The sequence below is a fragment of the Pseudomonas sp. ZL2 genome (assembly GCF_054788455.1).
This window is the reverse complement of the sequence record NZ_JBGOGX010000004.1, coordinates 165,061-222,321: the sequence shown is the minus strand read 5'-3', so window position 1 is coordinate 222,321 and position 57,261 is coordinate 165,061. Positions and strand designations below refer to the sequence as shown.

Annotated in this window: 52 protein-coding genes (2 of these 52 cut by a window edge); 29 read left to right on the top strand and 23 right to left on the bottom strand. The window is 62.6% G+C overall.

Annotated features, from left to right (window positions below; genetic code table 11):
* The 5 genes from ABM562_RS06980 to pmbA all read right to left on the bottom strand — a co-directional run.
* Positions 1 to 358: the 5' portion of a superoxide dismutase gene (locus ABM562_RS06980; protein WP_134064167.1), read on the bottom strand. 254 nt of this gene lie to the left of the window's left edge; 358 of the gene's 612 nt are visible here — the first part of the coding sequence; its start codon is at positions 356 to 358; its stop codon lies off the left edge, out of view.
* 1 nt (position 359) lies between these two features.
* The gene (locus ABM562_RS06975) at positions 360 to 821 is read right to left on the bottom strand and encodes a hypothetical protein (protein WP_115088590.1); all 462 of its coding nucleotides are present in this window, start codon (positions 819 to 821) and stop codon (positions 360 to 362) included.
* Between the two features lie 27 nt (positions 822 to 848).
* Positions 849 to 2,225 (bottom strand): class II fumarate hydratase, encoded by a 1,377-nt coding sequence (locus ABM562_RS06970; protein WP_460421255.1) that lies wholly within the window; start codon positions 2,223 to 2,225, stop codon positions 849 to 851.
* A complete protein-coding gene (locus ABM562_RS06965; protein WP_115088592.1) occupies positions 2,218 to 2,619 on the bottom strand; it encodes a FagA protein in 402 nt (133 codons plus the stop codon). The genes ABM562_RS06970 and ABM562_RS06965 overlap by 8 nt, the downstream gene beginning before the upstream one ends.
* A 216-nt stretch (positions 2,620 to 2,835) precedes the next feature.
* On the bottom strand, positions 2,836 to 4,182 hold the full coding sequence (pmbA, locus tag ABM562_RS06960) for a metalloprotease PmbA (protein WP_115088593.1): 1,347 nt from the start codon (positions 4,180 to 4,182) through the stop codon (positions 2,836 to 2,838).
* A 108-nt stretch (positions 4,183 to 4,290) separates the two neighbouring features.
* On the opposite strand from pmbA, the gene yjgA reads away from it, so the two are divergent.
* On the top strand, positions 4,291 to 4,812 hold the full coding sequence (yjgA, locus tag ABM562_RS06955) for a ribosome biogenesis factor YjgA (RefSeq protein ID WP_115088594.1): 522 nt from the start codon (positions 4,291 to 4,293) through the stop codon (positions 4,810 to 4,812).
* A 42-nt stretch (positions 4,813 to 4,854) separates the two neighbouring features.
* On the opposite strand, the gene tldD is transcribed toward yjgA, so the two are convergent.
* From tldD to mreB, 8 genes are all read right to left on the bottom strand, one after another.
* A complete protein-coding gene (gene tldD, locus ABM562_RS06950) occupies positions 4,855 to 6,294 on the bottom strand; it encodes a metalloprotease TldD (RefSeq protein ID WP_233673293.1) in 1,440 nt (479 codons plus the stop codon).
* A 2-nt stretch (positions 6,295 to 6,296) separates the two neighbouring features.
* Positions 6,297 to 7,148, bottom strand: coding sequence for a carbon-nitrogen hydrolase family protein (locus ABM562_RS06945; RefSeq protein WP_115088596.1), 852 nt, complete (start codon positions 7,146 to 7,148; stop codon positions 6,297 to 6,299).
* An 8-nt stretch (positions 7,149 to 7,156) separates the two neighbouring features.
* On the bottom strand, positions 7,157 to 10,972 hold the full coding sequence (locus tag ABM562_RS06940) for a YhdP family protein (RefSeq protein WP_460421252.1): 3,816 nt from the start codon (positions 10,970 to 10,972) through the stop codon (positions 7,157 to 7,159).
* 88 nt (positions 10,973 to 11,060) lie between these two features.
* Positions 11,061 to 12,518 carry a ribonuclease G gene (gene rng, locus ABM562_RS06935; RefSeq protein WP_010223400.1) on the bottom strand — a complete coding sequence of 486 codons (1,458 nt, stop codon included), beginning with the start codon at positions 12,516 to 12,518 and terminating at the stop codon, positions 11,061 to 11,063.
* Between the two features lie 80 nt (positions 12,519 to 12,598).
* Positions 12,599 to 13,201 carry a Maf family protein gene (locus tag ABM562_RS06930; RefSeq protein ID WP_115088598.1) on the bottom strand — a complete coding sequence of 201 codons (603 nt, stop codon included), beginning with the start codon at positions 13,199 to 13,201 and terminating at the stop codon, positions 12,599 to 12,601.
* Between the two features lie 35 nt (positions 13,202 to 13,236).
* A complete protein-coding gene (mreD, locus tag ABM562_RS06925; protein WP_010223402.1) occupies positions 13,237 to 13,725 on the bottom strand; it encodes a rod shape-determining protein MreD in 489 nt (162 codons plus the stop codon).
* Positions 13,725 to 14,786, bottom strand: a complete 1,062-nt coding sequence (gene mreC / locus ABM562_RS06920) for a rod shape-determining protein MreC (RefSeq protein ID WP_233673387.1) — start codon at positions 14,784 to 14,786, stop codon at positions 13,725 to 13,727. The genes mreD and mreC overlap by 1 nt, the downstream gene beginning before the upstream one ends.
* Positions 14,787 to 14,983: 197 nt before the next feature.
* Positions 14,984 to 16,021 carry a rod shape-determining protein MreB gene (gene mreB / locus ABM562_RS06915; RefSeq protein ID WP_008371426.1) on the bottom strand — a complete coding sequence of 346 codons (1,038 nt, stop codon included), beginning with the start codon at positions 16,019 to 16,021 and terminating at the stop codon, positions 14,984 to 14,986.
* Positions 16,022 to 16,223: 202 nt separating this feature from the next.
* Between mreB and gatC the strand changes: the two genes are divergently transcribed.
* From gatC to ABM562_RS06885, 6 genes are all read left to right on the top strand, one after another.
* On the top strand, positions 16,224 to 16,511 hold the full coding sequence (gene gatC, locus ABM562_RS06910; protein ID WP_115088600.1) for an Asp-tRNA(Asn)/Glu-tRNA(Gln) amidotransferase subunit GatC: 288 nt from the start codon (positions 16,224 to 16,226) through the stop codon (positions 16,509 to 16,511).
* Between the two features lie 16 nt (positions 16,512 to 16,527).
* Positions 16,528 to 17,979, top strand: coding sequence for an Asp-tRNA(Asn)/Glu-tRNA(Gln) amidotransferase subunit GatA (gene gatA, locus ABM562_RS06905; protein ID WP_115088601.1), 1,452 nt, complete (start codon positions 16,528 to 16,530; stop codon positions 17,977 to 17,979).
* An 11-nt stretch (positions 17,980 to 17,990) separates the two neighbouring features.
* Complete coding sequence (gene gatB, locus ABM562_RS06900) at positions 17,991 to 19,436, top strand: Asp-tRNA(Asn)/Glu-tRNA(Gln) amidotransferase subunit GatB (RefSeq protein ID WP_115088602.1); 1,446 nt, start codon at positions 17,991 to 17,993, stop codon at positions 19,434 to 19,436.
* Between the two features lie 137 nt (positions 19,437 to 19,573).
* Positions 19,574 to 19,945, top strand: coding sequence for a septal ring lytic transglycosylase RlpA family protein (locus tag ABM562_RS06895; protein ID WP_115088603.1), 372 nt, complete (start codon positions 19,574 to 19,576; stop codon positions 19,943 to 19,945).
* A gap of 62 nt (positions 19,946 to 20,007) precedes the next feature.
* Positions 20,008 to 21,051, top strand: a complete 1,044-nt coding sequence (locus ABM562_RS06890) for a calcium/sodium antiporter (protein WP_233673386.1) — start codon at positions 20,008 to 20,010, stop codon at positions 21,049 to 21,051.
* A gap of 10 nt (positions 21,052 to 21,061) precedes the next feature.
* On the top strand, positions 21,062 to 21,439 hold the full coding sequence (locus ABM562_RS06885) for a carboxymuconolactone decarboxylase family protein (protein ID WP_115088604.1): 378 nt from the start codon (positions 21,062 to 21,064) through the stop codon (positions 21,437 to 21,439).
* 22 nt (positions 21,440 to 21,461) lie between these two features.
* On the opposite strand, the gene ABM562_RS06880 is transcribed toward ABM562_RS06885, so the two are convergent.
* Entirely contained in the window at positions 21,462 to 22,835 is a 1,374-nt protein-coding gene (locus ABM562_RS06880; protein WP_115088605.1) for an amino acid permease, read from the bottom strand.
* 52 nt (positions 22,836 to 22,887) lie between these two features.
* The gene (locus tag ABM562_RS06875) at positions 22,888 to 23,829 is read right to left on the bottom strand and encodes an AEC family transporter (protein WP_460421248.1); all 942 of its coding nucleotides are present in this window, start codon (positions 23,827 to 23,829) and stop codon (positions 22,888 to 22,890) included.
* Between the two features lie 182 nt (positions 23,830 to 24,011).
* Here ABM562_RS06875 and ABM562_RS06870 point away from each other — a divergent pair, with 182 nt between their 5' ends.
* Complete coding sequence (locus tag ABM562_RS06870) at positions 24,012 to 25,652, top strand: phospholipase (RefSeq protein WP_115088607.1); 1,641 nt, start codon at positions 24,012 to 24,014, stop codon at positions 25,650 to 25,652.
* A gap of 14 nt (positions 25,653 to 25,666) precedes the next feature.
* Positions 25,667 to 25,855 carry a hypothetical protein gene (locus tag ABM562_RS06865; protein ID WP_115088608.1) on the top strand — a complete coding sequence of 63 codons (189 nt, stop codon included), beginning with the start codon at positions 25,667 to 25,669 and terminating at the stop codon, positions 25,853 to 25,855.
* A gap of 115 nt (positions 25,856 to 25,970) precedes the next feature.
* On the opposite strand, the gene ABM562_RS06860 is transcribed toward ABM562_RS06865, so the two are convergent.
* On the bottom strand, positions 25,971 to 26,531 hold the full coding sequence (locus ABM562_RS06860) for a response regulator transcription factor (RefSeq protein ID WP_010223415.1): 561 nt from the start codon (positions 26,529 to 26,531) through the stop codon (positions 25,971 to 25,973).
* Complete coding sequence (locus ABM562_RS06855; protein WP_010223416.1) at positions 26,531 to 27,787, bottom strand: ATP-binding protein; 1,257 nt, start codon at positions 27,785 to 27,787, stop codon at positions 26,531 to 26,533. The genes ABM562_RS06860 and ABM562_RS06855 overlap by 1 nt, the downstream gene beginning before the upstream one ends.
* A 201-nt stretch (positions 27,788 to 27,988) precedes the next feature.
* Here ABM562_RS06855 and ABM562_RS06850 point away from each other — a divergent pair, with 201 nt between their 5' ends.
* From ABM562_RS06850 to ABM562_RS06785, 14 genes are all read left to right on the top strand, one after another.
* Entirely contained in the window at positions 27,989 to 28,705 is a 717-nt protein-coding gene (locus tag ABM562_RS06850; RefSeq protein ID WP_115088609.1) for an SIMPL domain-containing protein, read from the top strand.
* 314 nt (positions 28,706 to 29,019) lie between these two features.
* Positions 29,020 to 30,645, top strand: coding sequence for an ABC transporter substrate-binding protein (locus ABM562_RS06845; protein ID WP_115088610.1), 1,626 nt, complete (start codon positions 29,020 to 29,022; stop codon positions 30,643 to 30,645).
* 254 nt (positions 30,646 to 30,899) lie between these two features.
* Positions 30,900 to 32,492 carry an ABC transporter substrate-binding protein gene (locus ABM562_RS06840; protein ID WP_460421245.1) on the top strand — a complete coding sequence of 531 codons (1,593 nt, stop codon included), beginning with the start codon at positions 30,900 to 30,902 and terminating at the stop codon, positions 32,490 to 32,492.
* A 198-nt stretch (positions 32,493 to 32,690) separates the two neighbouring features.
* Positions 32,691 to 34,040 (top strand): OprD family porin, encoded by a 1,350-nt coding sequence (locus ABM562_RS06835; protein ID WP_460421326.1) that lies wholly within the window; start codon positions 32,691 to 32,693, stop codon positions 34,038 to 34,040.
* A gap of 72 nt (positions 34,041 to 34,112) precedes the next feature.
* A complete protein-coding gene (locus ABM562_RS06830; protein ID WP_115088613.1) occupies positions 34,113 to 35,708 on the top strand; it encodes an ABC transporter substrate-binding protein in 1,596 nt (531 codons plus the stop codon).
* A 74-nt stretch (positions 35,709 to 35,782) separates the two neighbouring features.
* Positions 35,783 to 36,793, top strand: coding sequence for an ABC transporter permease subunit (locus tag ABM562_RS06825; protein WP_036993941.1), 1,011 nt, complete (start codon positions 35,783 to 35,785; stop codon positions 36,791 to 36,793).
* Between the two features lie 10 nt (positions 36,794 to 36,803).
* Complete coding sequence (locus ABM562_RS06820; protein WP_036993939.1) at positions 36,804 to 37,733, top strand: ABC transporter permease subunit; 930 nt, start codon at positions 36,804 to 36,806, stop codon at positions 37,731 to 37,733.
* A gap of 10 nt (positions 37,734 to 37,743) precedes the next feature.
* On the top strand, positions 37,744 to 38,712 hold the full coding sequence (locus ABM562_RS06815; RefSeq protein WP_115088614.1) for an ABC transporter ATP-binding protein: 969 nt from the start codon (positions 37,744 to 37,746) through the stop codon (positions 38,710 to 38,712).
* On the top strand, positions 38,712 to 39,680 hold the full coding sequence (locus tag ABM562_RS06810; RefSeq protein ID WP_460421242.1) for a peptide ABC transporter ATP-binding protein: 969 nt from the start codon (positions 38,712 to 38,714) through the stop codon (positions 39,678 to 39,680). The genes ABM562_RS06815 and ABM562_RS06810 overlap by 1 nt, the downstream gene beginning before the upstream one ends.
* Before the next feature lie 150 nt (positions 39,681 to 39,830).
* Positions 39,831 to 40,640 carry an AraC family transcriptional regulator gene (locus tag ABM562_RS06805; RefSeq protein WP_115088616.1) on the top strand — a complete coding sequence of 270 codons (810 nt, stop codon included), beginning with the start codon at positions 39,831 to 39,833 and terminating at the stop codon, positions 40,638 to 40,640.
* A 61-nt stretch (positions 40,641 to 40,701) separates the two neighbouring features.
* Entirely contained in the window at positions 40,702 to 42,108 is a 1,407-nt protein-coding gene (locus ABM562_RS06800) for an NAD(P)/FAD-dependent oxidoreductase (RefSeq protein WP_460421239.1), read from the top strand.
* A 32-nt stretch (positions 42,109 to 42,140) separates the two neighbouring features.
* Complete coding sequence (locus tag ABM562_RS06795; RefSeq protein WP_115088618.1) at positions 42,141 to 42,482, top strand: cupin domain-containing protein; 342 nt, start codon at positions 42,141 to 42,143, stop codon at positions 42,480 to 42,482.
* Positions 42,483 to 42,537: 55 nt separating this feature from the next.
* Complete coding sequence (locus tag ABM562_RS06790) at positions 42,538 to 43,617, top strand: polyamine ABC transporter substrate-binding protein (protein WP_460421237.1); 1,080 nt, start codon at positions 42,538 to 42,540, stop codon at positions 43,615 to 43,617.
* A gap of 322 nt (positions 43,618 to 43,939) precedes the next feature.
* Positions 43,940 to 44,119 carry a hypothetical protein gene (locus tag ABM562_RS06785; protein ID WP_460421235.1) on the top strand — a complete coding sequence of 60 codons (180 nt, stop codon included), beginning with the start codon at positions 43,940 to 43,942 and terminating at the stop codon, positions 44,117 to 44,119.
* A 42-nt stretch (positions 44,120 to 44,161) separates the two neighbouring features.
* Here ABM562_RS06785 and ABM562_RS06780 read toward each other — a convergent pair whose 3' ends face one another.
* On the bottom strand, positions 44,162 to 45,745 hold the full coding sequence (locus tag ABM562_RS06780) for a peptide chain release factor 3 (protein WP_010223431.1): 1,584 nt from the start codon (positions 45,743 to 45,745) through the stop codon (positions 44,162 to 44,164).
* Between the two features lie 334 nt (positions 45,746 to 46,079).
* Between ABM562_RS06780 and ABM562_RS06775 the strand changes: the two genes are divergently transcribed.
* From ABM562_RS06775 to ABM562_RS06760, 4 genes are read left to right on the top strand one after another with little or no spacing between them, the layout of a single operon-like run.
* Complete coding sequence (locus tag ABM562_RS06775) at positions 46,080 to 46,793, top strand: ABC transporter permease (protein WP_115088621.1); 714 nt, start codon at positions 46,080 to 46,082, stop codon at positions 46,791 to 46,793.
* Between the two features lie 14 nt (positions 46,794 to 46,807).
* Complete coding sequence (locus tag ABM562_RS06770) at positions 46,808 to 47,716, top strand: glycine betaine ABC transporter substrate-binding protein (protein WP_115088622.1); 909 nt, start codon at positions 46,808 to 46,810, stop codon at positions 47,714 to 47,716.
* A gap of 1 nt (position 47,717) precedes the next feature.
* Positions 47,718 to 48,365: an ABC transporter permease gene (locus ABM562_RS06765; protein ID WP_115088623.1), complete on the top strand. Its 648-nt coding sequence runs from the start codon at positions 47,718 to 47,720 to the stop codon at positions 48,363 to 48,365.
* Positions 48,362 to 49,516, top strand: coding sequence for an osmoprotectant ABC transporter ATP-binding protein OsmV (locus ABM562_RS06760; protein WP_115088624.1), 1,155 nt, complete (start codon positions 48,362 to 48,364; stop codon positions 49,514 to 49,516). Before ABM562_RS06765 ends, ABM562_RS06760 begins: the two co-directional genes overlap by 4 nt.
* A gap of 89 nt (positions 49,517 to 49,605) precedes the next feature.
* Here the strand turns inward: ABM562_RS06760 and ABM562_RS06755 are convergent, their stop codons facing one another.
* From ABM562_RS06755 to ABM562_RS06745, 3 genes are all read right to left on the bottom strand, one after another.
* Positions 49,606 to 52,044, bottom strand: a complete 2,439-nt coding sequence (locus ABM562_RS06755) for a TonB-dependent siderophore receptor (protein WP_134064197.1) — start codon at positions 52,042 to 52,044, stop codon at positions 49,606 to 49,608.
* A 108-nt stretch (positions 52,045 to 52,152) separates the two neighbouring features.
* The gene (locus ABM562_RS06750; protein ID WP_460421231.1) at positions 52,153 to 53,127 is read right to left on the bottom strand and encodes a FecR family protein; all 975 of its coding nucleotides are present in this window, start codon (positions 53,125 to 53,127) and stop codon (positions 52,153 to 52,155) included.
* 17 nt (positions 53,128 to 53,144) lie between these two features.
* A complete protein-coding gene (locus ABM562_RS06745; RefSeq protein WP_115088627.1) occupies positions 53,145 to 53,633 on the bottom strand; it encodes a sigma-70 family RNA polymerase sigma factor in 489 nt (162 codons plus the stop codon).
* 648 nt (positions 53,634 to 54,281) lie between these two features.
* Here ABM562_RS06745 and ABM562_RS06740 point away from each other — a divergent pair.
* Positions 54,282 to 55,445: a type III PLP-dependent enzyme gene (locus ABM562_RS06740; RefSeq protein ID WP_036993923.1), complete on the top strand. Its 1,164-nt coding sequence runs from the start codon at positions 54,282 to 54,284 to the stop codon at positions 55,443 to 55,445.
* A 54-nt stretch (positions 55,446 to 55,499) separates the two neighbouring features.
* Here ABM562_RS06740 and ABM562_RS06735 read toward each other — a convergent pair whose 3' ends face one another.
* Both ABM562_RS06735 and ABM562_RS06730 read right to left on the bottom strand, forming a co-directional pair.
* The gene (locus ABM562_RS06735; protein ID WP_115088628.1) at positions 55,500 to 56,261 is read right to left on the bottom strand and encodes a tetratricopeptide repeat protein; all 762 of its coding nucleotides are present in this window, start codon (positions 56,259 to 56,261) and stop codon (positions 55,500 to 55,502) included.
* 3 nt (positions 56,262 to 56,264) lie between these two features.
* Entirely contained in the window at positions 56,265 to 56,945 is a 681-nt protein-coding gene (locus ABM562_RS06730; RefSeq protein ID WP_460421228.1) for a Fe2+-dependent dioxygenase, read from the bottom strand.
* A 216-nt stretch (positions 56,946 to 57,161) separates the two neighbouring features.
* Between ABM562_RS06730 and ABM562_RS06725 the strand changes: the two genes are divergently transcribed.
* Positions 57,162 to 57,261, top strand: partial view of a TonB-dependent receptor gene (locus ABM562_RS06725; RefSeq protein ID WP_115088630.1) — the 5' end (the start) only. The gene runs 2,153 nt beyond the window's last position; only the first 100 of its 2,253 coding nucleotides appear in the window; it begins with the start codon at positions 57,162 to 57,164; its stop codon lies off the right edge, out of view.

The following is a 57,261-nucleotide window of genomic DNA, read 5'->3' as shown; positions in this document are numbered from 1 at the left end:
TGGTAAAAGCCTCCTTGAAGGCGTCGAAACCACCCAATTGCTCCTCGATGGCCTTGGCCACGGCGCCTTGTGGCAAACCCCCGCCCTTGGGCGACATCACCCTCCAGAACAGCGAATGGTTGGCGTGGCCGCCGCCCTGGTTAATCACTGCGTTCTGCAACTTCTCCGGCAACTGCCTGACGCTGGCGACCAGTTTTTCCACCGGCCACTCGGCATACTCGCTGCCTTCTACCGCCGCATTGAGGTTGTTGATATAGGTCTGGTGGTGCTTGCTGTGGTGAATCTGCATGGTCTGAGTATCGATGTGCGGTTCCAGCGCATCGTAGGCGTAGGGCAATGCAGGCAAGGTGTAAGGCATTTCACTGGATTCCATATTGTAGGGGTGAAGGCCCGGCGCTTTCCTGGCCGGCATGCAGGGCCGGCTGCGGCTCGTGCCGGTAGAGCAGGCGTTCGGTACGCGGGTACTGGCCGTACTCGCCGATGAAGCTCAACAACTCGGTGTAGGTCTTGCTGCTGTGGCGCAGCGCAGCTGTGCGCAGCATCGGCGCCATGCGCGGATCCTGGGCGGTCTGTAACAGCCGCTGATGAATGGCGCAGAGGTACTCGGCGCTTTCCTGCGGCTGATTCAGGCGCAGGTGCAGGTCGGCCAGGTTGTGGTGAGCGATGACACAAACGGCCACCGCCTCGTCGGCGTCATGCCAGCGCTCGAACAACACCTGGGCAAGCGCCAGGGCCTGCAGATACAACTCGCGGGCGTCGACCAGCTCGCCCTGTTCGAACAGGCGGTTGGCAATTTCGGTGGTGCGTTTCCAGTGCTGCATGGCAAACCTCCAGAGCGGTGGACCGGCTCAGATCCCGCCAGCGGTGAGCTTTTCCGGGTCGAGCAGCGCTTCAAGCTGGCTGCGCGGCAGGTCGGTATGTTCCAGGGCCACGTCAATGATCGGGCGTCCCTGCTTGTAGGCGGTCTTGGCGATCTCGGCAGCCTTCTGGTAGCCGATGATCGGGTTCAGCGCGGTCACCAGGATCGGGTTGCGCGCCAACGCTTCCTTGAGCTTGGGCTCATTGACCTTGAAGCTGGCAATCGCCTTGTCGGCCAGCAAGCGGCTGGCGTTGGCCATCAGCTCGATACTGCTGAGCAGGTTCTGGGCGATGATCGGCAGCATCACGTTGAGCTCGAAGTTGCCCGACTGCCCGGCCACGGCGATGGTTGCGTCGTTGCCGATAACCTGCGCGGCAACCATGGCGGTCGCTTCCGGAATCACCGGATTGACCTTGCCCGGCATGATCGAGGAGCCCGGCTGCAACCCTTCGAGCTCGATTTCGCCAAGGCCTGCCAGCGGCCCGGAGTTCATCCAGCGCAGGTCGTTGGCGATCTTCATCAGCGCCACGGCGGCGGTCTTGAGCTGACCGGACACCGCCACGGCGGTGTCCTGCGAGCCGATCAGGGCGAACAGGTTCTGCCCCGGGACAAATTCGACGCGGGTCAGCGCGGTCAGTTGCTGGCTGAAGCGCGCGGCGAATTCAGGGTGGGCATTGATGCCAGTACCTACGGCAGTGCCGCCCTGGGCCAGCGCCTGCAGGCTTGGCAGGGTGGCCTGTAGATGGCCGATGGCCGCCTTGATCTGCGCCGCCCAACCACCCAATACCTGGCTCATGCGCACCGGCATGGCGTCCATCAGGTGGGTGCGGCCGGTCTTGATGAACGGATGCACCTGCTCGGCCTTGGCGTCGATCACCTTGACCAGGTGGTTCAGCGCCGGCAGCAGCTGCTCGTGCAACGCCAGGGCGGCACTGACATGAATGGTGGTGGGAATGATGTCGTTGCTGCTTTGCCCGCAGTTGACGTGATCGTTGGGGTTGACCGTGTCGCCCAGCACGCGGCTGGCCAAGGTGCCGATCACCTCGTTGGCGTTCATGTTCGAGCTGGTACCGGAGCCGGTCTGGAAGATATCCACCGGAAAGTGCTGCATGAAGTCACCGGCCAGCAGTTGCTCGACGGCTTTGACGATCGCCTCGCCCCGGGCCTGGTCCAGCTGCTTGAGCTCGATATTGGCCTTGGCCGCGGCAGCCTTGGCCAGCAGCAGCGCGCGGATGAACTGGGTCGGCATGCGTTGCTGGCTGATCGGGAAGTTGTTCACCGCGCGCTGGGTCTGAGCGCCATACAGGGCCTCGGTCGGCACCAGCAGTTCACCCATGCTGTCGCGCTCGATACGGGTATTACTCATCATCAAGTCCTTGCATCAGTTCATCGTAGGAAATCGAAGGCAGCAGCACGCAGTTCGCCAGTTGCAGGGCGAAGGGCTGCCAGCGCTGGTTGTGTTCGCGACGGTCGAGGTTGCGCAGTTCCAGCAGCGGTCGCCAGGCCTGGTCCAGGCACAGGCAGCGCCAATGCCAGGGCAGCGCGCGATCGCAGGCGGTATCCAGCAGCAGGCGGAAAGAGGTCAAGGCGACGGTCCAGGCGCTGGTATCGGTGCAACACACCAGATAGCGGCCTTCGGTGAGGTAGTGTTCGATCAGCCGCGGCTCGTCCGGGTCAAGGGCACAGCGAATGCGCCGGCTCAGCCAGCGCCAGTTTTCCAGGTAGGGCAATTCGTGGAGGACTGGTTTCATGAACATCATCGCCTAGATAATGATATTCATTATTAAGTGATAATCAGAATCAGTTCAAGGAAATGAAAAAAGAAAAACAAAAAGCCCGACACATGGCCGGGCTTTTGGAGGGGGTGTAGGAACGGGCTCTACCCGCTCGATCACTGGCAAGTCCAGCTCCCACAGGTCCAGCTTACATAGAACCATTGTGGGAGCTGGCTTGCCAGCGATGAGGCCGGTAGGGGCTTAACTGCCCGCTACGGTCATCCGCTCGATCAACACGGAGCCTGTGTGGATATTGCTGCGGGTTTCCAGATCATTACCAATCGCGACGATTTGCTGGAACATATCCTTCATATTGCCGGCGATCGTCACTTCTTGAACGGCGAACTGAATCTCGCCGTTTTCTACCCAGTAACCTGCGGCACCACGGGAATAGTCGCCAGTCACCATGTTCAGGCCATGGCCCATCAGCTCGGTGACCAACAGGCCACGGCCCATGCGCCGCAGCAAGGCAGGCTGGTCTTCTACACCATGGGTAACAAACAGGTTATGCACGCCACCGGCGTTGGCAGTACTCGGCAAGCCGAGCTTGCGCCCGGAATAGGTACCCAGTACGTAGGACACCAGCTGGCCATTTTCAACGAACGGTTTGGCGTAGGTCGCCAGGCCGTCACCGTCGAACGCAGCACTGGCCAGCGCCCTTTGCAGGTGCGGACGCTCGTCCAGGGTCAACCAGGAAGGGAACAGGCGCTGGCCCATCGCGCCGTCGAGGAACGATGACTTGCGGTACAGGTTGCCGCCGGAAATCGCCGAGAGGAAGCTGCCGAACAACCCGCCCGCCAGCTCGGCCGAGAACAGCACCGGCACTTCACAGGTCGGCACCGGGCGTGCGCCCAGGCGGCTCGCCGCCCGTTGCGCGGCGCGTATACCGATGCTGCGCGGGTCAGCCAGCAATTCGCCCTGGCGGTTGACGTCATACCAGTAGTCGCGCTGCATCTGCCCGTCGGCTTCGGCGATCATCACGCAGCTCAGGCTGTGCCGGGTCGAGGCGTAGCCGCCGATGAAGCCATGGCTGTTGCCATAGACGCGGCAGCCCTGGTGAGTGTTGAGGGTGGTACCGTCGGCGTTCTTGATCCGCGCATCGGTGTCGAACGCCGCAGCCTCGCACTCCAGGGCCTTTTCGATGGCCTGCTCGGGGGTGATGTCCCAGGCGTGATACAGGTCGAAATCCGGCTGTTCACGGGCCATCAGCGCCGGGTCGGCAAGCCCGGCGCACTCGTCTTCGGAGGTGTGCCTGGCAATCGCCAGGGCCGCGGCAACGGTTTCCCGGATCGCCTCGCTACCGCTGGCCGAAGTGCTCGCCGAGCCCTTGCGCTGCCCCACGTACAGGGTGATACCAAAGCCCTGGTCGCGGTTGAACTCGACGGTCTCGACTTCGCGCTGGCGCACCGAGGTCGACAGCCCCTGCTCCAGCGATACCGCCACTTCACAGGCACTGGCCCCCTGGCGCCTGGCTTCGGCGATGATCTGTTCGACCTGTTCCTGCAACGCCGGCAGGGCCTGCGGACCTACGCTCTGGACTGCACTCATGGTTTTCTCCACTCAAATTCTGCGTTCGGCACGGGTCAATCTACGACCGGACCGGACAAGCGGCCCCCGACTGGTTATCATGGCGGCGATTCTCAGCGGACTGCCCCCATGGTTGATTCTTACGACACCGCCTTTGACGGCGAAAAAAGCAAAACCCAGATCAAGCGCGAGATGCAGGCGCTGGTCGACATGGGCGAGCGCCTCACCACGCTCAAGCCCGACACCCTGGCCAAACTGCCGTTGACCGACGAACTGCGCGCGGCTCTGGAAGAACACAAGCGGCACACCGCGAACGAGGCCAAGCGGCGTCACAAGTCGTTCATCGGCAAGCTGATGCGCGACCAGGACATCGACGCGATCAATGCCCTGCTTGACCAGCTCGACGCATCCTCGCGCCAGTACAACGAGCGGTTCCACAACCTCGAACGCTGGCGCGACCGGCTGATCGACGGTACCGACGAAGTCCTGGAGAAGTTCGTCCAGGAGTTTCCGGAAGCCGATCGCCAGCAGCTACGCTCGCTGATCCGCCAGGCCCAGCACGAGCTTGCGCGCAACAAGGCACCAAGCGCGAGCCGCAAGATCTTCAAGTACATCCGCGAACTCGACGAGGTCCAACGCGGCCTGCGTTGAGCCCCGCACACGGGCAGGCGCCCTGCCTGCCCGGTTTCATCTTCATGCGCCCGTGCCACCGACGGTGATCGCATCGATCTTCAGGGTCGGCTGGCCAACGCCCACCGGCACCGATTGCCCATCCTTACCACAAGTACCGACACCGCTGTCCAGTGACAGGTCGTTGCCGACCATCGATACCCGGCTCATGGCTTCCGGCCCGTTGCCGATCAGGGTTGCGCCTTTGACCGGGGCGGTGATCTTGCCGTCTTCGATCAGGTACGCCTCGCTGGTAGAGAACACGAACTTGCCGCTGGTGATGTCCACCTGGCCACCGCCGAGGTTGGCGCAGTAGATGCCCTTTTTCACCGAAGCGATGATTTCTGCCGGGTCGCTGTCGCCGGCACGCATGTAGGTGTTGGTCATGCGCGGCATCGGCAGGTGCGCGTAGGATTCGCGGCGGCCGTTGCCAGTGCGGGCCATGCCCATCAGGCGGGCATTGAGCTTATCCTGCATGTAGCCCTTGAGAATGCCGTTCTCGATCAGCGTGGTGCACTCGGTCGGCGTACCTTCGTCATCGACGCTCAGCGAACCACGGCGGCCTTCCAGGGTACCGTCATCGACAATGGTGCACAGGCTCGAGGCGACCTTTTCGCCCATGTGGCCGCTGTAGGCCGAGCTGCCCTTGCGGTTGAAGTCGCCTTCCAGGCCATGGCCCACCGCCTCGTGCAGCAACACCCCGGACCAGCCCGAACCGAGCACCACCGGCAGGGTACCGGCCGGCGCCGGAATGGCTTCGAGGTTGACCAGTGCCTGACGCAAGGCCTCACGGGCAAAGCCCATGACCCGTTCGTCGGTGAAATAGCGGTAATCGGTGCGCCCGCCACCACCATGACCGCCACGTTCGCGGCGACCGTTCTGCTCAACGATGACACTGACGTTGAAGCGCACCAGCGGGCGAATGTCGGCCGCCAGGCTGCCATCGGCGGCGGCGACCAGAATGCGCTCCCAGACCCCGGCCATGCTCACGGTGACTTGCTGGATACGTGGATCGAGCTTGCGCGTGGCGGCGTCGACGCGCTTGAGCAGCTCGACCTTTTCGGCGCGGCTGATCACCTCAAGCGGGTTGTCGGTGCCATACAGCTGGGTAACGTCCTGGCTGTTGAACGCCTGCACGCTGCCGTTCTGCCCGGCACGGGAAATCGAACGGGCCGCGCGGGCCGCCGAGGTCAGGGCTTCAAGGTTGATGGCGTTACTGTAGGCAAAGCCGGTCTTCTCGCCGGACTGGGCACGCACGCCCACGCCTTGGTCAAGATTGAAGCTGCCTTCTTTGACGATGCCGTCTTCCAGCGCCCAGGATTCGGAAATCTGCCCCTGGAAGTACAGGTCGGCGGCATCGATGCCTGGCCCGGCCAGCTCGCCCAGCACCGACTGCAGGCTGTCGAGGGTCAGGCCGCCCGGCGCCAGCAGGTGTTCGCTGACAGTGGATAACATCTCGCTCATAGTCACTCCGAGGTGTGCGCAGGCCGCAAAGCGTCCTGCGAGAAAAAGCGCCGGTGCAAGGTCACCGGCATCCGCGCCCGGATGGACGCTTGTTCGCTGCTGTCGCGTTCGCTCAGCAGCACGGCTTCGCCACTTGCCTGTTCGGCGACGATGCGCCCCCAGGGGTCGACGATCGCCGCATGGCCATAGGTTTCCCGCGGCCCCGGGTGGGTTCCGCCCTGGGCCGCGGCCAGGACATAACATTGGGTTTCGATGGCCCGCGCCCTGATCAGCACTTCCCAGTGCGCGGCACCCGTCACGGCGGTGAAGGCCGACGGTGCACTGATCAATTCGGCCCCGGCCTCGCGCAACGCGCTGTACAGCTCGGGGAAGCGCAGGTCATAGCAGACGCTCAGGCCCAGGCGTCCCACCGGGGTATCGGCGACCACCACCTGCCCGCCATGGGCATAGTCATCGGATTCGCGATAGCGACCGCGGTTATCGGCCACATCGACATCGAACAAGTGCAGCTTGTCGTAGCGCGCCACCTGCTCGCCGTGCTCATCGATCAGCAAGGAACAGGCATGGGACTTGGCCTCGGCCTGGCCGACCGGCGGCAACGGCAAGGTACCCGCCACTATCCATAACTTGAGGTCGCGAGCTGCCTGTTTCAACCAGGGCAGGATCGGGCCTTCGCCCAGCGCTTCGGCACGGCCGATTGCAGCGCTGTCACGCCGGCCCATGGCGGCGAAGTTCTCCGGCAGCACGGCAAGCCGCGCGCCACCTGCGGCCGCCTGCTCGAGCAGGTGCCGGGCTCGTTCCAGGTTGGCCAGAACGTCGCTCTGGCTGACCATCTGGATAACCGCTGACTTCATGCCGACTCCTAGCGCGATTTTTCGAAGGGTTTGATAAAGCTAATCTTAGGCTCTTTCCACGGCCCCTCGACGCGATAATGCACACTGGCGTAACGCGCCACCCGATCACCGAGCAGCCGGTCGACCAGGAACAGCGCCCCGCCGATGGCCGGCGCTCCGACAATCAGCGCGGCAATCGGCAGGTTGTTGGTCACCGGCAAGGTGACCAGCAGGTTGGCATCGACCCGGTCGCGGACCATGTCCAGGGTACCGTCCAGTTCAAGATTGCTCGAGGGGCCGGTCACGGTGATCGGTTCACGGGTCACATAGACCCCCTCACTGGCCACCAGCAGGCCCTTGACCCGGTCGTAGCTCAGGCCTTTGTCGAGCAAGTCGGAAAAGTCCAGGCGCAGGCGCCGGCCAATCGAGTTGAAATTGAGCAGGCCGAACACCCGCAGGGCCTGGGCACCGCCTTCGACTTCAACGAACTGGCCCTTGCGCAAGGCGGCATCGAGGCTACCGGAGAAACGCTTGAGACCGACCCAGGCCGGTGAGCCGGGCCAGCGACCATCGACATCCAGGCGAAAATCTCGGCTGGTAACCGTCGGCGCGAAGTTGAAGGCCTTGAGGATGTCCGCCAGGTTCTTGCCTTCCAGGCGGCCCTTGTACCAACTGCTGCTAGCTCCCGGGACGCCTTCCCAACCGCCGTTACCGTCGATCTGCAGGCCTTTGACGTTGACGTCCAGGTCATTGAGGGCGATGCCCTTGGCGGTCGGGCGGACTTTTACCGCCCAGCTGCCGAGCGGGTCGTCACCGCGGAACAGCTTGTCGATCGATAGATCAACGGCCGGAATCTTGCGCGGATCGATGCTGGCCATCGGGTCCGGGCCATCATCGGAAGTAGTTTCAGCAGGGTCGGCAGCCGGCAGGTGAATGGTCTGCAGGTTGATCACCATCGGCGCGCCCTTGGCATCAGGGATGCGTGCGTTGCCGATGACTTCCTTGCTGTCCAGGCGCACGGCCCACAGGTTGCCGCCGCGGTCCACACGCACCACCGCCTGGGCCAGGTTCAGGCCAAAGCCCTTGAGCTGGCCGATGCTCAGGTCGACGCCGCGCAGCATCTGCTTGGCGCTGCCACCGGGGTCGTTACCGGCAACGCGATCAAGCTGTTTCTGCCAGGGTTCCAGGTCCAGCTCTGCCAGACGACCACGCACCCGCAGGCCCTGGCCCGGTGGCAACTGGGCGGTCCCGGCGCCGAAGAGCAATTCGCCGCGCCCCTGGTCGAGCTTGTCCATGGGCGCCGCATAGATCGCCTTGGCGACATCGGCGTAAGTGACATTGAACCGCCGCTCCGGCCCCTGCAGGCTCATGCTGAACTGGCTGTTGCGAGTCTCGTTGGCGGCCTTGCCGAAAGGCGCGGGCAAGTCCACCGCCAGGCCCTTGAGGCTGGAATCGACCGTCAGCTGGTTGTCGCGACTGCCCAGGCTCACCTGCAACTGGTAAGGCAATTCGCCGGACAGCGGCAAGGTTTGCTTGAGCTGCAGCCAGTCAGTCAGTGCCTTGAGGGGCATCTGACCTTTGGCGTTGACCCGTGTCTGCAACTGACCAGGCTTGCCTTCGGCAAAGATTTGCGCGGTCATCGGCTTGTCGAAGGCCCGCGCACTGATGTTCTCGCCACTCAGGCCCTTGTCGAAGTCAAAGCGGAAGTCGCCCTTGAGCTGGTGCAACTCCAGGGCGGGCGAGGCGATCTTCAGCCGTGCGTCGCGGGTATCGAAGTCGACCACGATCTTCGGTTGCTGGCCTTTGGCCAAGGGGATATCCAGCTTCAACTTGCCCTTGAGGCTGCCCTCGCCTTCCCAGCCGGCGAAAATCTGCCCGGTACCGATAGGCGCATCCTGGAGGATTTTCAGGCCGTCACCGAGCCCGCCGTCGAATTCGCCGTCCAGATACAGGTGATTGTGTTCACCGGCCGCAACATGGGGAATGTTGACCGCCACGTTACGCACCTGGGTATTGAGCAACTGCCCGCTTTGCGCCTTGATGCGTACGCCATCGTCGTCGATGAAGACATCACCCGTGACTTTCTGCACCTGCGGCCAGCCCGGCTGGAAATCCAGTGCGGCATCGTGGACCTTGAAGAACAGGCTGATACTGCGGGCCTGCTCCGCGGCACCATGATTGAGCGAACCCTGGTACTGGAAATAACCTTCATCGACCGCGCCTTTGAGGATTGCCGTGCGCAGCCACTCATCCAGCGCCGGGCTGAGCACCTCGGGCAGGTACTTGGCGGTGTAACGACCATCACCCTCGACCAGGCCGACGCGCAGGTCCATGTAGTCTTCGCGGGTTTCATCGAACAGCAGGCGAATCAGGAAGTCGCCAGCGATCTTGCCCTCTTCGCCCAGCACCTTGAGATACGGTGCAATCAGGGTGAAGCCTTCCTGGTCCAGGCGCCAGGTCAGACGCGCGTTGGCCTTCTGGTAGTGCCAGGGTTTTTCGAAGATCGGGTACAGGTGCAGCATGAAGGCATCGGTATCCAGGCGCAGTTCGCCCTGACCGAGGTCGCCGCTGATGCTGCCGCTGACATTCCCAGCGGCCGGGGCACCGTGGTAGGCGTCGAAGCCAACCCGCTCCAGGTTGGCGGCAAAGCTCAAGCGCTGGTCACCGGTCGCTTTGGGCCGGACGTCCAGGCGCACATTGCGCAAGGCGCCGGTGACCTTGAGGCCATCGACCACGGCCATGAGTTTTTCCGGCAGCGGCGCCAGTGCATCGACCAACGGGGTAACCGGCGTCAGATCGAGGCGGTCGGCCTGGATCTGCCAGGTTTCTTCGCTGGTTTCAGTGGCGGCCGTCTGCTTGAGCTGCAGGTGGGACTCCCAACGGGTCTTGCCCAGGCTCATGGCCAGCGAGTCGACCAGTACGTCAACGCCCTTTTCGCCTCGCTGGAACCAGGCATTGAGGGCCAGGTTGTCGATCTGCACCGGCTTGCGTTCGGTGTAGTTACCGCGCAGCTCCGGCGCATTGAGGCGAACCATCGCGCTCTGCAGCTGGCCCTTGCCCCAGTTCACCCAGAACTCGCCGCCCGCACGCAGTTCGGCAGCCTGCCACTTGCCCAGCAGGCGCGGCGGCAGCCAGCGCGCCCAGTCGCTCTGGGGCAGGCTGAGGTAGGCATCGATTTCACCATCGCGCCACTGGCTGGGGCGAATGCGGCTGCGCAGGCTCAACGCCAGCGGCTGGCCATCGGGCAGGGTCACCCGCGCGTCCAGGCGCTGACGCACGCTGCCCGTCTGCAGGCCGAGGCTGACGTAGGTGAGGGTCATGGGGTCGCGCTGGAACGGCTCCAGGGTCACCTGGCTGTCGACCACCGTGACTTTGGACACAACCTGTACCTGCTTGAGCAGTTGTTCGGGGTCCAGCGGCTGGTCGTCTTTTTTCGGCAACCCTTCCAGGGCCCAGGCGCCGCTTTCATCTTCGCGCAGGCTCAGGTGCAGGCCGCCGACTTCAAGGTTAGCCAGGCGCACCTGGCGCTGAACCAGACTGGCCCAGAGGTCAGGCACCAGCTTGACGCCATCCAGGCGCAGGGCACTCGGCCCTTCGCCGACCTGGATGTCGCGTACCCGCACTATCGGCGCCAGGCCGCTCCAGTGCCCTTCCAGGGCGCCGATATGCACCGGCATGCCCAGGGCCTGCTCGGCCTTGTCTTCGACTTCGGCCCGGTACTCGGCCACCAGCGGGATGAACTGCCGGCCAAGACTGACATACAGCGCCACCAGAACCGCCAGCAAGGCACTGATGCCCAGCCCCCAGCGGGTCAAGGCGCCGAGAACGCGCATCAGTCGTTCCATGCCAGTGGCCCTCCGGTTCGTGCCTTAACTATGGCCGCAAGCCGGCGGTTTGCCAGCCCGGACAGCGCGCATTGGTGTTCAGACCGAGTCAGAGCAGCACCACATCGTATTGTTCCTGGGAATACATGGACTCGACCTGGAAGCGAATGGTTCGGCCGATGAAGGCTTCGAGCTCGGCAACGTTGCCCGATTCCTCGTCCAGCAGGCGGTCGACCACCTTCTGGTTGGCTAATACTCTATAGCCTTCGGCCTGATAGGCGCGGGCTTCACGAAGGATCTCGCGAAAAATCTCGTAACAGACAGTTTCGGGGGTTTTCAGCTTGCCGCGTCCCTGGCAGCAATAGCACGGCTCGCACAGCACCTGCTCGAGGCTTTCGCGGGTGCGCTTGCGGGTCATCTGCACCAGCCCAAGCTCGGTGATGCCTATGATGTTGGTCTTGGCATGGTCGCGCTCCAGCTGTTTTTCCAGGGTGCGCAGCACCTGGCGCTGGTGTTCTTCATCTTCCATGTCGATGAAGTCGATGATGATGATCCCGCCGATGTTGCGCAGGCGCAGTTGCCGGGCAATGGCGGTGGCCGCCTCCAGATTGGTCTTGAAGATGGTCTCTTCGAGGTTGCGGTGGCCGACAAAGGCCCCGGTGTTGACGTCGATGGTGGTCATCGCCTCGGCCGGGTCGACCACCAGGTAGCCGCCGGACTTGAGCGGGACCTTGCGGTCGAGGGCGCGCTGGATCTCGTCTTCGACGCCATAAAGGTCGAAGATCGGCCGCTCGCCTGGGTAATGTTCCAGACGATCGGCGATCTCCGGCATCAGTTCGGCGACGAACTGCGTGGTTTTCTGGAAGGTTTCCCGCGAGTCGATACGGATCTTCTCGATTTTCGGGTTGACCAGGTCGCGCAGGGTGCGCAGGGCCAGGCCCAGGTCTTCGTAGATTTCGGTCGGCGCGCCGACGGTCTTGATCTGGGTGCCGATCTGCTCCCAGAGCCTGCGCAGGTAGCGGATGTCCATGAGGATTTCATCGGCCCCGGCGCCTTCGGCGGCGGTACGCAGGATGAAACCGCCGGCGTCCTGGATGTTTTCCTGGGCGATGCAGTCGGTGACCACCTGCTTGAGGCGCTCACGCTCGGCCTCGTCTTCGATCTTCAGGGAAATGCCGACATGACTGGTGCGCGGCATGTACACCAGGTAACGGGACGGGATCGACAACTGGGTGGTCAGGCGCGCGCCCTTGGAGCCGATCGGGTCCTTGGTCACCTGCACCACCAGGCTCTGTCCTTCATGCACCAGGGCACTGATGCTCTCGACCGACGAGCCTTCGCGCAGGGAAATTTCCGAGGCGTGAATGAACGCTGCGCGGTCCAGGCCGATGTCGACGAACGCCGCCTGCATGCCCGGCAGCACCCGCACCACCTTGCCTTTGTAGATGTTACCGACGATGCCACGGCGCTGGGTGCGCTCGACATGCACCTCCTGCAGTACACCATTTTCCACCACCGCCACGCGTGATTCCATCGGTGTGATGTTGATCAGAATCTCTTCACTCATGGCAGGCTCTCGTCAAAGGACTTCAGTAATGATGGATCGCTCGCGGGCGACTGGCTAGGGCTGTTCTGGCTTATCCTCGCTCAACGGGCCGGCAGGCGCTGCCAGCAAGGGATGCCGAATTGACCGAGCAGCTCGGCGGTTTCATTCAGCGGCAGGCCGACCACCGCCGAATAGCTGCCTTCAAGGCGTTGTACGAAAACTGCCCCCAGACCCTGTATGGCATAGCTGCCGGCCTTGTCGGCCGGTTCGCCGCTGGCCCAGTAGGCCTCGGCTTCCTCAGCACCGATGGAGCGAAACAGCACATGGCTGCTGACACTGACGCTCAGGCAACGCTGATGATCGGCCACGGCGACGGCGGTCAGCACCTGATGCTCGCGCCCGGAAAGGGCTGCCAGCATCGCCAGGGCATCTTCGCGGTGTTGTGGCTTGCCGAGAATTCGACCTTCGAGCACCACGGCGGTATCGGCACCCAGCACCGCTACCGGGCTGTCGTCGCCCTGGGGCAACGACGCCAGGCCGGCGCAGGCTTTTTCCCGCGCCAGACGCTCGACATACGCCTCGGCCAATTCGGCGGGCAGCGGCGTCTCGTCGATCGCGGCACTCAGCGAAATAAAGGGAATGCCGATCTGGGTGAGCAACTCACGGCGGCGTGGCGAGCCAGAGGCCAGGTACAGCAGGGTCATCTTGACGTCTCCCTGTCAGCGTCGAATGTGAGTGCTCAGTTGATGCTCAGGCGGCGGCGCAGACCACGCAGGCCATAGCTGATCCACGGCCAGAGCAAGGCGCTGATGACCGCCGACCAGATCAGCGCCAGGGTCGGCAGGCGGTTGCCGGTCAGGGCACTGAGCCACAGCTGGATCAACTGGGCCAGGCCGAAGATCACCAGGATCACCAGGCTCTGCTGCCACATCGGGAACATCCGCAAACGCTGTTGCAACGACAGCACCAGGAAGGTGATCAGGGTCAGCACCAGGGCGTTCTGCCCCAGCAAGGTGCCATACAGCACGTCCTCGGCCAGGCCCAGGACGAATGCGGTGGTCATGCCCACCCGGTGCGGCAGGGCCAGGGTCCAGAAGGCCAGCAGCAGTGCCAGCCACATCGGCCGGAACACTTCGGCGAAGGGCAGCATCGGCGATACGCTGAGCAGCATACCGATCAGAAAGGTCAGCCAGACGACCCAGCCATTACGGCTGCGGGTGCTTACCATCAGTGTCTCTCCCGGGAAATGACTGGCGCGCCCGGCGTTGCAGCAGGGGCTGCGGGGGCTGCCGTGGCGGGCGGATGGGCACTGGTTGCCGGAGTGGCGGGTGCGGCAGGCGCTGGTGCTGCTGGCGTCGAAGCGGACGCTGCCGGAGTGACCGCAGCAGGCGCAGCCGGGGACGTGGCCGGCGCAGTACCCGCCGCCGAAGCAGGCAGGCCCTGACGATCAGCCTGTTCCTGGGCAATCGCGGCATCGCTGGCACGTTGCTCGGGCGAACGGCTGTCGGTGAACACCAACAGCAGGTAGCGGCTGCGGTTAAGCGCAGCCGTCGGGATCGCCCGGACGATGGCAAACGGCTGGCCGGAGTCGTGGATCACTTCCTTGACCGTGGCCACCGGGTAGCCAGCCGGGAAGCGCTGACCGAGGCCCGAGCTGACCAGCAGGTCGCCTTCCTTGATGTCGGCGGTGTCGGCAACGTGGCGCAGCTCAAGGCGCTCCGGGTTGCCGGTACCGCTGGCAATCGCCCGCAAGCCGTTGCGGTTGACCTGCACCGGAATGCTGTGGGTGGTGTCGGTGAGCAGCAATACCCGCGCGGTGTAGGGCATCAGTTCGACCACCTGGCCCATCAGGCCACGTGCGTCGAGCACCGGCTGACCGAGGACCACGCCATCGCGCTCGCCCTTGTTGATCAGGATCCGGTGGGTGAAAGGATTGGGATCGACGCCGATCAATTCGGCGACTTCGACCTTCTCGTTGACCAGCGCCGACGAGTTGAGCAACTCGCGCAGACGCACGTTCTGCTCGGTCAGGGCCGCCAGCTTCTGCAGGCGACCTTGCAGCAGCAAGGCTTCGGTCTTGAGTTTCTCGTTTTCGGCAGCGAGTTCGGTACGGCTGCCAAACTGGCTGGCAACCCCCTGCCACAAGCGCTGGGGCAGATCGGTAACCAGGTAGGACGGCATCAGCACCAGGCCCATCTGGCTGCGCAGAGGCTTGAGCAGGGTGAAGCGTGCATCGACCACCATCAGGGTGATCGACAGCACAACCAGCACGAGCAGGTGTACGCCCAGCGAAGGGCCCTTGGCGAAAAGCGGTTTAATGGGCCGCTCCTCGTGGACGACGATTCAAGAGGTCATTCATACGGCAACGCACCGGCCTGCTTGCGGATTGACGGAAAACGACGCCCACACGGACGTCAGCCCAGCACATACAGGTAGCACTGTGGGCACTACCTGTAAACAGGGCGGCGTGAACTGCAGGCTCCGGCTTATTCGCTGGAGAGCAGGTCCATGGTGTGTTTGTCCATCATTTCCAGGGCACGGCCACCACCGCGAGCCACGCAGGTCAGCGGGTCTTCGGCGACGATTACCGGCAGGCCGGTTTCCTGGGCCAGCAGCTTGTCGAGGTCGCGCAGCAGGGCGCCACCACCGGTCAGCACCAGGCCACGCTCGGCGATGTCCGAAGCCAGCTCTGGCGGCGATTGCTCCAGGGCGCTCTTGACCGCCTGGACGATGGTCGCCAGGGATTCCTGCAGGGCTTCAAGCACTTCATTGGAATTCAGGGTGAAGGCACGTGGCACGCCCTCGGCCAGGTTGCGGCCGCGGACATCGACTTCACGGACTTCGCCGCCCGGGTAGGCAGTACCGATTTCCTGCTTGATGCGCTCAGCGGTGGATTCACCGATCAGGCTACCGTAGTTGCGACGTACGTAGGTGACAATGGCTTCGTCGAAACGGTCGCCACCGACCCGTACGGATTCGGCGTAAACCACACCGTTCAGGGAGATCAGCGCGATTTCAGTGGTACCACCACCGATATCGACAACCATCGAACCGCGTGCCTCTTCAACCGGCAGGCCGGCACCAATGGCGGCCGCCATCGGCTCTTCGATCAGGAACACTTCGCGGGCACCGGCGCCCAGCGCCGATTCGCGAATGGCCCGGCGCTCGACCTGGGTCGATTTGCACGGCACGCAGATCAGAACCCGCGGGCTTGGCTGCAGGAAGCTGTTCTCGTGAACCTTGTTGATGAAGTACTGCAGCATTTTCTCGCAAACGCTGAAATCGGCGATCACGCCGTCTTTCATCGGACGAATGGCAGCAATGTTGCCAGGCGTACGGCCCAGCATGCGCTTGGCTTCAGTACCGACAGCGACGACACTTTTCTGGTTGCCGTGAGTACGAATGGCCACAACCGATGGCTCATTCAGGACGATACCGCGCTCACGCACGTAAATAAGGGTGTTGGCAGTGCCCAGGTCGATGGAAAGATCGCTGGAAAACATGCCACGCAGTTTCTTGAACATGGGAAAGTGACCCTAGGCAACGCGTGGGTAAAAAAGTGCGGCAAACTCTAACAACGGCGGGGATTTTGGGCAAGGCACCAATATGTTAAATTGGCGGTTTTTCCGAGCAAGCCTGCACATGATCGCGGCCTTATGACCGTAATACTGCCAGCATGTTCCTCATCGCGGAGCAAATCCGTTTCTGTTTTCCCAGGAGATCCCCATGGCGCTTGAACGCTGCGACGTGGAAAAGATCGCTCATCTGGCCCGACTGGGCCTGAATGAAGGCGATCTGCCACGCACTACCGATGCCCTGAACAGTATTCTGGGACTGATCGACCAGATGCAAGCGGTCGACACCACTGGCATCGAGCCACTGGCCCACCCTCTGGAAGCCACTCAGCGCCTGCGCGCCGATGTGGTAACAGAAAGTAACCATCGCGACAGCTACCAGGCCATCGCCCCGTCGACGGAAGACGGCCTGTACCTGGTTCCGCAAGTCATCGAGTAAGGGAATAGAGCCTGCCATGCATCAACTGACCCTGGCCGAGATCGCCCGCGGACTCGCCGACAAGAAGTTTTCTTCCGAAGAGCTGACCCGTGCCTTGCTGGCGCGGATCAACCAGCTCGACCCGCAAATCAACAGCTTCATCAGCGTCACCGAAGAACTGGCCATCAGCCAGGCCCGGGCCGCCGACGCCCGCCGCGCCGCCGGCGAGAACGGCGCCCTGCTCGGCGCGCCGATCGGCCACAAGGACCTGTTCTGTACCCAGGGCATCCGCACCAGCTGCGGCTCGAAGATGCTCGATAACTTCAAGGCGCCGTACGACGCGACGGTGGTCAGCAAGCTGGCCGAAGCCGGCACCGTGACCCTGGGCAAGACCAACATGGACGAATTCGCCATGGGTTCGGCCAACGAGAGCAGCTACTACGGCGCGGTGAAAAACCCGTGGAACCTCGAGCACGTGCCCGGTGGTTCTTCCGGTGGTTCGGCTGCCGCGGTTGCCGCGCGCCTGCTGCCGGCAGCCACTGCCACCGACACCGGCGGCTCGATCCGCCAGCCGGCGGCACTCACCAGCCTGACCGGCCTGAAACCGACCTACGGTCGTGTTTCGCGTTGGGGCATGATCGCCTACGCGTCGAGCCTCGACCAGGGTGGCCCGCTGGCCCGTACCGCCGAAGACTGCGCGCTAATGCTGCAAGGCATGGCCGGCTTCGACCCCAAGGACTCCACCAGCATCGATGAACCGGTGCCGGACTACAGCGCCAGTCTCAATGCCTCGCTCCAGGGCCTGCGCATCGGCCTGCCGAAGGAATACTTCGGTGCCGGCCTCGATCCGCGCATTGCCGACCTGGTCCAGGCCAGCGTCAAGGAGCTGGAAAAGCTCGGCGCGGTGGTCAAGGAAATCAGCCTGCCGAACATGCAGCACGCGATTCCGGCCTACTACGTGATCGCCCCGGCAGAAGCCTCGTCCAACCTGTCGCGTTTCGACGGCGTGCGTTTCGGCTACCGCTGCGAGAACCCGGTTGACCTCACCGACCTGTACAAGCGCTCCCGTGGCGAAGGCTTCGGTGCCGAAGTGCAGCGCCGGATCATGGTCGGTGCCTACGCTCTGTCGGCCGGTTACTACGATGCCTACTACCTGCAGGCGCAGAAAATCCGTCGCCTGATCAAGAACGACTTCATGGCTGCGTTCAACGACGTCGACGTCATTCTCGGCCCGACCACGCCAAACCTGGCCTGGAAAATCGGTGCCAAGAACAACGACCCGGTCGCTGAGTACCTGGAAGACGTCTACACCATCACCGCCAACCTCGCCGGCCTGCCAGGCCTGTCGATGCCGGCCGGTTTCGTCGATGGTCTGCCGGTTGGCGTGCAGTTGCTCGCGCCGTATTTCCACGAAGGCCGCCTGCTCAACGTCGCGCACCGCTATCAGCAAGTCACTGATTGGCACACTCGCGTACCTAACGGCTTCTGAGGGATCACCACATGCAATGGGAAGTTGTCATCGGGCTGGAGATTCATACCCAGCTCGCCACCCAGTCGAAGATTTTCTCCGGCAGCTCCACCACGTTCGGCTCCGAGCCGAACACCCAGGCCAGCCTGATCGACCTGGGCATGCCCGGCGTACTGCCGGTGCTGAACCAGGAAGCGGTGCGCATGGCCTGCATGTTCGGCCTGGCCATCGATGCCGAAATCGGCCAGCACAACGTGTTCGCGCGCAAGAACTACTTCTACCCTGACCTGCCCAAGGGCTACCAGATCAGCCAGATGGAACTGCCGATCGTCGGCAAGGGCCACCTGGACATCGCCCTCGAAGACGGCACCGTCAAGCGTGTCGGCATTACCCGTGCGCACCTTGAAGAAGACGCCGGCAAAAGCCTGCACGAAGACTTCAGCGGCTCCACCGGCATCGACCTCAACCGCGCCGGCACGCCACTGCTGGAGATCGTCTCCGAGCCGGACATGCGCAGCGCCAAAGAGGCTGTTGCCTACGTCAAGGCCATCCATGCCCTGGTGCGCTACCTGGGCATCTGCGACGGCAACATGGCCGAAGGCTCGTTGCGTTGCGACTGCAACGTTTCGGTTCGCCCGAAAGGCCAGGCCGAGTTCGGTACCCGCTGCGAGATCAAGAACGTCAACTCGTTCCGTTTCATCGAGCGCGCGATCAACACCGAAGTGCAGCGTCAGATCGAGCTGATCGAAGATGGCGGCCGGGTCATCCAGGAAACCCGCCTGTATGATCCGAACAAGGACGAGACCCGCTCCATGCGTAGCAAGGAGGAAGCCAACGACTACCGTTACTTCCCCGACCCGGACCTGTTGCCGGTGGTCATCGAGAACGCCTTCCTCGAAGACATCCGCGCCACCCTGCCCGAGCTGCCACCGCAAAAGCGCGAGCGTTTCCAGAGCCAGTTCGGCCTCTCGGCCTACGACGCCAACGTGCTGGCGACCAGCCGTGAGCAGGCTGACTACTTCGAACAGGTGGTCGGCGTGTGTGGCGATGCCAAGCTTGCCGCCAACTGGGTCATGGTCGAGCTGGGCAGCCTGCTCAACAAGCTGGGCGTGGAAATCGACCAGTCGCCGGTCAGCGCCGCGCACCTGGGCGGCATGCTCAAGCGCATCCTCGACAACACCATCAGCGGCAAGATTGCCAAGGTAGTGTTCGAGAAGATGGCCGCCGGCGACGGCGATGCCGACCAGATCATCGAAGCCGAGGGCCTGAAACAGGTCACCGACAGCGGTGCGATCGAGAAGGTCCTGGACGAAGTGTTGGCAGCCAACGCCGAGCAGGTCGAGCAGTACCGCGCCGCTGACGAAGCCAAGCGCGGCAAGATGTTCGGCTTCTTCGTCGGGCAGGCCATGAAAGCCTCCAAGGGCAAGGCCAACCCGCAGCAAGTGAACCAATTGCTCAAGAGCAAGCTCGAAGGGTAGTTCGCATTACCCTGTGGGAGCCGGCGTTGCCGGCGATGCAAGGCGAAGCCTTGCCAGTTTCTGGGGCTGCCGAGCAGCCCATCGCCGGCAACGCCGGCTCCCACAGGTGATCACTTCACCTCGGAGCAACTGATTTGATGTGGCGTCCCCTCAGCGCACTCGCGCTCTTCACCCTGCTGGCCGGCTGCGCCAGCCACGATATCGACTCCCGCGGTTACGACAAGACCGGCACCGCCTCCTATTACGGCTCCCGACACCACGGTAAACGCACCGCCAGTGGCGAAGCCTTCAACCAACACGGCATGACCGCTGCCCACCGTAGCCTGCCCTTCGGCACGCGGGTCAAAGTCACCAACCTCAACAACGAACGCAGCGTGGTAGTCCGCATCAACGACCGCGGCCCGCATACCCGTGGCCGGCTGATCGACCTGTCGCGCGCTGCCGCGGAAAAACTCGGGATGATCCGTAGCGGAACCGCGCGCGTACGGGTACAAAGTCTCAGCGACTGACCTGCCCCCGGAGCACGACCATTTTCGACCTGGCCGCTTTACCTACTTTCAGCCTGTTGCAACTGAGCATCGGCCTGCTGTTGCTGATCGCCGGCGCCGAACTGCTGGTACGCGCCGCCCTGCGCCTGGCCGCCAGCCTGCAAGTCCGACCACTGATCATCGGCCTGAGCCTGGTGGCATTCGGCAGCAGCGCACCGCAACTGACCGTCAGCCTGCAGGCGGCCTACACCGGCGCGCCGGATGTCGCCGTCGGCAGCGTGATCGGCAGCAACATCTTCAACATCCTGGTAACCCTGGGCCTGGCCGCGCTGATCATTCCGCTGCGGGTCTCGCGCCAGTTGGTGCGCCTGGACATCCCGTTGATGATCGTCGCCAGCCTGGCAGTGTACCTGCTGGCCTTCAACGAACTGCTGGGGCGCCTGGAGGGTGCCCTGCTGTTGTGCGGCCTGTTCGGCTACCTGGCGATACTCTGGCACCAGTCCCGACACCATGCCCGCACCTACCCTGCCCCCGGCCCGCGCCCGCAGCGTGGCGGCCGATTCTGGCTAGGGAGTGTGCTGTTGATGCTGGCCGGGCTAGGCCTGCTCAGCCTGGCCGGCCATCTGCTGCTGGAGGCAGCAGTGGAGGTAGCGCAGGACCTGGGGCTGTCGGAACGGGTCATCGGCCTGACCGTGGTGGCCGTCTGCACCTCCCTGCCGGAACTGGCCACCTCGCTGATCGCCGCCCTGCGTGGTGAGCGGGAGATCGCCGTAGGTAACGTCATCGGCAGCAATCTGTTCAACCTGCTGGCGGTACTCGGCCTGACCGCGCTGGTCGCCCCCGAGCCGCTGTCGATCTCGCCCAATGCCCTGGCCTTCGACCTGCCGGTGATGCTCGGGGTCGCGGTGCTGGCATTGCCGGTGTTCTACTCGGGTTACCGGGTGACGCGTGCCGAGGGGCTGGTGTTCCTCTGCCTGTACCTGGCTTATGGTCTGCATGTGGTGGCCTTCACCACTGGCATGCCGCTGGCCAGCCGACTTGAAAAACTGATGCTGTTCTACGCATTGCCAGCACTGGGGGCGTTGTTGCTGTACACCACCCTGCGTGCCTGGCGCCGCCAACACTAAGGAAAACAACATGGGCGACAACAACAAATCCGGCGAACAGGTTCGCCGCCAGGTCATGGGCGATGCCTTCGTCGATCGCGCACTGAACAACGCCACCGACTTCAGCCAGCCGCTGCAGGACTTCGTCAATGAGCATGCCTGGGGCAGCGTCTGGAGCCGCGAAGGCCTGCCGCTGAAAACCCGCAGCCTGATCACCCTCGCCGCCCTAACCGCACTCAAGTGCCCGCAAGAGCTCAAGGGCCACGTGCGCGGCGCCTTGAACAACGGTTGTACGGTCGAGGAGATTCGTGAGGCGCTGCTGCACTGCGCGGTATACGCCGGCGTGCCGGCGGCGGTCGATGCCTTCCGCGCCGCCCAGGAAGTGATCGACAGCTACCAGCAGGGCTGATCGATCACTTCGGGCGAGGCCGTCAGTTGCTGACGACGGCGGCCTTCTGCCCCTTCTTCTTCAGCCAGAAAGCCACGCCCAGGGTGGCGATCCAGGCCGGGATCAGCATCACCGAGATGCGGATCGGCGGGGTCAGGTACATCACCACCAGAATCAGCCCGATGAACGCCAGGCACAGGTAGTTGGTCACCGGGTGGCCCCAGCTCCGGTAGAAGGTCGACTCGCCCGACGCCTGCTTGGCGCGGCGGAACTTCAGGTGGGTGATGCTGATGCTTGCCCAGTTGATCACCAGCGCCGATACCGCCAGCGCCATCAGCAGGCCGAAGGCCTCGCCCGGCATCAAGTAGTTGATCAGCACGCACAGGCCGGTGGCCAGGGCGGAAACCGCCAGTGCGGTCAGCGGCACGCCGCGGCGGTTGACCTTGAGCAGGGCACGCGGCGCGTCGCCCTGGCTGGCCAGGCCGAACAGCATACGGCTGTTGCAGTACACGCAGCTGTTGTACACCGACAGCGCGGCGGTCAATACCACCACGTTGAGGATGGTCGCCACCAGGTTGCTGTCCAGGTTGTGGAAGATCATCACGAACGGGCTGCCACCCTGCACCACCTTCTGCCACGGGTACAGCGACAGCAGCACGGCCAGGGCGCCGATGTAGAAAATCAGAATGCGATAGACCACCTGGTTGGTGGCGCGCGGAATACTGTGGCGCGGATCGTCGGCTTCGGCGGCGGTGATACCAACCAGCTCCAGGCCGCCGAAAGAGAACATGATCACCGCCATGGCCATCAGCAAACCGGTGAAGCCATTGGGGAAGAAGCCGCCGTACTGCCAGAGGTTGGCCACGCTGGCATCCGGCCCGCCATTACCGCTGGCCAGCAGCCAGGCGCCAAAGCCGATCATGCTGACGATGGCGATGACCTTGACCAGGGCGAACCAGAACTCCATCTCGCCATAGACCTTCACCTGGGTGAGGTTGATCAGGTTGATCACCACGAAGAAGATCGCCGCCGTCGCCCAGGTCGGGAAGTCCGGCCACCAGTACTGCACGTAGATGCCCACGGCCGTCAGCTCGGCCATGCCGACCAGGACGTAGACCACCCAGTAGTTCCAGCCGGAAACGAAACCGGCGAACTCGTTCCAGTAGCGGTGGGCAAAGTGGCTGAAGCTGCCGGCAACCGGCTCGTCGACCACCATCTCGCCCAGCTGGCGCATGATGAAGAACGCCATCAGGCCGGCAATCGCGTACCCCAGCAGCACGGCCGGGCCGGCCATCTGAATGGTCTGGGCGATGCCCAGAAACAGGCCGGTACCGATGGCGCCACCCAGGGCAATCAACTGGATATGGCGATTTTTCAACCCGCGCTGTAATCGCTCTGGGGGGTTCTGTTCTTGCATGAAGTGTCCTTGAAGGTGGAAGGCAGTGTTGGCTTTATTGTCGGCACAGAATCTAGATCCAGCCGCCCCACTGCAAGAGGAAAATGCCGATATTCGTGGTTATGGCGGCCATCAGCGTGGTTATCACGATGATCGAGGCGGCCAGTTCATGGTTACCGTTGGCCGCTCGGGACATGACATAACTGGCGGCGGCGGTCGGGCTACCGATGTACAGGAACAGGATGCCCAGCTCCGCCCCGCGAAAACCGCAAAGCCAGGCCGCCAGGGTGCCGATCACCGGCAGCCAGATCATCTTCACCAGGCTGGCGCTGACCGCCAGGCCGCCACTCTCACGCAGCGAAGCCAGCGACAGGGTACCGCCGATGCAGATCAATGCCAGCGGCAGGGTCATCTGCGCCAGGTAATCGCCGGAAGTCAGCAGCCAGTTCGGCAGCGGCACTTGCCCGTAGGCCATGGGCGTGGCCAGCAGCACGCTGATGATCAGCGGGTTGCGCAGGATACTCTTGAAGATGCTCCAGGGGTCGGACTTCATGCTCGGGCTGTACACCGCCAGCACCACCGACGACAGCGAGTTGTACAGCAAGATCACCAGGCCGGCGAGGATCGCCCCCAGCGAGATACCGTAATCGCCGTACATGCTCGCTGCCAGCGCCAGGCCGATGACCCCGTTGTTGCCGCGGAAACCGCCCTGGGTGTAAATCCCGCGATCCTCGCGCGGGCAGCGCCACAGGGCCACCCCCCAGGCCAGGGCAAAACTGCCCAGGGTGGCTGCCACGAAAAACACCAGCAGCCCGGGTTTGACCGCCGCCGTCAGGTCGGCGTGATAAATCCCCAGAAACAGCAGCGCCGGCATGCACACGTTGAACACCAGCGACGACGCGGTGTGGATGAAGCCGTCGTTGATGGCCTTGATGCGCTTGAGCAGCACGCCCATGAACAGCATGGCGAACACCGGCGCCGTGATGTTCAGCGTCTGGATAAAAAGGGCGAGCATGCAGGGTGGTCCCGATGGCTGTCGTTAGGGGGCTAATGATACGTCAGCCATCCGTTGATGCCTCGCATTCTGACGTAAGAAAAAAGAATTGTTGACGTAGGAAATGGTTTGGATATGATCAAAACAACTGTACATACATACAGTTATTTATCGAAATCCATGACATCTCAAAGGAGTTGAATATGTCAGGTATGCAAACCGGACTGCACGCCCAGAAGGCGCTCGCCACCACCGTGGTCGCCGACCTCGATGCCCTGTTCAGTGTCGACGGCATCAAGATTCCCGGCCCCGACACCCGCGTCGTATTGGTCATCGACGGCCACCACACCATCAAGTACCACCGCCTCGGCCTGCCGGCCAAACCGCCAGCCAGCGGCAAGCCGGTGCTGCGTTTTGAAGGCGGCGAACACACCGCCATCGGCGACAACGCCCTGCTGCGCTTCAGCCAGGACAGCGCGCCGATTCCAGCCTGGAAAGTCGCCCTGCACCTGGCCAATGGCCTGACCCTCAGTTACGGCCAGATCGTCGCTCTGGGCGGCGACTTCTATGGCATTCCCGAGCGGCCGATTGCCGATGGCGCCAATGCTGAAGAACGCGTCCAGCGTTTTGCTGCCGCCTTTGATTCGCTGGCCGTGCTTCCCGCCTCCCGGGAAGAAGCCGGCAAGATCCTCGCGGTCATGCAGCAAGAAATCGCCGCTGCCAACCAGGCGATCAAAGACGGTCGCCAGCCCCACGAAGCCTACGATCAGTTGGGCGATACCCTCTCGGAAGAATGGAACAAGATCACCGGCGGCGGCAGCTTCGTCTCGCCGATGTTCCCCCTGGGCCGCTACCTCAAGCTTGCCGCCAGCAACTGGGACCACTTTGGTGAATGGGCGCTGCTGGCCTACATCGCCGGGCACACCGCGGCCCTGCGCCAGGCCGTGAAAGCACGGGCCAGTGGCGATGACGGGCAACTGGAACTGGCCTACGCGATGAACGCCTTCGCTGATCACTTCCTCACCGACCTGTTCTCGGCCGGCCATGTGCGTGTACCGCGCAAGGCGATCAAGGACAACGTCACCCCGGCCGACCTCGGCTCGCTGATCTCGCGTTTCATGCACGATGAAGACAGCAAGTACGGCCTGGTGCTGCGCAATGCCCAGGGCGATACCTGGCGTGGTTATGGCGACAAGCGCTATTTCGACAGCATCGACGTGACCAACCGCAAGCAGGTGGGCCTGGCCGTGCAGAAGTCTGTCGATGAAATTTTCCAGGCTTTCGACACGGGCAATCTACCTGCGCCGACAGCCTACGGTGCGCTGCGCATCGCCGCCGACCTGCAGGCCGCAGTAGAAGGGCAAGTGCCGGGCAACTTCGCGCCGCTGTTTGCCCTGCGCAACGGCAAACTGATGCGCCGCGCCGACGTCAACAACCTCAATGACCCGGCGCAGATCGACAACTGGTGGGGCTGGAGTACTTACCTGCTGCTCAAGGACTACACCCCGAACAAACCCACCGGCCACCTCGAAGCCCCTGCCGGTGCCCCGAGCGTTCGCGCCGACGGCTGGCAGACCCAGGTGCCGAGCCAGCCAAACTGGCTGCCTGGTCATGCCGTGCGTTACGCAGTGAGTGTGGTCAACGGCCTGAACGAATCGTACATCGGCCCGTGGAGCGACTATGCCGAATTGACTGAGCGCTTCCAGCCGACCCTGACGGTGCCGGTGGACACCTCCGGCAAGTCTGTTTCGCGCAACCTGTTCCGCCAGTTCCGCGGCGGCTCGCCGGAACTGATCGCCTCGCTGGATGCGGGCACCACGACCTATATCGATCAACACCAGTGATAAGGAAATCACTTATGAGCATTACCCTGAACATTGAACTGGCGTCGGGCCAGTCGCTCAAGGATGTACCCCTGGAACTGTTGCGCGATGGCGTGGTGATCAGCCGCGCCAAGCTGGCTGCAACGGGCAAGGTGGTGTTTGATGCCGCGCCCGGGGCCGGGCAGTTGGCAGTGCGGGTGGATCGAACGATCCTGAATCGCTAAGGGCTGCTTCGCACCCCATCGCCGGCAAGACCGGCTCCCACAAAGGTCAGTGCCATGCACAAGTCCTGTGGGAGCTGGCCTTGCCAGCGATGGGGCCAGAACAGATTTGAAGCTATCAGCGCCGCACCGGGCGCTTCTGCAGTTTGCGCTGCAAGGTCCGCCGATGCATGCCCAGGGCCCGGGCCGTGGCGGAGATATTGCCTTCATGCTCGGTCAGCACGCGCTGGATGTGCTCCCACTGCAGGCGGTCCACCGACATCGGGTTTTCCGGCACCAGGCTGTCGAGGTCGGCGTGTTCGGAGAGCAACGCGGCCAGCACATCGTCGGCATCGGCCGGCTTGCACAGGTAGTTGCAGGCGCCGCGCTTGATCGCCTCAACCGCCGTGGCGATGCTCGAGTAACCGGTGAGGATCACCACGCGCATTTCCGGGTCCAGCTCCAGCAGCTTGGGCAGCAGTACCAAGCCGGAATCGCCGTCCATCTTCAAGTCCAGCGTGGCGTAGTCCGGCACGTCGTCCTGGGCGATTTTCAGGCCCTCCTCGGCAGAACCTGCGGTGCTCACGCGAAAGCCGCGGCGACTCATGGCCCGGGCCATCACCCGGGTAAAGGTGGCGTCGTCGTCAACCAGCAGCAGGTGCGGCAGCTCTTCGCCTTCAACCTGGATTTCATCACTCATCACACATCTCCTCGCGCGTCACGCGGCAGGCGCAGCTCGGTGAGCGTACCGCCTTCCTCATGACTATAGAGTTTTACCGAGCCGCCAGCACGGGTCACGCTGGCCTTGCTCAAGAACAGGCCCAGGCCGAAGCCTTTGCCCTTGGTGGTAAAGAAGGGTTTTCCAATCGATTCGGCAATGGCCGCCGGCACGCCGGGGCCGTGGTCGCGGATGCTGATCACCATGTCCTGGGCGTCCCAGTCCAGGCGTACTTCCAGATCATCCGGGCAGGCATCGGCGGCGTTGTTCAACAGGTTCAGCAAGGCCTGGGTCAGGTCCGGCGGCGGCGCCAGGCGCGGCACGCTGCCCTGGCCCAGGCGCTGGAAGCGGTAGCTGGCCTCCGGGCGCATCAGGTGCCAGCGGTTGAGCGCCTCGTCGAGCCAGAAGGTCACTTCCTGGTTCTCGACCGCCAGGCGCCGGTTGGCTTCCGCGGCGCGCACCAGGTTCTGCAGGGTCTCCTTGCACAGCTTGACCTGGTCCTGCAGCACCGCCAGGTCTTCCTGCAGCAGCGGGTCGCTGTGGTCCTGGCGCATTTCCTTGATCAGCACGCTCATGGTCGCCAGCGGCGTGCCCAGTTCATGGGCGGCGCCAGCGGCCTGGGTGGCCACGGCCAGCAGTTGCTGGTCACGCAGTCCCTCCTCGCGGCGTTCAGCGCGCAGTTGCTCCTGGCGACGCAGCTCTTCGGCCATTTTCGCGGCGAAGAAGGTAATCACGGCGGCGGCCAGGGCGATACTCAGCCACATGCCGTAGACCTGCATCTTCTCCCGGGCCATGGGGAAGGTTTCGAGCGGATAGAACTGCACCAGCAGCAGGCTGTAGGCCGCCAGGGCGATACCGGAGAGGATCAGCGAGTAAACCCAGGGCAAGGTCACCGCAGCGATGGCCAGCGGCACCAGGTAATAGGACACGAAGGGGTTGGTCGAACCGCCCGAGTAATACAGCAAGGCACTGTGGATCAACAGGTCACAGGCCAGCTGGAAGGCATACTCCAGCTCGGTGACCGGCAAGGTCAGGCGCAGGCGCAGGGCCGTGAACGCGCACAGCAGCATCGACAGGCCGAGGGTGATGACCAGCGACAGCCACGGCAGCGGCAGTAGTTCGGTCCAGTAGGCGACACCGACCGAGCCGGCCTGGGCAGCAAGCACCAGGATGCGGATGAAGGTCAGGCGCCAGAGGTTCTGACGGGTTGCAGACAACATTTGTACGGGGGCGAGCATGAGCTCTCCTGATGAGTGCTCCAGGCGAATCGTCGCGAGTATACCGAAGCTGTGGCCTGGTCTGCAGTGATGCGGCAAAGCGCCACACTTTTTTACATAACAATGATGGCCATTTTGAACCTCACTACACTGTTGCCAGTCTTATGGGCCAGCGTGCAAAGGTTATGTCCGTGCCCGCGCCTCAATTTCAAGGAGTCATACATGTCTATCACCCGCAGCAGCGCCGCCCTGGTCATGGCCACCAGCTTGCTAGCCAGCCTTCCGGCACTGGCTGAAGAAGCGCCCCGCTACAACCAGATTTCGCTGCGCGCCGAAGTCAGCAAGGAAGTGGCCCGCGACCTGATGGTCGTGACCCTGTACAGCGAAGCGCAGAATACCGACCCGGGCAAGCTGGCCACGCAAATCACCGAGACCATGAACAAGGCGGTGAAACAGGCCCGCGAAGTCAAGGACGTGAAGATCAGCCAGGGCAGCCGCAACAGCTATCCGATCTACGACAACAAGGGCCAGAAGATCACCGGCTGGCGTGAGCGCGCCGAACTGCGCCTGGAAAGCGCCGACTTCCCGGCCCTGTCGCAACTTACCGGTACCCTGCTGCAGGACCTGAAAATGGGCGGCATGGACTTCTCCATCGCCCCGGCCACACGCAAGACCAGCGAGGACGACCTGCTCAAGGATGCCGTCAACGCCTTCAAGGCCCGCGCCCAACTGGCTACCGAAGCCCTGGGCGGCAAAGGCTACAAAGTGGTCAACCTCAACCTCAACAGCAGCGGCTACCCGCATCCTTATGCCCGTAGCGCGCCAATGATGATGAAAGCCGGCATGGCCGAAGACGCTGCTGCCGTTCCGGAAATCGAAGCGGGCACCAGCCAGGTGACCCTCAGCGCCGACGGCACCATCGAAGTCCAGATGCCCTGATCGACGTTACTTTTCCGCTGTTTCGCGGCAGCTTCGGCTGCCGCGAACGCTGTTACTTGTAGCACCTCGCGCCCCAATTTAGTGCAAAGACTGACTCGATACAGAGATATCGTCTTCGAAACACACTGAAACACCCCCTCGCAAACGATCAACTCCGTAAAAAATTATACGGATGCGACATTCCTGTACGTTCGTCCCACTGTTTTCTGTCACACATCCCTTTGAGTGTTGCATTGGGTATGGGGCCTGCATAAGTATCCGCAGGTCGGCTCACAAGGCCCCCTCAAATCAAAAATGACAACAATGAGGCCACCATGCTCAAACACGCGGTCATTCCGTTTCTGGTCGGCGCAGGCTTGCTTGCCAGCGCACCCTCCGCCCTTGCGGCGACTAACCTGGTGTTTTGCTCCGAAGGCAGCCCCGCGGGCTTCGACCCGGGCCAGTACACCACCGGAACCGACTTCGATGCTTCAGCCGAGACCGTCTTCAACCGCCTGAGCCAGTTCGAGCGTGGCGGCACCGCGGTCATCCCGGGCCTGGCGACCAGCTGGGACATTTCCGAGGATGGCCTGACCTATACCTTCCACCTGCGCGAAGGGGTCAAGTTCCACACCACCGAGTTCTTCAAGCCGACCCGCGCGTTCAACGCCGACGACGTGCTGTTCACCTTCAATCGGATGCTCGACAAGGACATGCCGTTCCGCAAGGCGTATCCCACCGAGTTCCCGTACTTCACCGACATGGGCATGGACAAGAACATCGCCAAGGTCGAAAAGCTCGACGACCACACGGTCAAGTTCACCCTCAATGGCGTCGATGCCGCGTTCATCCAGAACCTGGCCATGAGCTTCGCCTCGATCCAGTCCGCCGAATACGCCGACCAGTTGCTCAAGCAGGGCAAGCCCGCCGACATCAACCAGAAGCCGATCGGCACCGGCCCGTTCGTGTTCAGCAAATACCAGAAAGACGCGCAGATCCGCTTCAAGGGCAACAAGGATTACTGGAAGCCTGACGATGTGAAGATCGACAACCTGATCTTCGCCATTACCACCGATGCCTCGGTGCGCATGCAGAAACTCAAGAAGAACGAGTGCCAGGTCACTCTGTTCCCGCGCCCGGCCGACATCGAACCGCTGAAGAACGACCCGAACCTGAAGATGCCTGACCAGGCCGGCTTCAACCTCGGCTACATCGCCTACAACGTGATGGACAAGATCAAGGGCAGCAACGAGCCTAACCCGATGGCCCAGCTCAAGGTCCGTGAAGCGCTGGACATGGCGGTGAACAAGCAGCAGATCATTGACTCGGTGTACCAGGGCGCCGGCCAGATGGCAGTCAACGCCATGCCGCCGACCCAGTGGTCCTACGACACCACCATCAAGGATGCCAAGTACGATCCGGAGAAGGCCAAGCAACTGCTAAAGGAAGCCGGCATCAAGGAAGGCACCGAGATCAACCTCTGGGCCATGCCGGTGCAACGCCCGTACAACCCCAACGCCAAGCTGATGGCCGAGATGCTGCAATCGGACTGGGCCAAGGTCGGCATCAAGGCCAAGATCATCAGCTACGAGTGGGGTGAGTACATCAAGCGCTCCAAAGGCGGCGAAAACGGCGCCATGCTGATTGGCTGGAGCGGCGACAACGGTGACCCGGACAACTGGCTGGGCACCCTGTTCGGTTGTGATGCCCTGGAAGGCAACAACTTCTCCAAATGGTGCTACAAGCCGTACGACGACCTGGTCAAGCAAGCCAAGGCCACCTCCGACCAGGCCAAGCGCACCGAACTGTACAAGCAAGCGCAACACATCCTCAAAGAACAGGTTCCGATGACACCCATCGCTCACTCGACGGTGTATCAACCTATGCGTTCAACCGTACAGGACTTCAAGATCAGCCCGTTTGGCTTGAACTCCTTCTATGGGGTCAGCGTGACCAAGTAGCAGCCAACCGGATCGGCCCCGCGACGCCACACGGCACCCGGGGCCGTACCCTGATGGCCTGGCAGGTCAACCGCTAGCGCATCGACACGGAACCGTCGCCCGCCCTATCGGATACCTCCTACACACCTCTGCGTAATCGCACCTATCTGCAACGCCCTGATGGACCTACCGTCAAGGGTGCAGCGTAGTCGGCGCGATTCGTACAGCTGTGCGCCATGGACCACGTGAAAAACAACAAGAGAGAAGGGACTGTCATGCGCCACACCCCGATTTATGCGGCACTGCTGGGCTTCGGCCTGCTCGCCCAGGCCCCGGCAAGCCTGGCCAAAAACCTGGTGTTCTGCTCCGAAGGCAGCCCGGGCGGATTTGACACCGCCCAGTACACCAGCGCCACCGACAATGACGCCGCCGAACCGATCTATAACCGCCTGGTGGAATTCGAACGCGGTGCGACGGCCGTCAAGCCGGCCCTGGCGAAAAGCTGGGAGGTTTCCGACGATGGCCTGACCTACACCTTCCACCTGCGCGAAGGGGTCAAGTTCCACAGCAACAAGGATTTCACCCCGAGCCGCGACTTCAACGCCGACGACGTGCTGTTCACCTTCAACCGGATGCTCGACCGCAACCACCCGTTCCGCAAGGCCTACCCCACCGAGTTTCCCTACTTCGTCAGCATGAGCCTGGACAAGAACATCGCGCGGATCGAGACGACCGACCCGATGACCGTGGTCTTTACCCTCAACAGCGTCGATGCCGCTTTTGTGCAAAACCTGGCGATGAACTTTGCCTCTGTGCTCTCGGCCGAATATGCCGAGCATCTGATGACGTCGGGGCGCCCCAGCGACATCAACCAGAAGCCGATCGGCACCGGTCCGTTCGTGTTCCAGCGTTACCAGAAGGACTCGCAGATCCGCTACCGCGGCAACAAGGACTACTGGGACCCGAGCCAGGTGAAGATCGACCAGTTGATCTTCTCGATCAACACCGACCCGTCGGTGCGCATCCAGAAGCTGCGCAAGAACGAATGCCAGGTCACCCTGCACCCGCGCCCCGCCGATCTCAACGCCCTGAAGAGCGACCCGAAGCTGCAGGTCATCGAGAAGCCCGGTTTCAACCTCGGCTACATCGCCTACAACGTGCGGCACAAACCCTTCGACCAGCTCGAGGTGCGCCAGGCCATGGACATGGCGATCAACAAATCGGCCATCGTCAAAGCGGTGTACCAGGAGGCTGGGCAGCTGGCGGTGGGCAGCATGCCGCCGACCCAGTGGTCCTACGACGACAGCATCAAGGATGCCGATTACAACCCGGACAAGGCCCGCGAATTGCTCAAGGCCGCCGGGGTCAAGGAAGGCACTGAAATCACCCTCTGGGCCATGCCTGTGCAACGCCCGTACAACCCCAATGCCAAGCTGATGGCCGAAATGCTCCAGGCCGACTGGGGCAAGGTCGGTCTGAACGTGAAGATCGTCAGCTACGAATGGGGCGAATATCTCAAGCGCACCAAGGACGGTGAACACGACATCTCGCTGATCGGCTGGACCGGCGACAACGGTGACCCGGACAACTGGCTCGGCACCCTGTACAGCTGCGACGCGATTGGCAGCAACAACTACTCCATGTGGTGCGACCCGCAGTACGACGCCCTGGTCAAGAAAGCCAAGACCATCACCGACCGCGAGCAACGCACCGCGCTTTACCAACAGGCGCAACAGCGCCTCAAGCAACAATTGCCCATCACCCCGATCGCCCATTCGACGGTCAACCAGCCGCTCAGTGCCAAGGTCGTGGATTTCAAGGTAAGCCCCTTCGGGCGCAACAACTTCTCAGGCGTCAGTACCGAATAAACCACTGCATCGGCCACGGGGGTGCACTCCACCCTCGCGCCCGATATCAGCCTGAATATGCCCGATCGCCTTACAGCAAACGATTGCAACCCTTGTACCAACCGGCAAGACGCCCAGCTCACAAAGCCAGGCGGTAACTAAAAAAAGAAAAGAAAAGGGAGCTTTACCTTGAGACGAACCAAAACCGCAGTACTGGCAATGTCCCTCAGTGGTCTGTCAGCCATGGCCCAAGCCGAGCCCGCCAGCCAGGACTTCGTTCCGGTCAGCGTCAAATCCACCAGCGCCCAGAGCGAAGCCAAGGGCTTCATCGAAGGCCAGAGCCTGTCCGGCTCGACCCGCAACTGGTACGCCCGCGAACGCGCCACCCGCGCGCCGCTGTGGAAGTACTACAAAAGCGACGGCACCCAACACGACACCCACAGCCGTGACAACTGGGTACAGGGCACCATCCTCAACTACACCTCGGGCTTTACCGAAGGTACCGTCGGCTTCAGCACCGAAGTCGCCGCCTACAACGCCATCGCCCTGGAGCGGGGCCGTGCCGCAGTCGCCGGGCCGAACAACCGGACTCTGACCCACAGCGATGGCGACGTCATCGGCCAGTGGAGCAAGATGGGCCTGGCCAACGTCAAGGCGCGGGTCTCCAACACCACCCTGACCGCCGGCCGCCAATCGATGGACACCCCGGTGCTTGCCTATATCGGCAACCGCGCCTTGCCGTCGAGTTTCGAGGGTGTGAGCATCCGCAGCGAAGAATTCGACAACCTGTCCTTCGATATCGGCACCTTCGACCGGCTCTCGACCCGGACCGAACAAGGCACCAGCAAATTCGTTGCCGAGTATGGTGATCGCGCCTTTGAAGCCGATCACGTCAACATCGCCGGCGTCAGCTACCAGCCACTGAAGAGCCTGAAAACCAGCTTCTACGTGTCCAACGTCGAAGACCTGTGGAACCAGTACTACTTCGGCGCCAGCCATGAGCTGGGCGACAGCGCGGTGCTGAGCCTGACCACTGGCCTGAACTACTACAAGACCAAGGACGAAGGCAAAAGCAAGCTCGGCGACATTGATAACGACACCTACAGTCTGTCGTTCGGCCTGACCCACCAGGCCCACAACCTGACCTTCTCCTACCAGCAGGTCAACGGCAACGAATACTTCGACTACCTGCACGACACCAACGCGATCTTCCTGGCCAACTCCCTGCTCTCGGACTTCAACGGCCCGAACGAGAAATCGATGCAGATCGCCTACGTGTTGAACATGGCCCAGTACGGCGTACCCGGCCTCAAGTTCAACCTGTACAACGCCCGCGGCTGGGGCATCGACGGTACCCACTACAAGAGCACCGGCTACGACGTCCGTGGCCTGGACGACGAGAACCACTACGAGTGGGGCATCGGCACCACCTACGCGGTGCAGAGCGGCACGCTCAAGGACACCACCATCCGCGCGACCTACACCGCCCACCGGGCCAGCAAGGCCCAGGCCGACGGCAGCCTGGACGAGCTGCGGATTGTCACCACCATTCCATTCAATTTCCTCTAGAACGCCCTGGCCCGGTCGGTTCGCCGAATCGACCGGGACGGCTACTCTGGTTAATCGATTGCAGGAGGTTTCATGAAACTGTTACCACTACAGGCTGCCCTGGCAGCCGTCCTGTTGAGTACTGCGGCGGGCCTCTCGGCCAAGCCGCTGGTGGTGTGTACCGAGGCCAGCCCGGAAGGCTTCGATATCGTCCAGTACACCACTGCCGTGACCGCCGATGCCTCGGCCGAGGCCATCTTCAACCGCTTGGTCGACTTCAAGCCAGGCACCACCGATATCCAGCCGGCCCTGGCCGAACGCTGGGACATCAGTGACGACGGCCTGACCTACACGTTCCACCTGCGCGAAGGGGTCACGTTCCACACCACCGATTACTTCAAGCCCACGCGCGACATGAATGCCGACGACGTGTTGTGGAGTTTCCGACGACAGCTGGACCCGAATCACCCGTGGCACAACAAGACCAGCATCGGCTTCCCCTATTTCGAAAGCATGGGTTTCAAGGACCTGCTCAAAAGCGTCGAGAAGACCGACGAGCACACCGTTGTCTTCACCCTGACCCGCCCCGAAGCGCCCTTCCTGCGTGACCTGGCCATGGCCTTCACCTCGATCTACTCTGCCGAATATGGCGACCAGCTACTCAAGGCTGACAAGACCACCGACCTCAACAGCAAACCAATCGGCACCGGCCCGTTCATCTTCCAGCGCTACAACAAGGACGCGCAGGTTCGCTACAAGGCCAACCCGGAGTACTTTCGCGGCAAGCCTCCAGCCGATGCGCTGATTTTCGCCATCGCCAATGACAACAACGTGCGCCTGCAGAAGCTCAAGGCCAACGAGTGCCAGGTGGCGCTGTATCCCAAGCCCGACGACATCCCCAGCATCAAGGCCGACCCCAAATTGAAAGTGGCCGAGATGGAAGCGCTGACCACCGGCTACATCTCGCTCAACACTGAACACAAGTACCTGAGCGATGTGCGCGTGCGCAAAGCCATCAATATCGCCTTCGACCGCCAGACCCACGTCGACCAGCTGTTCGGCAAAGGCAACGCGCTGGTCGCGGTCAACCCTTACCCACCGACCATGATCGGCTACAACACCGACAACAAGAACCCGCCCCGCGACCTCGACAAGGCTCGTGCCCTGCTCAAGGAAGCCGGTGTGCCCGAGGGCACGGTGCTGACCTTGTTCACCCGCAACGGCGGCGGCCCGACCAACCCCAACCCGCGACTGAGCGCCGAAATGCTCCAGGCAGACCTGGCCAAGATCGGCCTGACCGTCGACATCCGCGTGATGGAGTGGGCGGAGATGCTGCGCCGCGCCAAAAAAGGCGAAGCCGATATGGTTTCCACCGGCTGGGCCAGCGACAACGGCGACCCGGACAACTTCCTCAGCCCACTGCTTAGCTGCGACGCGGTGAGAAGTGGCGAGAACTATGCCCGCTGGTGCAATCAAACTTTCCAGCAGTTGATCACCAAGGCCCGCGAAGTCACCGACAACGATGAGCGTGCAGCGCTCTATGTAAAGGCTCTGGCGGTGTACGATGAAGATCAACCGTGGATCAGCATGGCGCACCCGCAGATGTTTACCGCCATGCGCGACAACGTTGAGGGGTACCACATCAATCCCCTCACCAATAACAACTTCGCCACTACCCAGGTGAAGTAGAACAAGAACGACCGCCGGCGCCCCACCCGGGTGCCGGTGGGCATGCCTGACCGGCTGATGAGGTACTCCAGAAGATGTTTAGTTTTATTGCCCGGCGACTGGGATTGCTGATCCCGACCTTCTTCGGCATCACCTTGCTGACGTTTGCGCTCATACGGCTGATACCCGGCGACCCGGTGGAGGTCATGATGGGCGAGCGCCGGGTCGACCCGGAAATGCACGCCCAGGCCATGGAACGCCTTGGCCTGAACAAGCCGCTGCCCGAACAGTACCTGGACTACGTCAGCAAGCTCGCCCAGGGTGACCTTGGCGAATCGCTGCGCACCCGCGAAAGCGTCTGGACCGAGTTCCTCGCGCTGTTCCCGGCGACCCTCGAACTGGCCATGGCGGCACTGTTTTTCGCTGGCGTGATCGGCCTGCTGGCCGGGGTGATTGCCGCGCTCAAGCGCGGTTCGCTGTTCGACCACGGGGTCATGGGCATCTCGCTTGCCGGCTACTCGATGCCGATCTTCTGGTGGGGCCTGATCCTGATCATGTTCTTCTCCGTGAGCCTGGGCTGGACCCCGGTTTCCGGACGCATCGACCTGCTCTACGACATCGAGCCGAAAACCGGCTTCATGCTCATCGATACCCTGCTCAGCGACGAAGAAGGCGCCTTCAAGGATGCGCTGATGCACCTGATCCTGCCGGCCATCGTGCTCGGCACCATTCCGCTGGCGGTAATCGCACGGATGACCCGTTCCTCCATGCTCGAAGTGCTGCGTGAAGACTACATCCGCACGGCCCGGGCCAAGGGCCTGTCTCCGGCCCGCGTGGTGTTCGTGCACGGCCTGCGCAACGCGTTGATCCCGGTGCTGACAGTATTCGGCCTGCAGGTCGGCACCCTGCTTGCCGGTGCGGTACTGACCGAAACCATCTTTTCCTGGCCGGGCATCGGCAAGTGGCTGATCGAAGCCATCGGCGCCCGTGACTACCCCGTGGTACAGAACGGCATCCTGTTGATTGCCTGCCTGGTGATCCTGGTCAACTTCGTCGTGGACATCCTCTACGGCCTGGCCAACCCACGCATCCGTCATCAGCGCTGAGGGCCCCGTCATGACTACCCCACTTCCGAAATCTGTCACCACCCCGGCCACCGCTGTCGACCAGAGCCTGCTCTACCCTTCGCCGTACAAGGAGTTCTGGCAGGCCTTTTCACGCAACAAGGGCGCGGTCGCCGGTCTGATGTTCATGAGCCTGATCGTGTTCTGCGCGTTGTTCGCCCCCTGGGTGGCGCCGCACAATCCCAGCGAACAGTACCGTGATTTCCTGCTGACCCCGCCGGTATGGCTCGAAGGTGGCAACTGGCAGTTCATCCTCGGCACCGATGAGCTCGGCCGGGACCTGCTCTCGCGGTTGATCCAGGGCTCGCGCCTGTCGCTGCTGATCGGCCTGTCGTCGGTGGTGATCTCGCTGATCCCGGGGATCTTCCTTGGCCTGCTGGCCGGATTCTTCCCGCGCATCCTCGGCCCGTCGATCATGCGCCTGATGGACGTGATGCTGGCCCTGCCCTCGCTGCTGCTGGCCGTGGCGATTGTCGCCATCCTCGGCCCTGGCCTGATCAACACCGTGATCGCCATCGCCATCGTCTCGTTGCCGTCCTATGTGCGCCTGACCCGCGCGGCAGTTATGGGCGAGCTGAACCGCGACTACGTCACCGCCGCACGCCTGGCCGGTGCCGGCCTGCCACGGCTGATGTTCGTCACCGTGCTGCCCAACTGCATGGCGCCGCTGATCGTCCAGGCCACCCTGAGCTTCTCTTCGGCGATCCTCGACGCTGCCGCCCTGGGCTTCCTCGGCCTTGGTGTGCAGCCGCCAACCCCCGAGTGGGGCACCATGCTGGCCTCGGCCCGCGACTACATCGAACGCGCCTGGTGGGTCGTGAGCCTGCCTGGCCTGACCATTTTGCTCAGCGTGCTGGCAATCAACCTGATGGGTGACGGACTGCGCGATGCGCTGGACCCGAAACTCAAGAATGCCGCCTGAGGAGATCGCCATGTCACTTCTGCAAATAAAAAATCTGAATGTGCGCTTTGGCGACGCCAACGCGGTACCGGTGGTCGACGGCCTGGACCTCACGGTCAATGAAGGTGAAGTGCTGGCCATCGTCGGCGAATCGGGTTCGGGCAAATCGGTAACCATGATGGCACTGATGGGCCTGATCGACGCACCGGGGCGGATCACCGCCGATGCCCTGACCTTCGACGGCACCAATATGCTCAAGCTCAGCGGCCGGCAACGGCGCAAGGTGGTGGGCAAGGATATGGCGATGGTCTTCCAGGACCCGATGACCGCCCTCAACCCCAGCTACACCGTGGGCTTCCAGATCGAAGAAGTGCTGCGCCAGCACCTCGGCCTGCGTGGCAAAGCCGCCCGCCAGCGTGCCCTGGAATTGCTCAAGAAGGTGGAAATTCCCGGCGCCGAAAGCCGCCTGGACGCCTACCCGCACCAGCTTTCCGGTGGCATGAGCCAGCGGGTGGCGATCGCCATGGCGATTGCCGGCGAACCCAAACTGCTGATCGCCGACGAACCGACCACCGCCCTCGATGTGACCATTCAGGCGCAGATCATGGAGTTGCTGCTCAACCTGCAAAAAGAGCAGAACATGGCGCTGATCCTGATCACCCACGACCTCGCCGTGGTTGCCGAAACCGCCAAGCGCGTGTGCGTGATGTACGCAGGGCAGGCCGTGGAAGTCGGCCAGGTGCCGGAATTGTTCGACGTGCCTGCGCACCCCTACAGCGAAGCGCTGCTGGCGGCGATTCCCGAGCACAGTGAAGGCGCCGAGCGCCTGGCGACCCTGCCAGGTATCGTCCCCGGTCGCTATGACCGCCCCGAGGGTTGCCTGCTGTCGCCGCGCTGCCCCTATGTGCAGGACAGCTGCCGTCGGCAACGGCCGACCCTCGATCCCCAGGCCCATAGCCTGGTGCGTTGTTTCTATCCGCTGAACCAGGAGGTGGCGTAATGACCGTCGTCCTTACCGCCCGTGAACTGACCCGTCACTATGAAGTTTCCCGTGGCCTGTTCAAGGGCCATGCCCTGGTACGTGCACTCAACGGTGTGTCCTTTGAACTGGAAGCGGGCAAGACCCTGGCCGTGGTTGGCGAGTCCGGCTGTGGCAAGTCGACCCTGGCCCGGGCCCTGACCCTGATCGAGGAGCCGTCGTCCGGCTCGCTGAAGATTGCCAGTCAGGAAGTCGCCGGGGCCAACAAGGCCGAGCGCAAGCAACTGCGCAAGGACGTGCAGATGGTGTTCCAGAGCCCTTACGCCTCGCTCAACCCGCGGCAGAAGATCGGCGACCAACTGGGCGAACCGCTGCTGATCAACACCAAGCTGTCCAAGGCCGAGCGCCGCGAAAAGGTCCAGGCGATGATGCAGCAGGTCGGCCTGCGCCCCGAGCACTACCAGCGCTACCCGCACATGTTCTCCGGTGGTCAGCGCCAGCGTATCGCCCTGGCCCGGGCGATGATGCTGCAACCGAAAGTGCTGGTAGCCGACGAGCCGACTTCGGCCCTCGACGTGTCGATCCAGGCCCAGGTGCTGAACCTGTTCATGGACCTGCAGAAAGAGTTCAACACCGCTTATGTGTTCATCTCCCACAACCTGGCGGTAGTGCGCCATGTGGCCGACCAGGTGCTGGTGATGTACCTGGGCCGGCCAGCGGAAATGGGCCCCAAGGAGGACATCTACACCAAACCGCTGCACCCTTACACCCAGGCGCTGCTGTCGGCCACGCCAACCATTCATCCGGACCCGCTCAAGCCGAAGATCAAGATCGCCGGCGAGCTGCCCAACCCGCTCAACCCGCCGCCTGGCTGTGCCTTCCACAAGCGTTGCCCGTATGCCACTGAGCGTTGTGCTGCCGAGGAGCCGGCGTTCAGGCAGGTGGGGACGCGGCAGGTGGCGTGCCATTACGCCGAGCAGTTCCTCTAAGGGCTGCTTTGCAGCCCATCGCTGGCAACGCCAGCTCCCACAGGATCCCTGTGTCCCGGACCCTGTGGGAGCCGGCCTTGCCGGCGATTGGGGCGCGCAGCGGCCCCAACGGCAGTTGAGCCTTGATCAGCCTTGGGGCACTATCAGTCAATGACCCCAGACCCAATCCCCGACGGCCCGGAACAAACCCCGGAAACCGCCGCCACCGTCCTGCGCTACCACCTGTGCTGGAAGCATCGCGACCTCGACGGGGTCATGGCCTTGTATCACCCCGATATCCAGTACAACGACTACTTCCAGAACCGCGTCCTGCACCTGGATGAGCTGCGCGAATACGTGCGCGTGAGCATGCCCGGCGAAGCCGATGAAGATATCGTCCATAGCGATCGCATACGTGTCGACGGCTGCACCGCCTTCATCCAGTACCAGGTCACCCTGCGTGGTGGCGAGGGCCTGGTGGCGTTCCAGTCCAGCGAAGCGATCACCGTGCGCGACGGGCTGGTCTGGCGGGTCAACGAGTACGCCTCGCTGGTCCGCACCCCCAGCCAGGACCCCGGCCACAACGACCTGCGCCCGGCAGTCAGCCGCCTGGGCCTGTCACCGCGCCAGCTGAGTTTCATGGCCCAGGACCTAGAGCAGTACTTCCAGCGCCAGCAACCTTACCTCGACCCGGAACTCGACCTGCAGCGCGTTGCCCGCGAAAGCGGCTACAGCCGCAACCAGATCTCCTACCTGCTCAACCAGGTGCTCGGCCAGAGCTTCTACCGCTACGTCAACCAGGCTCGCCTGCAACACCTGCTGACCAGCCTTGGTGCCACCTCCACGGTCGCGCGCATCGACGAACTGGCCTTTGCCGCCGGCTTCAACTCGCTGTCGGCGTTCTACAAGTGTTTTCGCCAGCACACTGGCCTGTCGCCCAAGGCCTATGTGAAGCAGAATTCTCTGCGTGCACGCACGTAAGACACAGCGCCCCGCAAGCTTCTAGGATCGCCACAGACCGTTACCAATGTGGAGCCGAACAATGCTGGCATGGCGCAGTATCAGCCTGTGGATGGACCAACTCGATGAGCCGTTGAGCGCCCGCCCGGCGCTGCAACAGGACCTGGACGTCGACGTCTGCATCATCGGCGCTGGCTATACCGGCTTGTGGACCGCCTACTACCTCAAGCGCCTGGCGCCGCAGCTGAACATCGCCATCATCGAAGCGCAGATTGCAGGCTTTGGTGCCTCCGGGCGCAATGGCGGCTGGCTGATGGGCAACCTGCTGGGCGAAGACCGCCTGCTCGCCGGCTGCACGCCCGAACAGCGGCGCGCCGCCTACGACCTGCTGCACGGCATCCCCGATGAAGTTGCCCAGGTGCTCGAACGCGAAAGCATCGACTGCGACTACCGCAAAGGTGGCGTGCTGTATTGCGCAGCGCGCTACCCCGAGCAGGAAACCAGCCTGCGCGCGTACCTGAACAAACTCTACAAACAGGGCCTGACCGAAGCCGACTACCGCTGGCTTAGCCCCAGCGAGCTGGCGCCAGAGCTGCGCATCAGCCGCCCTTATGGCGCAATCTTCAATCCCAACGTCGCCACCATCCAGCCGGCCAAACTGGTGCGTGGCCTGGCCCGCACGGTAGAGGCCATGGGGGTGAAACTCTATGAGAACAGCCCCGTCACCCAATGGCGCGCTGGCGAAGTACGTACCCTGCAAGCGCGGGTCAAATGCCAGTGGCTGGTACCGGCGGTCGAGGGCTACTCGGTCAACCTGCCGCCACTGGGCCGTTATCAATTGCCGGTACAAAGCCTGCTGGTGGCCACCGAGCCGCTGCCCGAACAGATCTGGGATCAGATCGGCCTCAACCGTGGCCAGGCTTTCAGCGAGAACAGCCGCCAGGTGACTTACGGCCAGCGCAGCGCTGACAACCGCCTGGTGTTTGGCGCGCGCGGGGGGTACCGATTCGGCGGACGCCTGCGCGAGAACTTCGACCTCACCAGCAGCGAAATCGAGCTGCGCCGCTACCTGTTCGGCGAACTGTTCCCGCAACTGAAGAACGTCAACATCACCCACGCCTGGGGCGGCAACCTGGGCATGGCCCGGCGCTTTGCACCGCACATGTTCTGCGACCGCAACCAGGGCATTGCCCTGGCCGGCGGCTACGGCGGCGAAGGCGTTGGCGCCAGCAACCTCGGCGGACGCACCCTGGCCGATCTGATTCTTGAGCGGCGCGGCGTGCTCACCGAACAACCCTGGGCCAGCCACGACCGTGCCCTGCACAGCCTGCCCGGCTGGGAGCCGGAACCCTGCCGCTGGCTGGGCTACAACGCGATCATCAAGAGTTTCGTCCATGAAGACCAGACCCTCGCCAACCCGTCCAGCGCCCCCTGGCGCCGACGCCTGGCCAGCGGCGTGGCGGACTTCATGGAAGGTTTCATGCGCTGATTTTTCGATCCCCCTGCACAGGACTCACCGGTATGAGCATTACCCAGTTCAAGAACACCGACAGCGTCACCCTGGACGAATCCAACCCGGTGGCCGTGCCGCTCGGCGAGCCGGTCTCGATCGCCTCGGTGACCTGCGTCGAGCGCAGCGATGGCGTCGAAACCGGCATCTGGGAATGCACCCCGGGACGCTGGCGCCGGCAGATCGTCCAGCAGGAGTTCTGCCACTTCATCAAGGGCCGCTGCACCTTCACCCCTGACGGCGGCGAACCGCTGACCATTGAAGCCGGCGACGCCATCCTGCTGCCGGCCAACAGCACCGGCATCTGGGATATCCAGGAGACCGTGCGCAAGACCTACGTGCTGATTTTCTGATCATTTGATCGCCTGCCTCCTTCGATAAAAAACAGACCAAGCAAGGAATCCAGACATGCGCCCATTGCTCTTCGCACCACTATTGCTGGCCGCCTCCATCGCCCAGGCGGCCGATACGGTGAAAATCTACAACTGGTCCAGCTACATTGCCCCCGACACCCTGAAGAACTTCCAGCAGGCCAGCGGCATCGTGCCGACCTACGACGTGTTCGACAGCAACGAAACCCTCGACGGCAAGCTGATGACCGGCAACTCCGGCTATGACGTGGTGTTCCCGTCCAACCACTTCATGGCCCGGCAGATCCAGGGCAAGGCGCTCAAGCAACTAGACAAAAGCCAGCTGCCCAACTGGAAAAACCTCAACCCGGTGCTGCTCAAGGCCCTGGAGGTCAACGACCCGGGCAACCAGTACGGCTTCCCCTACCTGTGGGGCAGTACCGGGATCGGCTACAACATCGACAAGGTCAAGGCGGTGCTGGGCGACGATGCCCCGGTGGATTCCTGGGACCTGATCTTCAAGCCCGAGTACATCAGCAAGCTGAAAAGCTGCGGCGTGGCGGTGCTCGACAACGGCCCGGAACTGCTGCCCATCGCCCTCAACTACCTGGGTTTGCCGCACCACAGCCAGCAGCCGAAGGATTACGACAAGGCCAAAGAACTGCTGATGAAGGTGCGCCCGTATATCAACTACTTCCACTCCTCCAAGTACACCGCTGACCTGGCCAACGGCGACATCTGCGTGGTAGTGGGCTTCTCCGGCGACGTGCTGCAGGCCAGGAACCGGGCCGAAGAAGCCAACAACGGCGTGAAGGTCGGCTACTCGATCCCCAAGAAAGGCGCGCCGATGTGGTTCGACATGGTCGCCATGCCGGCCGACGCCCCGGACGAAAAAGCCGGCTACGCCTACATGAACTACCTGCTGCAGCCTGAGGTGATGGCCAACATCAGCAACCATGTGCAATACGCCAACGGCAACCTCAAGGCCGACCCCCTGGTCGACCCCGCGCTCAAGGCCAATACCATGATCTATCCGAGCGACGAGATGCTCGGCAAGCTCTACGCCCTGGAAGCGATGCCGGCGAAGATCGACCGTATCCGCACCCGGATCTGGACCAGCATCAAGGCCGGCAATTGATATAAGTAACACCCCTGTCCTGCTTGCCCGCGGCAATCTCCAGCGATTGCCGCGGGGATCGGCCCCCGGTTGCCTTTTACCACCGGCCTGCAACGTTTTGCTGCACGCCATCACCGTACACCCCTCGCGCGGCAGCACCCCGGCCCTGTCCTTGATCGAGTTGATCTGGCACCCCGCGAACAAAACACAATGGCAGGCCAGTGCCGCGACAGCCCGGGCAATGTGGTCAAAGCGCTCAACCGCTACTACAGCGAACGTGACGAGATTGCCGGGGGCCTGGGTAGCCTGCGGGAGCGGGCCAAGGCGCAGGCTGTTGCTGCCCATGCACCGCTCTGGTTACGCAAGGCATCGGCAACCGATCAAGATCACCGGCACCCGGGACCTCAACCAGGCCCGCCAGGTGTTCTTGAATGACAACGAAAAACGCGCGCAGATCATGCTGTCCAATGCCGACAGCCTGGCATTGCTGATCTACCGGTTAGGCGCAGAACTGCACCCATGAGGGAGGCAACCCCGCCGCACCGAAGGCGGCGGGGTATGACAATCAGTGATGCTCGCGGGTCGCGCGGAACTTCACATCCGGCCAGCGCTCTTCCATCAGCGCCAGGTTGACCCGGGTCGGAGCCAAGTAGGTCAGGTGACCACCGCCGTCGATGGCCAGGTTTTCCACGGCCTTGTTCTTGAATTCCTCGAGCTTCTTCTTGTCGTCGCAGCTGATCCAGCGCGCCGACCAGACGGTGATGGGCTCGTAGGCACACTCGACCTTGTACTCTTCCTTCAGGCGGCTGGCGACCACATCGAACTGCAGCACACCGACGGCGCCGAGGATGATGTCGTTGCTGCGCTCCGGGAAGAACACCTGGGTCGCGCCCTCTTCAGCCAGTTGCTGCAAGCCCTGGCGCAGTTGCTTGGACTTGAGCGGGTCTTTCAGGCGCACGCGGCGGAACAGTTCCGGAGCGAAGTGCGGAATACCGGTAAAGCCCAGGGCCTCGCCTTCGGTGAAAGTATCGCCGATCTGGATGGTGCCGTGGTTGTGCAGGCCGATGATGTCGCCGGCCCAGGCCTCTTCCAGCTGCTCACGCTCGGAGGAGAAGAAGGTCAACGCATCGCCGATGCGCAGGTCCTTGCCGGTGCGCACGTGGCGCATTTTCATGCCTTTTTCGTAACGGCCCGAGCAGATACGCATGAAGGCGATACGGTCGCGGTGCTTGGGATCCATGTTCGCCTGGATCTTGAACACGAAACCGCTGAACTTCTCTTCGGTCGGCTCGACGGCGCGCTCGTTGGCCTCGCGCGGCAGCGGACGTGGCGCCCAGTCGACGACGGCATCGAGCACGTGGTCGACACCGAAGTTGCCCAGCGCGGTACCGAAGAACACCGGAGTCAGCTCGCCACGCATGAATTCGCCCTGGTCGAATTCGTGGCAGGCGCCCTGCACCAGTTCCAGCTGCTCGAGGAAGCGCTCGTACTCGTCGCCAAGGTGGGCGCGGGCTTCATCGGAGTCGAGCTTCTCGATGATCTTCACCTCGGTGCGCTCGTGGCCGTGGCCCGGGGTGTAGACGATGATGTAGTCGCCCGCCAGGTGGTACACGCCCTTGAAATCGCGGTAGCAACCGATCGGCCAGGTGATTGGTGCGGCCTTGATCTTCAGGACCGCTTCAATTTCATCGAGCAGTTCGATCGGGTCGCGGATGTCACGGTCAAGTTTGTTGATGAAGCTGACGATCGGCGTATCACGCAGGCGGCAGACGTCCATCAGGGCGATGGTCCGTGGCTCGACCCCTTTACCGCCGTCGAGCACCATCAGCGCCGAGTCGACGGCGGTGAGGGTACGGTAGGTATCTTCCGAGAAGTCTTCGTGGCCCGGGGTGTCGAGCAGGTTGATCATGTGCTCGCGATAGGGGAACTGCATCACCGAGGTGGTGATGGAGATACCACGCTGCTTCTCCATTTCCATCCAGTCGGAGGTGGCATGGCGGTCGGACTTTCGCGATTTCACCGTACCGGCGACGGCAATTGCCTTGCCCATCAGCAGGAGCTTTTCGGTGATGGTGGTCTTACCCGCATCGGGGTGGGAAATAATGGCGAAGGTGCGGCGTTTCGCGACTTCGGCGGCCTGGTTGGTCATGGGAAATCGCCTGGCAGGTGATTCAAAAAAAGGGCGCAGATTATAGCCCAAATTTGCCCCCGAACTGAACCGTTGGGTTAATCAGCGCTGGCCAAATGCCGCTTCAGATGGGAACCTTTACGGCTGTGGAGGCGTCCACTCCCCTGATCCGCAATCGGTCATGACCGTTCGTCAGGGTTGGTTTCACCGGCACTACGAGCCTGACGAGGCTTCGCTTATGGCGTGTTCCGCTCCGTTTTCGGACAACGCGCTGCTTATCGCGATCACACTGCCTGCCGCCTGGAATGGTGGCCGCCACGGGAGTGTGTTCGCCGACAACAAAAGGAGTCCGCCTGTGGCTAAAAGCTATGGCAAGGGGCTGATGGGATGTGCCTTCGTGCTCGTCATCCTGGCCCTGCTGATCCACTGGATCGGCATCGATACGATCGCGCACTACCGCGCCGATCTGTGGTTCTACCTGCAAGCGCACCTGATGCTGGTGTTGCTGTCGATGGTGGCGGCGTTAGCCGTGGGCATACCCGCTGGGATTGCCTTGAGTCGACCACACCGGGTCGACCGCGCCGAACGCTTCATGCAGTTTTTCAACATTGGCAACACCATCCCCCCTCTGGCCGTTCTGGCCATTGCCCTGAGTTTCCTGGGCATTGGCGCCGGTCCCGCGATCTTCGCGCTGTTCCTCGCCTCCCTCCTGCCGATCGTGCGCAACACCTACGAAGGCCTGAAAAACGTTCCCGCCTCGCTCAAGGAAGCCGCCACCGGCATCGGCATGACCCCGCGCCAGACCCTCTGGCGGGTCGAGCTGCCCAACGCCGTGCCGATCATCGTCGGCGGTGTGCGGGTGGCGCTGGCGATCAACGTCGGGACTGCGCCGCTGTCGTTCCTGATTGGCGCCAATAGCCTGGGCAGCCTGATCTTCCCCGGCATTGCCCTGAACAATCAGCCGCAACTGCTGCTTGGCGCGGCCTGTACCGCCCTGCTCGCCCTGCTGCTCGACGCCCTGGTGGCGCAGTCCAGCCGCCGTTGGCTTGAACGCGGCCTGGCCCACTAAGCGAAGGAACTCTCATGAAAAGAATCGCCTTGTTGCTGGGCGCGGCCCTGCTGTTCGCAGGATTTGCCCAGGCCGCCAGCAAACCTGTGATCCGCCTCGGTGCGCGGGTCTTCACCGAGCAGACGGTGCTGGCTGAAATCACCGCCCAGTACCTTAACCAGAACGGCTTCGACGTACGCATCACCGGCGGGCTGGGCAGCAACCTTGCCCGCAGCGCCCACGAAACCGGCCAGCTGGACATGGTCTGGGAATACACCGGTGTTTCGCTGGTGTCCTACAACCATGTCGACGAACGCATGCCCAGCGCCGCAGCCACCTACGCCAGGGTCAAGGAACTGGATGCGAAGAAAGACCTGATCTGGCTGACGCCGTCGAAGTTCAGCAATACCTACGCCCTGGCCCTGCCACGCAAGGTTGCCGAGCAGTACCCGCAGATCAACAGCATCAGCGAACTGAACCAGCTGCTGCGCGACGAGAAGGACCGCCCCCACGTGGTGGCCCTGGACACCGAGTTCGCCAACCGTCCCGATGGCCTGGTGGGCCTGACCGAAACCTACGACCTGCAACTGACCCGCCGCGACATCCGCCAGATGGACGCCGGCCTGGTCTACACCGCGCTGCGCAACGGCCAGGTATTCAGTGGCCTGGTGTACACCACCGACGGCCGCCTGAGCGCCTTTGACCTCAAGCTGCTGGAAGACGACAAGCACTACTTCCCCGACTACACCGCGGCGCCGGTGGTGCGCAAGGCCGTACTCGACGCCAATCCGCAACTGGCCAGCCTGCTCAAGCCACTGGCCGAACAGCTCGACGACGAGACCATGCGCCAGCTCAACGCCAAGGTCGATGTCGAGCACCAGAGCCCGGGCAAAGTCGCCGCCGAGTACCTGCGCCAGCACCCACCTGCACAGGAGCAGCCATAACATGCTCGATACCTTTACCCACCTCGACTGGGCCCAGGTACTGCACCTGACCTGGCAGCACATCACCCTGGTCGGTATCGCCGTCAGCCTGGCGATTCTGTTCGGCGTTCCGCTGGGCATCCTCATGACCCGCTTCCCGGCGCTCGCAGGCCCGTTGCAGGCCAGCGCCACGGTGCTGCTGACCATCCCCTCGATCGCCCTGTTCGGCCTGCTGCTGCCGTTCTACTCCAAGTTCGGCCAGGGCCTGGGGCCGTTGCCGGCGATCACGGCGGTATTTCTCTATTCGCTGTTGCCGATTCTGCGCAACACCTACCTGGCCCTGACCAACGTCGAGCCGGGCATTCGTGAAGCCGCCCGTGGCATCGGCATGACCTTCGGCCAGCGCCTGCGCATGGTCGAGCTACCCATCGCCGTGCCGGTGATCCTCGCCGGTGTACGCACCGCCGTGGTCATGAACATCGGCGTCATGACCATCGCCGCAACCATCGGCGCCGGTGGCCTGGGCGTGCTCATCCTCACCTCCATCAGCCGCAGCGACATGTCGATGCTGCTGGTCGGGGCCGTACTGGTGAGCCTCCTGGCCATCTTCGCCGACCTCATGCTGCAAGCCCTGCAACGCTCCCTGACTCCAAAAGGACTGCGCAAATGATCGAACTCCAGAACCTCAGCAAGACCTTTCACGCCAACGGCAAAGACGTCAAAGCCGTCGACTCCGTCAGCCTGACCGTCAACGAAGGCGAGATCTGCGTGTTCCTCGGCCCGTCCGGCTGCGGCAAGAGCACTACGCTGAAAATGATCAACCGCCTGATCGCGCCCACCTCGGGCAAGGTGCTGATCAACGGCGAAGACACCACCGGCCTGGATGAAGTGACCCTGCGCCGGCGCATCGGCTATGTGATCCAGCAGATCGGCCTGTTCCCCAACATGACCATCGAGGAGAACATCACCGTGGTCCCGCGCCTGCTCGGCTGGGACAAGCAGAAATGCCACGAGCGCGCCCGCGAGCTGATGAGCATGATCAAGCTCGAACCCAAGCAGTACCTGCAACGCTACCCGCGTGAGTTGTCCGGCGGCCAGCAACAGCGCATCGGTGTGATCCGCGCCCTTGCCGCTGATGCGCCATTGCTGCTGATGGACGAGCCGTTCGGTGCGGTCGACCCGATCAACCGCGAGATGATCCAGAACGAATTCTTCGAGATGCAACGGGCGTTGAACAAGACCGTGATCATGGTCAGCCACGACATCGACGAGGCGATCAAGCTGGGTGACAAGATTGCGATTTTCCGCGCCGGCAAGCTGATCCAGATCGACCACCCGGACACCCTGCTGGCCCATCCTGCGGACGACTTTGTCAGCAACTTCGTTGGCCAGGACAGCACCCTCAAGCGCCTGTTGCTGGTGCGTGCCGAAGACGCCGCCGACAACGCGCCGTCGGTAAGCCCGGAAACACCGGTGGCCGATGCCCTGGAGCTGATGGACGAACATGACCGTCGCTACCTGGTAGTCACCGACGGGCAGAACAAGGCCATGGGCTATGTGCGCCGCCGCGACCTGCATCGCCAGCAAGGCAGCTGCACCGATTTTCTGCGCACCTTCAACGCCACCGCGTCGCACGATGAGCACCTGCGCATCCTGCTGTCACGGATGTACGAGTTCAATCGCTCGTGGTTGCCGGTGCTGGATGCCGAGCAGGTGTTCCTCGGCGAGGTGACCCAGGAATCGATCGCCGCCTACCTGAGTTCGGGGCGTTCGCGTGGGGGCAAGACCTGCATTGTCTCGCCGGCACAAGCGCTGGCCTGACGCTGCAAAGCATCGCTGGCAAGCCAGCTCCCACAGGGTCCGGTGTCCACCCACCCTGTGGGAGCCGGTCTTGCCAGCGGCCCCTGCGGCTAAAACCCTACACTGGCCTGCACATAGAAGGTGCGCGGCTCACCCAGGTAGATCCCCGAGTTGTTGTCGCTGGAGCGGGTGTAGTACTGCTTGTCGAAGATGTTCTTCACCCCGGCCGCGAGCTTGAGGTTCGACAGTTCCTTGCCAAAGTCATAGCCGCCGCGCGCCGCCCAGGTCACGTAGCCCGGAATGTCGCCGTACTGGCCATCGGCACTCGGCTCGGTGATGTAGTTGCCGTTGAAGCTGCCGTCGGCATTCATGCCGGTCCCCGGTGCGCGCTGTTTCGATTGGGCGTAGGCATCCAGGTTCCAGGTCCAGCGATTGATCTCATAGCGCAGCCCGGCATTGACGATTTGCCGCGAATAAAACGGCAGGTCACGGCCCTTGAAGCCGGGGATCTCGCCTTCATAGGTGGCACGGGTGTAGGTGAAGCCAGCATTGGCACTCAGGCCCTGCAGACGCGGATCAAGGCCCGACAGGTCGTAGTGCATCGAGGCTTCGATGCCCTGGTGCTTGGTCGCCCCGAGGTTGGTCCAGCCGATGTCGTTGCTGATGTACTGCAGCTCGTCATCGAAGTCGATGTAGAACGCGGTCAGCTCACCACCCCAGGTACCGTTGTTGTAGCGGGTCCCCACTTCATAGGTCTTGGCTTTCTCGGCCTGCAGGCCGTTGGCGGTCTGGTCGCCGCTGCCACCCTGGCCGAGCTGGAAGTACTGCAGGCTGCCGAACGAGGTCTCGTAGTTGGCGAACAGCTTCCACTCGTCAGACAGGTGATACATCACGCTCAGCGCCGGCAGCGGCTCGTTGCTGGTCACGCTGCGGTTCTTTTCCTGCACGGGCACGCCGTTGGTACCGCGCACCGGGCGCTCGTGCCAGTCGGTGTTGATGTGCTCGAAACGGATACCCGGGGTGATGGTCCAGTTGCCGACATCGATCTTGTCATCGATGTAGTAAGCGCTGGCTTCGGTACCGCCGGTACGGTCCTGGAACACATGGCCGTCGGAGGTCGGGGTCACGGTCGGCACGTTGTTGATCAGCGCCAGGCGGGTCGACTGCTCGTGCATCGCTTCTTTCAGGTAGCGATAACCGACGCTGACTTCCTGAGTGGTCGGGCCGGCGAAGAAGATCCGTGAAACCCGTGGCTCGATGGCGAAGGTGTGGTAGCTGCGCGGGTACGACGACAGGGTCTTCTGGTCGCGGGCAGCGATGCTGCTGCCACGGAAACTGTCGGTGTAGTAGGTCTGCACTTCGAACTGGGTAACGTCGTCGATCTGGCGCAGGTACTTGAAGGATACGTCCTTGCGTCGGCCGCTGAACGTATCGTAATCGCGGTCGGACTGGTACGGGTCGTCGTCGAACTGGGCCTGGGTCAGGCCGCCGGGCATGTCGGCCTTGGCGTCGTAGTAATGAAAATTGAGCCAGAACTCGTCGCTGTCGGTGACCGCCCAATGGGTCTTGAGCAACACGTCATCGATATCGTTATCGTTGTTGCTGCTGCGATAGCCGTTGCCATTGACCCCGGAGTACAGCAGCGCCGCGCCCAGGCCGTTATCGGCAGTGCCGCCGAGAAAAGCCGACTCGATGTGCTTCCAACCGCCATGGCGGGAGGTTTCCATCGTGGTCGACAGCTCACCGGTGGCCTTTTCCGGGATCGCCCGGGTGACGAAGTTGATCACCCCGCCGACGTTCTGCGGGCCATAGCGCACGGAACCTGCGCCACGCACCACGTCGATGCTGTCGAGGTTGCCAGAGGAGATCGGCGCCATCGACAGTTGGGGCTGGCCGTAAGGCGCGAAGGCTGCCGGGATGCCGTCGATCAACACCGTGGAGCGTGGCGACAACCGCGAGGTCAGGCCACGCACGCCGACGTTCAAGGCGATGTCGCTGCCGCCGGTGCCGTTGGAGTCCTGCACCTGGACCCCCGGCACACCGCGCAGCACGTCGCGTACGTTCAATGCGCCCTGCTCGATCATCGCTTCGCGGCGCACCACGGTACGTGCGCCGGGATGGTTATGGACCACGGTTTCTTCGGCGCTGCCAAGCCAGTCACCGACGACCTTGACGTCGGTGGGTGCCAGCTCCAGGCTGCCGGTAGTCAAGGTCCCGGCAGTCTGCGCCGGGTGCAGGACGACGGTGCCCTGGGAAATTTCGTAGATCAGGCCGCTGCCCTCAAGCAACGCCCGCAGCGCCTCTTCCGGTTGCAGGTTGCCGGAGACCGCTGGCGCCTGCTTGCCCGCCACCAGCTCAGGGCTGAAGAACAGTTGCAGCGAAGTCTGCTGGCCCAGCTGGCTCAGCGCCGAAGCCAGCGGCTGGGCCTGGATCTGGATGCTGGCAGGCGCCGGGGCGGCATGGCCGCTGGCGATACCGCCGCTGACAGCCAGTGCCAGGGCCAGGGGCAACCAGCGGGAAGAACGCGGGGAAACGTTGTTGTTGTTCACGTCGTCGAGAGGTCCTGAGGGTCCGTACAGATGTCAATGCCGTGCAAATGGAAATGCTTGGCAGTTGCAGTTGGGCAGGAAGACGAACAACTGAAAAAAAACCTGAATTTATTTTGCGATTATTTCGCTGGAGCCGTCGGCATGGGCCTTGATGGTCACCGGCAGGATGCTCGGCAACGCCCGCAGCAAGGCGTCGGTATCGTCGGCATTGAAGGTGCTGCTCAAGCGCAGCGCGGCGACTTTGCCGGGGGCAACACGCAGGGGCAGCTCACGGTAGCGCGAAACGTCCTTGACCACTTCGCTGAGGGGTACATCGTTGAACACCAGCTTGCCCTTGCGCCAGGCGGTCACTGCTGCGGCGTCCACCGCGTAGGGCGCCGCCACCTGGCCGCGGGCATCGATATGCGAACCGAACCCGGCGGTCAGCAGAGCCCTGGAGGCATCACGGCCTTCAACCCGCACCGAGCCGTTTTCGACCGCCACGCGGGTTTGTTCCGGGTCCTGGCGAACATCGAAGCGAGTACCGGTGACCGTCACCGTGCCATGCCCGGTGCTGACCATGAAAGGCCGCCCGCTGTCGTGGGCGACGCTGAACATCACCTCGCCCTCACGCAATTCGATACGCCGCTGACCGGCGCTGAACTGTACGACCAGTTGCGTTCGACCGTTGACTTCAAGCTGTGAGCCATCCGGCAAGTCGAGCTGACGACGTTCGCCCAGGGCCGTCTGCACCTGGTCCTGATAATTGAGCTGGTGCTGCTGCCAGCCAAACCAGCCCAAACCCAGCGCCAGGCTCGCAACACCGGCCGCCAATGCCTGACTGATGAAGCGCCGACGCGGCAACTGGCTGACCGGATCGGCCTGGCACAGGGCCTCAAGACGCGCACGCGGCACGTGCCCGGCAGCGTCCCAGAGCGTGCCGAGCAGATCGAATTCGTATTGGTGCTGTGGGTGCTCGGCCAGCCAGCGCTGCATCTCACCCTGTTGCGCCAGCGCCAGGGCGCCATCACGGCTGCGGGCAAACCATTGGGCCGCCTGCTCGCGCACGGTTTCGCTGCCGCAAGGGCACGCGTGCTGATTCATGAAAACATTCGCCTGACTCATCTCGTCGACACATCCAGGTGCTCACGCAGATGCCGGAGCGTGCGGATCATATACTTTTCGACCATGTTCTTGGTCAAGCCCATGCGCTCGGCGATCTCGGCCTGGGTCAGGCCTTCGAGCTTCTGCCAGATGAACACCCGCCGGCAGTTGAGGGGCAACTCGGCCAGGGCACGCTCGACGCTGTCGGCCAGTTCCACGGCATTCATGTAGGCCTCCGGATCACCGCTGGCATCACTGCCGAGCTCGAAAGCATCCTGCTCCAGGGCCTGGCGACGGTCTTCGCGACGGTAGCCGTCCACGGCAATGTTGCGCGCAGTCTGGTGCAGATAAGCCCGCGGTTGCTCGACCCCGGCCTGGTCGCTTTCCAGTACCCGCACAAATGCATCATGCGCCAGGTCTTCGGCCTGCTGACGACTGCGCAGTTTGCGCGTCCAGGTACCGATCAGCTCATGGTAGTGGTCGAGAAAGCCTTTGTGTCGCGACACGATGCACCGGTCTTCACAGGCGAGTAGGAATGGCGCGAATAGTAATGTTTCTTATTAAGACCGGCAATCGAAGATCACCGCGGCCGACGAAGCGCCGGACAGGAAAAAAATCCGCGAAAAAGTGTGTAACCGACCGGCTGTCAGGGCGGAAAAAAATATGAACGGCCGCCGATTAATCGCACGCTGCGCTTGAGCGTCGCTGCGCCCCCAAATGACCGATATTTACCGCACTTTCGCCACCAACTTCGACTATTGCATCCATTTGCGTGTTCTACGGTAGATCCCGGCGTATACCGGTATTTTTAACGCTTTTGCCATCAAATTGAACATCTACTGTTTACCTGGGTCGGTAACAAAGTGGCTGGCCGCCCCGGGGCGACGGACGTGTGCAAAAACGCGACATTTTTTGTTGATCTCGAGCCCCTCAGGTCCTAAAGTTCGCGCCGAACGTCCATGCTGGAAACGATCCATCCGGCTCAAGTACTGACGACGAGACAGCAAGGTCACCCGTAGCTCGCTTTATCACGCACGGTTGACCTTTTTGCTTTCGGCGACATGCCTTGGGAAGTAGGCGAACCAAAGTGGGGATACGGAGGACGTTCAGTTGCAGCCACTTATTTTTTCAGTTTGCCCATGGAGTCCCTAAGCATGTCGATTCAGGTCGAAGACTACTTCGCGCGCGATACCTTCCAGAAAATGAAGGCCTTCGCCGACAAGCAAGAAACCCCGTTCGTGCTCATCGACACCCAGATGATCAGCCAGGCCTATGATGACCTGCGCGCCGGTTTCGAATTCGCCAAGGTCTACTACGCGGTCAAGGCCAACCCGGCCGTGGAGATCATCGACCTGCTCAAGGAAAAGGGCTCGAGCTTCGACATCGCCTCGATCTACGAGCTGGACAAAGTGATGGGCCGCGGTGTCAGCGCCGATCGCATCAGCTACGGCAACACCATCAAGAAATCCAAGGACATTCGCTACTTCTACGAGAAGGGCGTGCGCCTGTACGCCACCGACTCCGAAGCCGACCTGCGCAACATCGCCAAGGCCGCGCCGGGTTCGAAAGTCTATGTGCGCATCCTCACTGAAGGCTCGACCACCGCCGACTGGCCACTGTCGCGCAAGTTCGGCTGCCAGACCGACATGGCCATGGACCTGCTGATCCTCGCCCGCGACCTGGGCCTGGTGCCTTACGGCGTGTCGTTCCACGTTGGCTCGCAACAGCGCGACATCAGCGTCTGGGACGCGGCGATTGCCAAGGTTAAGGTGATCTTCGAGCGCCTGAAAGAAGAAGACGGCATCGAACTCAAGCTGATCAACATGGGTGGCGGCTTCCCGGCCAACTACATCACCCGTACCAACAGCCTGGAAACCTATGCCGAAGAGATCATCCGCTTCCTCAAGGAAGACTTCGGTGACGACCTGCCGGAAATCATCCTCGAGCCAGGCCGTTCGCTGATCGCCAACGCCGGCATCCTGGTCAGTGAAGTGGTGCTGGTGGCGCGTAAATCGCGTACCGCTGTCGAGCGCTGGGTATACACCGACGTGGGCAAGTTCTCCGGCCTGATCGAAACCATGGACGAGTCCATCAAGTTCCCGATCTGGACCGAGAAGAAAGGCGAGATGGAAGAAGTGGTGATCGCAGGCCCCACCTGCGACAGCGCCGACATCATGTATGAGCACTACAAGTACGGCCTGCCGCTGAACCTGGCAATCGGTGACCGCCTGTACTGGCTGTCGACCGGTGCCTACACCACCAGCTACAGCGCGGTGGAATTCAACGGTTTCCCGCCGTTGAAAGCCTACTACCTGTAACGCCTGAACGAGGGCGGCGGCAAGCGTCGCCCTCCAAGGGGAAACCCGCAGTCATCAAGCATGCACTCCGTCCAGTTGTGCCAGGCGCTGTGCATACGGCTGCGCCATTGCCCGCAGGCGAGGCTGCATTGCCTGCTCAAGGCTCGGCACACTGGCCCGCAAGAAGTTGGCATTGCCCGCCAGCAACGCCTGTTCCAGCCAGTACAGCGCACCGTCGATATCGCCGGCTTCAGCCAGCACGCCCGCGTAGCTGAACTGCCCGCGAAAATCCCCGGCTTGCGCAGAGCGCTGATACCACTGGTTCGCCAGTACGTGATCGACACGACAGACGAGCCCCTGCTCCAGGTATCGCCCCAACAGGTTCATCGACTTGGCATGCCCCGCGTCGCTAGCCTGCAGATACAGCGCGAATGCGCCTTCATGGTCCTGCACTACGCCACGCCCGGTAGCCAGCAAGTTGGCCAGGTTGTACATCCCCCAGTCCAACCCGGCCTGCGCAGCCTGACGATAATGTTGCGCGGCCCTGACGACATCAGCATCGCCACCCCAGCCATGCTCCAGGCAACGCCCGAGCATGTTGTGCGCCATGGCGCTGCCACGGTTGGCGGCGATGGCAAACCAGCGCCGGGCCAGGGCCGGGTCTTTCTCGATGCCACGCCCGTCGAGAAGGATCTGCCCGAGCAGCAACTGCGCCTCGACGATGTCCTGCCCTGCGGCGGCCAGCAATGCCTGGGCAGCTTTGCCCGGGCTGTGTTCGAGCATCTGGGCGAACTGTTCGCTGTCCAGTTCCTGGCGGTTGCGCAAAGCAAAGGTCATGGCTCAGACCTCGACCCAGCGGCGCAACAGGTTGTGGTAGGTGCCGGTCAGCTGGATCAGTGCCGGGTGATCGGGTACATCGGCGCCCAGTTGCTGGATGGCGTTATCCATCTCGAACAGCAACGCGCGCTGACTGTCTTCGCGCACCAGGCTCTGGGTCCAGAAAAACGCCGCATAGCGCGCGCCACGGGTCACCGGGTTGACCTTGTGCAGGCTGGTTCCCGGGTACAGCACCAGATCCCCCGCCGCCAGTTTCACCTGTTGCACGCCGTAGGTGTCCTGGATCACCAGTTCACCGCCGTCGTAGTCCTCGGGGTTGCTCAGGAACAGCGTCGACGACAGGTCGGTACGCACTCGCTCCTGGCTACCGCGGGGCTGGCGCAGGGCGTTGTCGATATGGAAGCCGAAATTGCCGCCCTCTCGGTAACAGTTGATCAACGGTGGAAAGACTTTGTGCGGCAAGGCCGCCGACATGAACTGCGGGTGCTGCCACAGACGTTCGATCAAGGCCGTGCCAATCTCCTTGGCCAGCGGATGGCCTTCCGGCAACTGCAAGTTGTGCTTGGCCTTGGCCGACTGGTAACCCGCGGTGATCTTGCCGTCGGCCCATTCGGTTTGCTCCAGCGCCTCACGAATGCGCTGAACCTCCTCGGTGGAAAACAGGCCGGTAATAGGTAGCAGCATGGCTCGGGCACCTGAAGGTGAAAGGATGCCAATGGTATTGATTCCCATTGACTCTCTACAAGCCCTTTCGGCGGGTGGGACGTTTCAGCAGGAAAAAACCGCCAGTTACAAAATGTAAAGATTGTAAATTCAGCACAAATAGCAATTCTTCTCAATTGTTACTCATATTTGTTTACATTATATTTCGCGGCCTAAAATCTGGGGAAGGGGACCACCATGCCGCGTCACTACGTGCCAACCGCTGTCAGTTCACCACGTTTGCTTGCCTCCGCCATCGGTGTAGCGATTACCGCTACATCTGCTTCGCAGATGGCTC

Excerpts from the sequence above, each read along its gene's own strand:
- ABM562_RS06945 (WP_115088596.1), bottom strand. The coding sequence starts at position 7,148 with ATGAAGTCAGCGGTTATCCAGATGGTCAGCCAGAGCGACGTTCTGGCC.
- ABM562_RS06970 (WP_460421255.1), bottom strand. The coding sequence starts at position 2,225 with ATGAGTAATACCCGTATCGAGCGCGACAGCATGGGTGAACTGCTGGTG.
- ABM562_RS06760 (WP_115088624.1), top strand. The coding sequence starts at position 48,362 with ATGATCGAACTCCAGAACCTCAGCAAGACCTTTCACGCCAACGGCAAA.
- ABM562_RS06820 (WP_036993939.1), top strand. The coding sequence starts at position 36,804 with ATGACTACCCCACTTCCGAAATCTGTCACCACCCCGGCCACCGCTGTC.
- ABM562_RS06740 (WP_036993923.1), top strand. The coding sequence starts at position 54,282 with ATGTCGATTCAGGTCGAAGACTACTTCGCGCGCGATACCTTCCAGAAA.
- ABM562_RS06730 (WP_460421228.1), bottom strand. The coding sequence starts at position 56,945 with ATGCTGCTACCTATTACCGGCCTGTTTTCCACCGAGGAGGTTCAGCGC.
- rng (WP_010223400.1), bottom strand. The coding sequence starts at position 12,518 with ATGAGTGAAGAGATTCTGATCAACATCACACCGATGGAATCACGCGTG.
- pmbA (WP_115088593.1), bottom strand. The coding sequence starts at position 4,182 with ATGAGTGCAGTCCAGAGCGTAGGTCCGCAGGCCCTGCCGGCGTTGCAG.
- ABM562_RS06885 (WP_115088604.1), top strand. The coding sequence starts at position 21,062 with ATGGGCGACAACAACAAATCCGGCGAACAGGTTCGCCGCCAGGTCATG.
- ABM562_RS06855 (WP_010223416.1), bottom strand. The coding sequence starts at position 27,787 with ATGCTCGCCCCCGTACAAATGTTGTCTGCAACCCGTCAGAACCTCTGG.
- ABM562_RS06865 (WP_115088608.1), top strand. The coding sequence starts at position 25,667 with ATGAGCATTACCCTGAACATTGAACTGGCGTCGGGCCAGTCGCTCAAG.
- mreD (WP_010223402.1), bottom strand. The coding sequence starts at position 13,725 with ATGGTAAGCACCCGCAGCCGTAATGGCTGGGTCGTCTGGCTGACCTTT.
- ABM562_RS06805 (WP_115088616.1), top strand. The coding sequence starts at position 39,831 with ATGACCCCAGACCCAATCCCCGACGGCCCGGAACAAACCCCGGAAACC.
- ABM562_RS06810 (WP_460421242.1), top strand. The coding sequence starts at position 38,712 with ATGACCGTCGTCCTTACCGCCCGTGAACTGACCCGTCACTATGAAGTT.
- ABM562_RS06860 (WP_010223415.1), bottom strand. The coding sequence starts at position 26,531 with ATGAGTGATGAAATCCAGGTTGAAGGCGAAGAGCTGCCGCACCTGCTG.
- yjgA (WP_115088594.1), top strand. The coding sequence starts at position 4,291 with ATGGTTGATTCTTACGACACCGCCTTTGACGGCGAAAAAAGCAAAACC.
- ABM562_RS06785 (WP_460421235.1), top strand. The coding sequence starts at position 43,940 with ATGCACCGCTCTGGTTACGCAAGGCATCGGCAACCGATCAAGATCACC.
- ABM562_RS06750 (WP_460421231.1), bottom strand. The coding sequence starts at position 53,127 with ATGAATCAGCACGCGTGCCCTTGCGGCAGCGAAACCGTGCGCGAGCAG.
- tldD (WP_233673293.1), bottom strand. The coding sequence starts at position 6,294 with ATGAGCGAGATGTTATCCACTGTCAGCGAACACCTGCTGGCGCCGGGC.
- ABM562_RS06735 (WP_115088628.1), bottom strand. The coding sequence starts at position 56,261 with ATGACCTTTGCTTTGCGCAACCGCCAGGAACTGGACAGCGAACAGTTC.
- ABM562_RS06765 (WP_115088623.1), top strand. The coding sequence starts at position 47,718 with ATGCTCGATACCTTTACCCACCTCGACTGGGCCCAGGTACTGCACCTG.
- ABM562_RS06800 (WP_460421239.1), top strand. The coding sequence starts at position 40,702 with ATGCTGGCATGGCGCAGTATCAGCCTGTGGATGGACCAACTCGATGAG.
- ABM562_RS06795 (WP_115088618.1), top strand. The coding sequence starts at position 42,141 with ATGAGCATTACCCAGTTCAAGAACACCGACAGCGTCACCCTGGACGAA.
- gatB (WP_115088602.1), top strand. The coding sequence starts at position 17,991 with ATGCAATGGGAAGTTGTCATCGGGCTGGAGATTCATACCCAGCTCGCC.
- ABM562_RS06830 (WP_115088613.1), top strand. The coding sequence starts at position 34,113 with ATGAAACTGTTACCACTACAGGCTGCCCTGGCAGCCGTCCTGTTGAGT.
- ABM562_RS06870 (WP_115088607.1), top strand. The coding sequence starts at position 24,012 with ATGTCAGGTATGCAAACCGGACTGCACGCCCAGAAGGCGCTCGCCACC.
- ABM562_RS06895 (WP_115088603.1), top strand. The coding sequence starts at position 19,574 with ATGTGGCGTCCCCTCAGCGCACTCGCGCTCTTCACCCTGCTGGCCGGC.
- ABM562_RS06850 (WP_115088609.1), top strand. The coding sequence starts at position 27,989 with ATGTCTATCACCCGCAGCAGCGCCGCCCTGGTCATGGCCACCAGCTTG.
- ABM562_RS06825 (WP_036993941.1), top strand. The coding sequence starts at position 35,783 with ATGTTTAGTTTTATTGCCCGGCGACTGGGATTGCTGATCCCGACCTTC.
- ABM562_RS06940 (WP_460421252.1), bottom strand. The coding sequence starts at position 10,972 with ATGGAACGACTGATGCGCGTTCTCGGCGCCTTGACCCGCTGGGGGCTG.
- ABM562_RS06840 (WP_460421245.1), top strand. The coding sequence starts at position 30,900 with ATGCGCCACACCCCGATTTATGCGGCACTGCTGGGCTTCGGCCTGCTC.
- ABM562_RS06815 (WP_115088614.1), top strand. The coding sequence starts at position 37,744 with ATGTCACTTCTGCAAATAAAAAATCTGAATGTGCGCTTTGGCGACGCC.
- ABM562_RS06835 (WP_460421326.1), top strand. The coding sequence starts at position 32,691 with ATGTCCCTCAGTGGTCTGTCAGCCATGGCCCAAGCCGAGCCCGCCAGC.
- ABM562_RS06975 (WP_115088590.1), bottom strand. The coding sequence starts at position 821 with ATGCAGCACTGGAAACGCACCACCGAAATTGCCAACCGCCTGTTCGAA.
- ABM562_RS06930 (WP_115088598.1), bottom strand. The coding sequence starts at position 13,201 with ATGACCCTGCTGTACCTGGCCTCTGGCTCGCCACGCCGCCGTGAGTTG.
- gatC (WP_115088600.1), top strand. The coding sequence starts at position 16,224 with ATGGCGCTTGAACGCTGCGACGTGGAAAAGATCGCTCATCTGGCCCGA.
- ABM562_RS06780 (WP_010223431.1), bottom strand. The coding sequence starts at position 45,745 with ATGACCAACCAGGCCGCCGAAGTCGCGAAACGCCGCACCTTCGCCATT.
- ABM562_RS06845 (WP_115088610.1), top strand. The coding sequence starts at position 29,020 with ATGCTCAAACACGCGGTCATTCCGTTTCTGGTCGGCGCAGGCTTGCTT.
- ABM562_RS06875 (WP_460421248.1), bottom strand. The coding sequence starts at position 23,829 with ATGCTCGCCCTTTTTATCCAGACGCTGAACATCACGGCGCCGGTGTTC.
- ABM562_RS06770 (WP_115088622.1), top strand. The coding sequence starts at position 46,808 with ATGAAAAGAATCGCCTTGTTGCTGGGCGCGGCCCTGCTGTTCGCAGGA.
- ABM562_RS06790 (WP_460421237.1), top strand. The coding sequence starts at position 42,538 with ATGCGCCCATTGCTCTTCGCACCACTATTGCTGGCCGCCTCCATCGCC.
- gatA (WP_115088601.1), top strand. The coding sequence starts at position 16,528 with ATGCATCAACTGACCCTGGCCGAGATCGCCCGCGGACTCGCCGACAAG.
- ABM562_RS06880 (WP_115088605.1), bottom strand. The coding sequence starts at position 22,835 with ATGCAAGAACAGAACCCCCCAGAGCGATTACAGCGCGGGTTGAAAAAT.
- ABM562_RS06965 (WP_115088592.1), bottom strand. The coding sequence starts at position 2,619 with ATGATGTTCATGAAACCAGTCCTCCACGAATTGCCCTACCTGGAAAAC.
- mreB (WP_008371426.1), bottom strand. The coding sequence starts at position 16,021 with ATGTTCAAGAAACTGCGTGGCATGTTTTCCAGCGATCTTTCCATCGAC.